General features: G+C 64.5%; 49 protein-coding genes, 2 tRNA genes and 1 riboswitch (1 of these 52 cut by a window edge). Of the genes, 21 read left to right on the top strand and 30 right to left on the bottom strand.

All coding sequences use genetic code 11. The annotated features are described in order from the left end of the window. Window positions 1-412: the 5' portion of a metal ABC transporter solute-binding protein, Zn/Mn family gene (locus BDD21_RS16415; protein ID WP_120798059.1), read on the bottom strand. Its footprint begins 461 nt before the window's first position; 412 of the gene's 873 nt are visible here — the first part of the coding sequence; it begins with the start codon at window positions 410-412; the stop codon falls past the left edge of the window. Between the two features lie 340 nt (window positions 413-752). Here BDD21_RS16415 and BDD21_RS16410 point away from each other — a divergent pair, with 340 nt between their 5' ends. Both BDD21_RS16410 and BDD21_RS16405 read left to right on the top strand, forming a co-directional pair. Continuing rightward, window positions 753-1214 carry a DUF1640 domain-containing protein gene (locus tag BDD21_RS16410; RefSeq protein ID WP_120798058.1) on the top strand — a complete coding sequence of 154 codons (462 nt, stop codon included), beginning with the start codon at window positions 753-755 and terminating at the stop codon, window positions 1212-1214. 13 nt (window positions 1215-1227) lie between these two features. Beyond that, window positions 1228-1911: a hypothetical protein gene (locus tag BDD21_RS16405; protein ID WP_120798057.1), complete on the top strand. Its 684-nt coding sequence runs from the start codon at window positions 1228-1230 to the stop codon at window positions 1909-1911. A 192-nt stretch (window positions 1912-2103) separates the two neighbouring features. Here the strand turns inward: BDD21_RS16405 and BDD21_RS16400 are convergent, their stop codons facing one another. Next, window positions 2104-2700, bottom strand: a complete 597-nt coding sequence (locus BDD21_RS16400) for a TMEM165/GDT1 family protein (protein WP_120798056.1) — start codon at window positions 2698-2700, stop codon at window positions 2104-2106. A 233-nt stretch (window positions 2701-2933) separates the two neighbouring features. Further along, window positions 2934-3040, bottom strand: a riboswitch (yybP-ykoY riboswitch). A gap of 145 nt (window positions 3041-3185) precedes the next feature. Here BDD21_RS16400 and BDD21_RS16395 point away from each other — a divergent pair. The 6 genes from BDD21_RS16395 (at window position 3186) to BDD21_RS16370 (ending at window position 8358) form a co-directional block, all read left to right on the top strand. Continuing rightward, on the top strand, window positions 3186-4235 hold the full coding sequence (locus tag BDD21_RS16395) for a thioredoxin family protein (protein ID WP_120798055.1): 1050 nt from the start codon (window positions 3186-3188) through the stop codon (window positions 4233-4235). A 356-nt stretch (window positions 4236-4591) separates the two neighbouring features. Further along, window positions 4592-4840: a hypothetical protein gene (locus BDD21_RS16390; protein ID WP_120798054.1), complete on the top strand. Its 249-nt coding sequence runs from the start codon at window positions 4592-4594 to the stop codon at window positions 4838-4840. A gap of 21 nt (window positions 4841-4861) precedes the next feature. Next, window positions 4862-5242, top strand: coding sequence for a hypothetical protein (locus tag BDD21_RS16385; protein ID WP_120798053.1), 381 nt, complete (start codon window positions 4862-4864; stop codon window positions 5240-5242). Between the two features lie 73 nt (window positions 5243-5315). After that, window positions 5316-5813, top strand: a complete 498-nt coding sequence (locus tag BDD21_RS16380) for a DUF2919 family protein (RefSeq protein ID WP_120798052.1) — start codon at window positions 5316-5318, stop codon at window positions 5811-5813. After that, a complete protein-coding gene (locus BDD21_RS16375; protein WP_120798051.1) occupies window positions 5810-7021 on the top strand; it encodes a YbfB/YjiJ family MFS transporter in 1212 nt (403 codons plus the stop codon). The genes BDD21_RS16380 and BDD21_RS16375 overlap by 4 nt, the downstream gene beginning before the upstream one ends. Then, the gene (locus BDD21_RS16370) at window positions 7018-8358 is read left to right on the top strand and encodes an MFS transporter (RefSeq protein WP_120798050.1); all 1341 of its coding nucleotides are present in this window, start codon (window positions 7018-7020) and stop codon (window positions 8356-8358) included. The genes BDD21_RS16375 and BDD21_RS16370 overlap by 4 nt, the downstream gene beginning before the upstream one ends. 274 nt (window positions 8359-8632) lie before the next feature. Here the strand turns inward: BDD21_RS16370 and oadA are convergent, their stop codons facing one another. From oadA to BDD21_RS16320, 10 genes are all read right to left on the bottom strand, one after another. Next, the gene (oadA, locus tag BDD21_RS16365) at window positions 8633-10456 is read right to left on the bottom strand and encodes a sodium-extruding oxaloacetate decarboxylase subunit alpha (protein ID WP_120798049.1); all 1824 of its coding nucleotides are present in this window, start codon (window positions 10454-10456) and stop codon (window positions 8633-8635) included. A gap of 53 nt (window positions 10457-10509) precedes the next feature. Further along, window positions 10510-10977 (bottom strand): Uma2 family endonuclease, encoded by a 468-nt coding sequence (locus tag BDD21_RS16360; RefSeq protein ID WP_120798048.1) that lies wholly within the window; start codon window positions 10975-10977, stop codon window positions 10510-10512. A gap of 46 nt (window positions 10978-11023) precedes the next feature. After that, window positions 11024-12442, bottom strand: coding sequence for an acetyl-CoA carboxylase biotin carboxylase subunit (locus BDD21_RS16355; RefSeq protein ID WP_120798047.1), 1419 nt, complete (start codon window positions 12440-12442; stop codon window positions 11024-11026). Window positions 12443-12734: 292 nt separating this feature from the next. Then, window positions 12735-13211, bottom strand: coding sequence for a DUF29 domain-containing protein (locus BDD21_RS16350; RefSeq protein WP_120799971.1), 477 nt, complete (start codon window positions 13209-13211; stop codon window positions 12735-12737). Between the two features lie 159 nt (window positions 13212-13370). Further along, window positions 13371-14714, bottom strand: coding sequence for a four-carbon acid sugar kinase family protein (locus tag BDD21_RS16345; protein WP_120798046.1), 1344 nt, complete (start codon window positions 14712-14714; stop codon window positions 13371-13373). A gap of 157 nt (window positions 14715-14871) precedes the next feature. Continuing rightward, complete coding sequence (locus BDD21_RS16340; RefSeq protein ID WP_120798045.1) at window positions 14872-17103, bottom strand: phosphoketolase family protein; 2232 nt, start codon at window positions 17101-17103, stop codon at window positions 14872-14874. Between the two features lie 404 nt (window positions 17104-17507). After that, window positions 17508-17894, bottom strand: a complete 387-nt coding sequence (locus tag BDD21_RS16335; protein ID WP_211335076.1) for a hypothetical protein — start codon at window positions 17892-17894, stop codon at window positions 17508-17510. Beyond that, the gene (locus BDD21_RS16330; protein WP_120798043.1) at window positions 17866-19566 is read right to left on the bottom strand and encodes a dynamin family protein; all 1701 of its coding nucleotides are present in this window, start codon (window positions 19564-19566) and stop codon (window positions 17866-17868) included. The genes BDD21_RS16335 and BDD21_RS16330 overlap by 29 nt, the downstream gene beginning before the upstream one ends. After that, window positions 19563-21449 (bottom strand): dynamin family protein, encoded by a 1887-nt coding sequence (locus BDD21_RS16325; protein ID WP_170164784.1) that lies wholly within the window; start codon window positions 21447-21449, stop codon window positions 19563-19565. The genes BDD21_RS16330 and BDD21_RS16325 overlap by 4 nt, the downstream gene beginning before the upstream one ends. Then, a complete protein-coding gene (locus tag BDD21_RS16320; protein WP_120798041.1) occupies window positions 21442-23367 on the bottom strand; it encodes a dynamin family protein in 1926 nt (641 codons plus the stop codon). The genes BDD21_RS16325 and BDD21_RS16320 overlap by 8 nt, the downstream gene beginning before the upstream one ends. Before the next feature lie 336 nt (window positions 23368-23703). Between BDD21_RS16320 and BDD21_RS16315 the strand changes: the two genes are divergently transcribed. Further along, window positions 23704-25017 (top strand): nucleoside recognition domain-containing protein, encoded by a 1314-nt coding sequence (locus tag BDD21_RS16315; RefSeq protein ID WP_120798040.1) that lies wholly within the window; start codon window positions 23704-23706, stop codon window positions 25015-25017. 272 nt (window positions 25018-25289) lie between these two features. On the opposite strand, the gene BDD21_RS16305 is transcribed toward BDD21_RS16315, so the two are convergent. Continuing rightward, the gene (locus tag BDD21_RS16305; RefSeq protein ID WP_120798039.1) at window positions 25290-26447 is read right to left on the bottom strand and encodes a hypothetical protein; all 1158 of its coding nucleotides are present in this window, start codon (window positions 26445-26447) and stop codon (window positions 25290-25292) included. Between the two features lie 306 nt (window positions 26448-26753). On the opposite strand from BDD21_RS16305, the gene BDD21_RS16300 reads away from it, so the two are divergent. The 9 genes from BDD21_RS16300 (at window position 26754) to BDD21_RS16260 (ending at window position 37731) form a co-directional block, all read left to right on the top strand. Further along, window positions 26754-28295, top strand: coding sequence for an ATP-binding protein (locus BDD21_RS16300; RefSeq protein WP_120798038.1), 1542 nt, complete (start codon window positions 26754-26756; stop codon window positions 28293-28295). Window positions 28296-28302: 7 nt separating this feature from the next. Next, window positions 28303-29100: an IclR family transcriptional regulator gene (locus tag BDD21_RS16295; protein WP_120798037.1), complete on the top strand. Its 798-nt coding sequence runs from the start codon at window positions 28303-28305 to the stop codon at window positions 29098-29100. A gap of 677 nt (window positions 29101-29777) precedes the next feature. Beyond that, window positions 29778-30734, top strand: a complete 957-nt coding sequence (locus tag BDD21_RS16290) for an AAA family ATPase (protein WP_120798036.1) — start codon at window positions 29778-29780, stop codon at window positions 30732-30734. 16 nt (window positions 30735-30750) lie between these two features. After that, window positions 30751-31668 (top strand): DUF58 domain-containing protein, encoded by a 918-nt coding sequence (locus BDD21_RS16285; RefSeq protein ID WP_120798035.1) that lies wholly within the window; start codon window positions 30751-30753, stop codon window positions 31666-31668. Further along, complete coding sequence (locus BDD21_RS16280; protein WP_120798034.1) at window positions 31668-32294, top strand: DUF4381 domain-containing protein; 627 nt, start codon at window positions 31668-31670, stop codon at window positions 32292-32294. Before BDD21_RS16285 ends, BDD21_RS16280 begins: the two co-directional genes overlap by 1 nt. An 8-nt stretch (window positions 32295-32302) precedes the next feature. Next, on the top strand, window positions 32303-33346 hold the full coding sequence (locus BDD21_RS16275; RefSeq protein ID WP_120798033.1) for a VWA domain-containing protein: 1044 nt from the start codon (window positions 32303-32305) through the stop codon (window positions 33344-33346). Further along, the gene (locus BDD21_RS16270) at window positions 33339-34370 is read left to right on the top strand and encodes a VWA domain-containing protein (protein WP_120798032.1); all 1032 of its coding nucleotides are present in this window, start codon (window positions 33339-33341) and stop codon (window positions 34368-34370) included. Before BDD21_RS16275 ends, BDD21_RS16270 begins: the two co-directional genes overlap by 8 nt. Then, on the top strand, window positions 34367-35944 hold the full coding sequence (locus BDD21_RS16265) for a tetratricopeptide repeat protein (protein WP_120798031.1): 1578 nt from the start codon (window positions 34367-34369) through the stop codon (window positions 35942-35944). Before BDD21_RS16270 ends, BDD21_RS16265 begins: the two co-directional genes overlap by 4 nt. Window positions 35945-36012: 68 nt before the next feature. Continuing rightward, on the top strand, window positions 36013-37731 hold the full coding sequence (locus tag BDD21_RS16260) for a BatD family protein (protein ID WP_170164783.1): 1719 nt from the start codon (window positions 36013-36015) through the stop codon (window positions 37729-37731). A 209-nt stretch (window positions 37732-37940) separates the two neighbouring features. Here BDD21_RS16260 and BDD21_RS16255 read toward each other — a convergent pair whose 3' ends face one another. The 16 genes from BDD21_RS16255 to BDD21_RS16180 all read right to left on the bottom strand — a co-directional run bounded on the left by BDD21_RS16255 (window position 37941) and on the right by BDD21_RS16180 (window position 53563). Beyond that, window positions 37941-38600, bottom strand: a complete 660-nt coding sequence (locus tag BDD21_RS16255; RefSeq protein ID WP_245969931.1) for an ABC transporter ATP-binding protein — start codon at window positions 38598-38600, stop codon at window positions 37941-37943. Between the two features lie 313 nt (window positions 38601-38913). Continuing rightward, the gene (locus BDD21_RS16250) at window positions 38914-39843 is read right to left on the bottom strand and encodes a YihY/virulence factor BrkB family protein (RefSeq protein ID WP_245969647.1); all 930 of its coding nucleotides are present in this window, start codon (window positions 39841-39843) and stop codon (window positions 38914-38916) included. After that, a complete protein-coding gene (locus BDD21_RS16245) occupies window positions 39840-40088 on the bottom strand; it encodes a DUF481 domain-containing protein (protein WP_245969645.1) in 249 nt (82 codons plus the stop codon). Before BDD21_RS16245 ends, BDD21_RS16250 begins: the two co-directional genes overlap by 4 nt. A gap of 189 nt (window positions 40089-40277) precedes the next feature. Next, a complete protein-coding gene (locus tag BDD21_RS16240; RefSeq protein WP_120798027.1) occupies window positions 40278-42131 on the bottom strand; it encodes a V-type ATP synthase subunit A in 1854 nt (617 codons plus the stop codon). A 326-nt stretch (window positions 42132-42457) separates the two neighbouring features. Beyond that, window positions 42458-43171 (bottom strand): DUF2764 family protein, encoded by a 714-nt coding sequence (locus BDD21_RS16235; protein WP_120798026.1) that lies wholly within the window; start codon window positions 43169-43171, stop codon window positions 42458-42460. A 15-nt stretch (window positions 43172-43186) separates the two neighbouring features. Continuing rightward, a complete protein-coding gene (locus BDD21_RS16230; protein WP_120798025.1) occupies window positions 43187-43924 on the bottom strand; it encodes a hypothetical protein in 738 nt (245 codons plus the stop codon). Next, window positions 43921-44367: an ATP synthase subunit C gene (locus BDD21_RS16225; protein WP_120798024.1), complete on the bottom strand. Its 447-nt coding sequence runs from the start codon at window positions 44365-44367 to the stop codon at window positions 43921-43923. Before BDD21_RS16225 ends, BDD21_RS16230 begins: the two co-directional genes overlap by 4 nt. Continuing rightward, window positions 44364-46169, bottom strand: coding sequence for a V-type ATP synthase subunit I (locus BDD21_RS16220; RefSeq protein WP_120798023.1), 1806 nt, complete (start codon window positions 46167-46169; stop codon window positions 44364-44366). Before BDD21_RS16220 ends, BDD21_RS16225 begins: the two co-directional genes overlap by 4 nt. Beyond that, window positions 46166-46771, bottom strand: a complete 606-nt coding sequence (locus BDD21_RS16215; RefSeq protein ID WP_120798022.1) for a V-type ATP synthase subunit D — start codon at window positions 46769-46771, stop codon at window positions 46166-46168. Before BDD21_RS16215 ends, BDD21_RS16220 begins: the two co-directional genes overlap by 4 nt. A gap of 18 nt (window positions 46772-46789) precedes the next feature. Then, entirely contained in the window at window positions 46790-48160 is a 1371-nt protein-coding gene (locus BDD21_RS16210) for a V-type ATP synthase subunit B (RefSeq protein ID WP_120798021.1), read from the bottom strand. A gap of 454 nt (window positions 48161-48614) precedes the next feature. Continuing rightward, window positions 48615-49961 carry an ABC transporter permease gene (locus BDD21_RS16205; RefSeq protein WP_245969644.1) on the bottom strand — a complete coding sequence of 449 codons (1347 nt, stop codon included), beginning with the start codon at window positions 49959-49961 and terminating at the stop codon, window positions 48615-48617. After that, a complete protein-coding gene (locus tag BDD21_RS16200; RefSeq protein ID WP_120798020.1) occupies window positions 49958-51118 on the bottom strand; it encodes an ABC transporter permease in 1161 nt (386 codons plus the stop codon). The genes BDD21_RS16205 and BDD21_RS16200 overlap by 4 nt, the downstream gene beginning before the upstream one ends. A 149-nt stretch (window positions 51119-51267) precedes the next feature. After that, window positions 51268-51981 carry an ABC transporter ATP-binding protein gene (locus tag BDD21_RS16195; protein WP_425470257.1) on the bottom strand — a complete coding sequence of 238 codons (714 nt, stop codon included), beginning with the start codon at window positions 51979-51981 and terminating at the stop codon, window positions 51268-51270. Window positions 51982-52042: 61 nt separating this feature from the next. Then, window positions 52043-53260, bottom strand: a complete 1218-nt coding sequence (locus tag BDD21_RS16190) for an efflux RND transporter periplasmic adaptor subunit (RefSeq protein WP_120798018.1) — start codon at window positions 53258-53260, stop codon at window positions 52043-52045. 21 nt (window positions 53261-53281) lie between these two features. Then, window positions 53282-53366, bottom strand: a tRNA-Leu gene (locus BDD21_RS16185). A gap of 123 nt (window positions 53367-53489) precedes the next feature. Next, window positions 53490-53563, bottom strand: a tRNA-Cys gene (locus BDD21_RS16180). A 184-nt stretch (window positions 53564-53747) separates the two neighbouring features. Between BDD21_RS16180 and rpmB the strand changes: the two genes are divergently transcribed. The 3 genes from rpmB to BDD21_RS16165 all read left to right on the top strand — a co-directional run bounded on the left by rpmB (window position 53748) and on the right by BDD21_RS16165 (window position 55190). Then, the gene (rpmB, locus tag BDD21_RS16175) at window positions 53748-53984 is read left to right on the top strand and encodes a 50S ribosomal protein L28 (RefSeq protein WP_120798017.1); all 237 of its coding nucleotides are present in this window, start codon (window positions 53748-53750) and stop codon (window positions 53982-53984) included. A 14-nt stretch (window positions 53985-53998) separates the two neighbouring features. Continuing rightward, the gene (gene rpmG / locus BDD21_RS16170) at window positions 53999-54166 is read left to right on the top strand and encodes a 50S ribosomal protein L33 (RefSeq protein WP_007193702.1); all 168 of its coding nucleotides are present in this window, start codon (window positions 53999-54001) and stop codon (window positions 54164-54166) included. A 364-nt stretch (window positions 54167-54530) separates the two neighbouring features. Then, on the top strand, window positions 54531-55190 hold the full coding sequence (locus BDD21_RS16165; RefSeq protein WP_120798016.1) for a thiopurine S-methyltransferase: 660 nt from the start codon (window positions 54531-54533) through the stop codon (window positions 55188-55190). A 605-nt stretch (window positions 55191-55795) separates the two neighbouring features. Here the strand turns inward: BDD21_RS16165 and BDD21_RS16160 are convergent. Next, window positions 55796-56146 (bottom strand): hypothetical protein, encoded by a 351-nt coding sequence (locus BDD21_RS16160; RefSeq protein ID WP_120798015.1) that lies wholly within the window; start codon window positions 56144-56146, stop codon window positions 55796-55798. Between the last annotated feature and the right edge of the window lie 1525 nt (window positions 56147-57671).

Raw genomic sequence — 57671 nt, 5'->3', positions numbered from 1 at the left:
GACTCGTCCAGACGTGAGGATCGAAGTCACCGTGATCATGGTCATGATCGTGGCCGTGGTCGCCGTGGTGGTGCCCCTCGTCGTTGCGACGCACCTCGATGCCGTCTTGAGCATCGAGCACACGCATGCGCGGGTTCGCCGCCAGCAGGCGCGGCATCCAGGCATCCTCGAAGCCGACACCGACACGCACATAGAGATCGGCATCGGCCAGGGCGGCAATCTGGCGCGCGGTCGGCTCATAGGCATGCGGGTCTTGGCCGGGCCGCACCAAGGCTTTGACACGCACATGTTCAGCGCCGATGCGCGACACGAAGGTCTCCTGCGGGGCCACCGTGACGAAGACCGTCAGCGGATCCTCCGCGTGCGCGAGGCAGGGGATCACGAGCAAAATCAAGAAGAGGCGACGCAGCATCGGTGGATTGCCCTCGTTGGATCGGCTATGGTCAAACCGTTGGATACAATATAACGTCTCGTCCTGTCTGGCCATACCGAGTGCACCTGGATTTTTCGGACATCAAAGTGCGTTCCGCACACGTCGGGACAAGACGCGCCGAGGAGGCGTAGCGGCCACGACGGCGAGCCGATACGGTGAGAAAGTGCCGACACCGGCCCGGTGTGCTCGGGGCGTGCTCGGGTCGAAGAATCCGCGCGTGCTCGGCATCGAGACTCCGTGCAGTGACACGGCGCCTCCCGCTTCAAGACCAACCTCGGATACACTGTCGGCATGATCGGTCGACGGAAGGAAGCCTGCCATGAGCTCTGTTGTCGAGCTTTACGAAGCACTGGCCAGCGCGCCGGACGAACGGGCGCGTGCGCGAGTGATCGCCGAAGCGTTTGAACGTCTGGAAGAGCGCTATCCGCATCTGCCGGAGTTGGTGACCCAAGGTCACCTGCGCGAGTCCGAGCTGCGACTGACGCGAGAGATCGAGCAGGTGCGTGCGGATCTCACCATCCGGATCGAGCAATTGCGCGGCGAAGTCAAAACCGAGATCGAGCAATTGCGCGGCGAGGTCAAGACCGAGATCGAGCAATTGCGCGGCGGGATCAAGACCGAGATCGAGCAATTGCGCGGCGAGATCAAGACCGAGATCGAACAGTTGCGCGGCGAGGTGATGACGGCAATCGAACGGGGTCGCAACACCCTCCTACTGTGGCTGATCCCGCTGATGTTCGCGCAGGTCGGGGCAATCGCCGCCCTGCTCAAGCTGCTTTGAGCCGCATCGCGCTATGACCATCTCATCGCAATTGTTTTGGGCGGCCGGCCTCAGCCTCTATGTCCTCGCGGTCCTCTTCGTGACCCGGATTCCCTACCGCGCCATGGTCGCACGCGGGATGGAGCCGATCCGCGCGGTCTACTACAACCGCAAGATCGTGCACATGCTGGCCGGCGGCGTCGGATCCTTGATGGTCCCCTTGGTCTTCGACAGCCCCTGGTTTCCGCTGGTCTGCGGTCTCTTGCTGACCCTTCTCACCTATGGCGCCCATGCGACCGGTTTGAGGTTCTACTGGTTCCAGACCGACGAGAACCGCAACGATGTGAAGTTCGCCCTGATGTGGGCCCTGTCGGTCTCGCTCCTCTGGTGGCTGCTCGACAACCCCTGGCTCGCCATCCTCCCGGCGCTCTACATGGCCTTCGGGGATGGGGTGACCGGAATCGCACGCAATTTGATGGTGCGCCGCCGCTCCAAGAGTCCGATCGGCAACGTCTTCATGCTGATTGTCTGCGCGCCCCTGGGCTGGGTCATCGGCGGACTCGCCGAGCCCGCTATCCCGGTTTGGGGCCTGATCTCGGCGATCGTGGCGACCTGGATCGAGCGCTACGAGTTCGGCCCCATCGACGACAACGTTCTCATCACAGTCGCGGCATCTGGAGTATTGCTGCTCGGAACCTCGGTCGGTCCTCTCTTCTAAACCGCGTCCAGAGCGGTATGCGATGTTTTTGGATGGGATCGGCCCCGGAGGATTTGACGACCGCTGGAGACGGCGCGGTTTAAGAGATTAAAAATGATAAAATTTTAAACCGCGTCCCCGCGAAGGGCCGTGGATGCACCAAACGTCGAACCCACTCGTAAGTGAGCAACTCGCTCTGGACGCGGTTTAACATCAAAACACGCGTGTCAACGCGAGCCCGGCGAGAATCAAGAACACCACACCGCTCAGTTGATGGAGCCGATGCAGCGGCATGACCTGCAATAGGCGGCATCCGACCCAAACGCCGAGCGCGGACGTCAGCGCCAACGCCAGGGTTGCCCCGGTCCACACCGCGAGGGGCGGCAAGGTGACGGCCAAGCCGGCAACAGCCAATTGGGTCTTATCGCCCATCTCGGCTAGAAAGATCATCGAGAAGGTCGCCATGACGACTCCGTGATGGCTCCAGTTGTGCTGCGGCGCGTCCTCGTCGGCCTCTTCTGCGCGCAACGCGAGCACCCCGAAGACGGCGAACAGGATAGCGACGACGCCCGCCAGGACGCGCTCCGGAATCCATTGCGCGAGCCCCACGCCGAAAACGACGGCAAGGCTGTTCAAGACGACGAAGGCCGACACCGCCCCGATCAAGACGGGCCATCGACGATGACGGGCCGCCAAGGTCATGCAGACCAACTGGGATTTGTCGCCCAGCTCGGCAAGAAAGATCACGCCGAAGGTGGTCACCGCGGCCCACAGCCACCCGGAGAACTGCGACAGGGCGAGATCGCTCATCGCGGAGCCCTCCGCGCACAGCCGATGTCGCCGAACGTCGTTCGGAGTTGGCCCGAAGGAACGGGCCGAGCGTAGAAGGGAGAACACCGCGAGACGAGACGTCCGGGGCGAAGAAAAAACGCGTGGAGAGAACGCATGGTGTGATATTGCCGGGGGTCGGGCGAGAAAACCGAGGACACGGCATCACCCGCCCGACCCCTCGCCGGACATGACACCGCACCCAAGGTCTCGTCAAGCCGACCGGCCGCGCGTGCCATGGCGTCGCCGCCAAGTGTGTTGACACGAGCCCCTCACGCATGACGGATGTCAAGACGCGAGGGCGACTACTCCCCTCAAGAGGGCGCGAATGTAGCGAGCTGCCGCGATCCTGTCAACGGCACACGCACTCCGTGTGAACCGCCGTCACGCCCTGACCGAGCCTTTCCCGGCAACCGCTCTCCCGGTTAGGATCCACACCCGACGTTACCCTACAGGAGACGCTCTCGATGTTCGGCACGACACCGAAATCCCCGACAAGGCTTCTGCCGCTTTGCGCGTTGCTTGCAACCCTCTACGCAGTTCCCGCCGTCGCGCAGGACCAGCCCCCGACCGGCGAAGTCACGGGCGCCAAGATGCTCAGCCACCCGAGCTGGTTCAAAGAGAGTTTTCTCGACCTCCCCGAGGACGTGAGCGAGGCGGCCGAATCGGGCAAGCATGTCATCCTCGTCATGGAAATGAACGGCTGCCCCTACTGCTATAAGCTGGTCCAGGAGAACTTTGCGACGGCACCTTATCGCGAATTCATCCAGGAGCATTTCGACGTCATCGCCCTGAATACGAAAGGCGATCGCGAGGTCGCCGTGACCGAGGAGATGTCGATGTCCGAAAAGGAGCTCGCGGAGCTCTATCAGGTGCGCTTCACCCCGACGGTCGTCTTTCTGGATGAATCCAACCGTCCGGTCGCGCGCGTCAGCGGCTATCGCAATCGCGATGACTTCAAGATCGTCCTCGACTATGTGCAGGAACGCGCCTACCTGCAGCAGACCCTGAACGACTATGCCGCCGCCAAACGCCCGAGCGAGGTCTACAGCTTCCGAGAACATCCCCAGATCCAGACGATCGAGGATCTCGCCGGCGTCGCCGATCGCCCTCTCGCGATCTTGTTCGAGGACGTCGCCTGCGTAGCCTGCGATGACCTGCACGAGGGCCACTTGGCCGACCCCGAGATCCGCGACATACTGAAGGGTCTGACCCTCGTACGTCTCGACACCCGATCGGAGACACCCATCATCGACCCGATGGGCAACGCGACCACGCCCAAGGCGCTTGCCGAGTCTTTGGGCATCCAATACACCCCGAGCATCGTGCTCTTCGACCGGGGACGCGAGATCACCCGTATCGAGAGCCTGCTCTACCGCTACCACTTCGGCGGCATCTTGGAGTATGTCGCCGGCCGTCACTACGAGCGGTACCCCGACAGCCCGTTCGACTATATCGACGTGAAGACCGCCGAGCTCACGGCAGCGGGCAAGGACGTCTCGATCGCCGACGAGTGAGGCGCACCAAGCACCGCCGGGAGGGACGAGCCGGTTCTCGGGTGCGACGGGCGCCGCTGACCATTCGGGTCACATTGGCACGATGCAGGTCAGCAACTCAGTGGCAGCATACGACAGAGGCAATGCATCGCCTTTAAACTCAAATCGTTAGGCGACGACCTTGATTTGGCTCGCGGAATGCTTGGTCTCGGCCGAAGCCGCCGCTCGCCAGATGGATGCGACCGGGGCGCGCGCAATCGATTCGGGCACCGAATCTCAAATCCGGGTGGATCGGCCGCGGGGCGAACCCCGGGCCTTGGAGCGAGTCCACCGACGACGATCGCCGCGAGCGACGCGTACCATTGAGGAGAACGGCCATGCTCTCGGTTCTGGAGAAGAGTTTTCCACATGTCATCGAACGCCTTCAACTCGCTTGGGGCGACCCGGACGCATTCGACGCGATGTTCTCCGATCTTATCCTCGACAAACGCGGAGACCGCACCGGCTGGCCTCTCGATGCCTGGGCGGAGCTGAATTTTCTTCAGTCCGTGCATCACTTGGCGTACGGTGTCGCGAAATATCGCGCGTTTCAGCCCGATCCGTTCGACTCCAACTGGCTTCGATAAGCGTCAACCCGAGGATCACCAATGGCACAAGCACACAAACGCACGCGCCTGCAGGCCACCTTGGCCGTCACCGGCGTCGTCATGTTGGCGCTATCCGGCTGCGGCGGCGACTTGGTCGCACCGGATAGCCTGATCGAAAAGCCTGGGGTAGAAGGCTTCTACAATCAGATCGCCAATGCCTGCGGACACCATTCGCTCGGCAATCAGCCCCTGAACTATCTCATCAACATCAGCGACGGCGACGGCAACGACTATTTCCTCGACGAGACCAGTAAGCTGTACTACGGTCGTATCGACCGGACGACCTACGCGACCGACATCAACGGCTTCTTTCCGACGGGAACGAACACCCCTGCGTTGAACTGCATCTATGCGCAGCTCGACCAAGCGCCGCCGCCTTGATCCCGTGCGCATCCCTGCCGGTGCGCTCTAGTGTCGCGTCGGGATCCCGATCCTCGTCCGGTGCAGGGACGTGATGAGCGGGACGCATCCCGATCGCCGATCGCGCTATGCAGCGCATCGCTACGACGACGATCTGCTCCTGAAGACCCCGATCCTGCTCTGGCTGACGCTGGTTTTCCTGGTGCGCCATCTGCTGGTTCTGGGGATCACCTTTCTGCCGACAACCGGGGAGGAGATCGAGGTGCTGCGCAATCTCGTGCGGCCTGAGCTTCTCGTCGCCGATCTCCCGGCAGCGCTCGTCCTGGCTGCCGGATTCCGACGACGGCGACCCTGCCCCGGCTGGGTGCGCCGGATATGGCAACGCGCACGGGAGATCCTCACGCTGTCGATCCTCATCTATCTCGGCGTCCTGCTGGCGGTTCTCACGGCATCGAGCCAGCCATTGCGCGATGCGATCGACGAGCTGCTCTTGGCCTCGCTGCTATTGAGTCTCGCGGTGCCCTTCTATCTTTGGCGCTCGCGCCTCGTCGCGGATGTGGTTCGGGACTGTCCGGGGACCCGCGACGCGTGAGGCATCCCGACCATCAACCCAGCCACTGGAGCGTTCTGGCATCCGGGATCTGCGCCCTGATCCTGACCTTGGGCGTGGCACGCTTCGCCTATACGCCCATGATCCCGGTTCTGCAAAGCGAGACCGGCATGGGCGAGGCCCTCGCCGGCTGGCTGGCCGGCTGGAACTATCTCGGATACCTGTCGGGGGTCTTGATCGTCAGCCGACTCAGGGATCTTCGGATCAAGGACCGGCTTTATCGCGCCGGTCTGCTCTTGGCCGTGGTCACGACCCTGATGATGGCGATGGGGGAGTCGCCGATCCTCTGGGGCGTCAGCCGCTATCTGGCGGGACTGAGCAGCGCCGCCGGGCTGATGCTGGGCTCGGGTCTGATCCTCAACTGGCTGATCAGACATGATCATCGCAGCGAGCTCGGGGTGCATTTCAGCGGGATCGGATTGGGGATCGTCGTCGGCGTCCTGGTGGTCGCAGGCGCGGGTCTCGTCTGGTCCTGGCAAGGTCAGTGGATTGCCTTGACGCTGGTCGGCGCCGTGCTCTTGATCCCCGCGTGGCTGGGGTTGCCGACACCCGATCGCGGTCAACCGCTCACGCCTCGCCATCTGGGCGCCTCGCCCGAACCCGGCGCGTCTTGGTTGTGGCTGCTCCAAGGCGCCTATGTCTGTGCCGGATTCGGCTATGTCATCAATGCGACCTTCACGGTGTTGATCACCGAGCAACAGCCGCTCCTGCAGGGCTTGGGCGATTGGATGTGGCTCCTTGTCGGCGTGGCCGCGATCCCGGCACCGATCCTCTGGGACCGCATCGCCCGCCGCTTGGGTTATCTGCGCACGCTCCAAGTCGCCTACGGTCTGCAGATCGTCGGGATCGTCCTGCCTGTTTTGAGCGGATCGCTGCTCGCCGCCATCGTCAGTGCAGCATTGTTCGGATTCACATTCATCGGCATCGTCTCCTTGGTCCTGACGATGGTCGGGGTGCGCTATCCCGCGCATCCGGCGCAGATCATGGCGCGCTTGACCCTCGGTTACGGGATCGCCCAGATCCTCGGACCCGTCCTCGCCGGCGAGGTCGCCGAGATCAGCGGAACCTTCAACGGATCCCTCCTGGTCGTGGCAGGATTGATGGTGCTGGGGCTTGTCTGCCTGCAGATCATGACCCGGCTCGCGCAGCATCCGACCCCGAGAACACCCATACATCAAGGGCCGACATGATGACACGCACCCGCGCATCGAAACGCGAAATCTTCGGTTGGGCGATGTTCGACTTCGCCAACCAGGCCTATACGCTGCTCATCATCACGGTCATCTTCGGCGACCTCTTCACGCGCGTCATTGTCGGCGATGCGCCGGATTATCGTCTCGGCAATCTACTCTGGAGCCTGGCGCTCTCCACCAGCTATCTGTTGGTGGTGGTCTGCTCCCCGGTGGCCGGCGCCATCATGGATTACACGGCGAGCAAGAAACGCTTTCTTTTCGCAAGCTATCTGCTGACCGTCATCGCGACGGCTGCGCTCTATTTCGTCGCACCCGGCTATGCACTGCTCGGGGTACTGCTTCTGATCATCTCGAACTTCGCCTACTCGATCGGCGAGGCCTTCATCGCGAGCTTCCTGCCGGGACTCGGTCCGCCCGAGGACCTGGGCAAGATCTCGGGCTTCGGTTGGGCATTGGGCTATGTCGGCGGGATGGTCTCGGCGGTCTTCGTGCTGCTGGTCTTAGGCGATGTCAGCGCCGAGAACTTCGAGCGTATCCGTTGGGTCGGGCCTTGGGCCGCCGCCTTCTTCCTGATCGCGGCCATCCCGACCTTTCTCTGGGTGCACGAGCGCGGTCGGGCGCGCGCCCTGCCGCCCGGAACCGGCCTCATGCGAATGGGCATCGCAAGGGTCCGCCAGACGCTGACCCATCTGCGCACTCATCGCGATCTGGGCGTGCTGTTCGTATCGGTCTTCTTCTCGATGAGCGGCATCTACATCATCATCGCCTACGCCTTCATCTACGGCGCGCAGGTGATCGGCTGGGATGCCTCCGTGCGCACGCTGATGTTCGTCCTGGTGCAGATCACCGCGGCCGTCGGCGCACTCGGATTAGGATTCATCCAAGACCGGCTCGGGGCACTGCGGACCTATGTGATCACCCTGGTCATGTGGATGCTGGCGATCGCGCTCATCTATCTCACGCCGCTCTTGAGCGAGCTGGCGCACGACGTCCTGGGACGCGATTGGCCGGCACAGTACATCTTTCTGGTGGTCGGTTGTGTGGCGGGTTTAAGCCTCGGCGCCTGTCAGTCCGCCACCCGAACCCTGGTCGGACTCTTCTCGCCGCTGTCGCGCTCGGGAGAGCTCTTCGGCTTCTGGGGTCTATCGATGAAGCTGGCGGGAATGTTCGGACTGCTTGCGATCGGACTCCTGCAGGTCCTGGTGGGCCTGCAGACCGCGATCCTCTTCTGCGTGCTCTTGTTCGCTATCGCTCTGGTTGTCGCCTTACGCGTCGACGAGCGTCGCGGACGCGCGGTTGCCGAGGCGCATGATGCCGGGGAGTTGGTCTGGTAGAAGACCCAAGGTGATCTCCGGAAAAGGATCCATCAGCAAAGCCGGAACCAAGAAAAGTGCTCAAAGGCTCTGCTCGTTGTCGTTGTCGTTGTCGTAATCGTATTCGGATTCCCGACGACAACGACAACGATTTGTTTCGGCCGCGTCGGCATCGTTCGGTCCCGCCGGGACGCATTGTCGCGGAAATCACCTTAAACCGCGTCGACTCCAACCGTTATGGGTGCTGCCAACGCGACCGATCTGTATCGACAGATCATGTCCCGATAGACGCGGTTTAAGCCGCGCTAATTTCGACTAAGACTTCATCCGGGTTCACCGCATCACCCTTGCCGACGAAGATTCCGGTCACGGTCCCGCCGATCGGCGCCTGGATCTCGGTCTCCATCTTCATCGCCTCGGTGACCAGGACCGACTGACCCGCCGTGACCGTCTCACCCTCCTTCACCAGCACATCGACGATGTTGCCCGGCATCGAGGTGGTGACATGCCCGGGCTGGGTCGGCTTCGGCCGTTTACCGGCGATCGCCTTCTTCACCGCACCGTCCGCACCGCCGGTCAGAACGACCTCGTCCAGGGTCTCGACCAGCACCTCTTCGGGGATGCCGTCGATGTCCAGATAGAAGTGGCGCTCGGCAAGGCCCTTATGGCCGGCGCCCGTCACCTTGACGTGGTAGGTCTCGCCATGCACGGCGATATTGAACTCGGTCGGCGCGGCTTGCGCACCGGCGGCACTCGGCGGGGGCTCGAGCGGCTCGGGATGCAGCGTTCCGGCGGCGCGGTGCTCGAGGAAGGCCCGACCGATCTCCGGGAACATGGCATAGGTGAGCGTGTCTTCCTCCGAGGTTGCCACCGTCCCGATCTCCTCGACGAGGCGCTTGAGCTCGGGTTTCAGCAGATCGGCCGGACGACACTCGACCAACTCCTCGCCGCCGATCGCCTGCTGTTGCAGGGTCGGATTCACAGGCGCCGGGGCGTGACCGTAGCGGCCCTGCAGATAGAGCTTCACCTCGTTGGTGATGGTCTGGTAGCGCTTCTCGGTCAGGACGTTGAGCACCGCTTGGGTGCCGACGATCTGGGAGGTCGGGGTGACCAGCGGCGGGTAGCCCAGATCCTCGCGCACGCGCGGGATCTCCTCAAGCACCGCACTCATCCGGTCCAGTGCGTTCTGCTCTTTCAACTGATTGGCCAGGTTGGAGATCATGCCGCCCGGCACCTGATTGACCTGGACCCGGGTATCCACGCCCGTGTAGTCGCTCTCGAATTGGTGGTATTTCTTGCGCACCTGATAGAAGTACATGCCGACCTCCTGGATCGCTTCGAGATCCAGGCCGGTGTCATACGGGGTACCCCGAAGCGCCGCGACCATGCTCTCGGTGGGCGGATGGGAGGTGCCGCCGGCCATGGAGGAGATGGCGGTATCGATGGTGTCGCAGCCGTTCTCGATCGCCTTGAGATGGCACATGTCGGCCAGGCCAGAGGTGGCGTGCGAATGCAGGTGCAGGGGCAGATCGACGCTGTCCTTGAGGGCCTTGACCAGGTCGGCGGCGACAAAGGGCGTGAGCAACCCGGCCATGTCCTTGACGGCGATGGAGTCGCACCCCATCGCGGCCAGCTCCTTGCCCATCCGCACGAAACCGGGCACGTCGTGGACCGGACTGACCGTATAGCAGATGGTGCCCTGCGCGTGCTTGCCGGCGGCTTTGGTCGCTTCGATCGCGGTCTTGAGATTGCGCAGGTCGTTCAGGGCGTCGAAGATGCGAAAGACGTCCATGCCGTTCTCGGCCGAGCGCTTGACGAAGGCGCGCACCACGTCGTCCGAGTAGTGCCGGTAGCCGAGCAGGTTCTGGCCCCGCAGCAGCATCTGCAGCCGGGTATTCGGCAGCGCCTCGCGGAGCTTGCGCAGACGCTCCCAGGGATCTTCTTTGAGGAACCGCACGCAGGCGTCGAAGGTCGCGCCGCCCCAGCATTCCAGGGACCAGTAACCGATCGCATCCAGCTTCGGACAGATCGGCAGCATGTCCTCTGTGCGCATACGCGTGGCGATCAGAGATTGATGGGCGTCGCGCAGAATAACGTCTGTGATGTTGATCTTGGGCATGGTCTAGGTCTCGTCAATCGAGGCAATCGGTCAGAGTGGGCAATGCAGATCCGTCAGGCCAACCGTCGCGGAAAATCCGGCGCCAGTACGGAATGCGGTTGCTCGCCCTCCGGTGTATGGAAGCGCAGCGCGCCTGTGTCGTCGCACAGCCAGACCTCCAGGGCGCCTGCCTCGAAGTACAGCGCGCGCTTGGTTGCCAGCTCCCCATCGGTATTGCTGCCCGAGAGCACCTCGACACAGATCTCCGGCGCCAGGCGTTGATCCGCCAGCAAGTCCGCTTCCCGGTCCTTCGAATACCAGACGACGTCCGGTGTCTTGGTCCCCAGCCGGGTGTCGATTGCGAACTCCGGCGCGGCGCGCCCGCTCGGGAGACACTGGCGCAATCGCCATTCGATCTCGCCCTGCCAGATGGCATGGATGCGTTTGTGCGGCGACATGACGATCTGCCCGTATTCGTTCGTCTCGATCTTGTAAGGCAAATCCTTGAGCGCGGGATCGGCGACAATCTCTGACCATTGCATGATGTCGGAGCTCTCGGGTTTGGATGATGTCGGGGTTGGGCCCGGACTAGAGACCCGCATGCGCCGCGACGGCGGCGGCGAGGGCCGCGGCGATGTCTTCGCGGCGGCGCTTGGTCGAGTAGTTCAGAAGCTCCGGATGCGCCTCGAGGAATCCGGTATTGAAGTGTCCGGAGCGAAAATCCGGATGGCGCAGGATCTCTTGATAGAAGGGGATCGTCGTCTTCACGCCGTAGAGCCCCATGTCCCGCAAGGCGCGGTGACCCCGGTTGACCACGTCGTCCCAGTTGAGTGCCCAGACGATGACCTTGGCCAGCATCGAGTCGTAGTGCGGCGGAACGGTATAGCCGGTGTAGATGGCACCGTCGGTGCGCACGCCCGGGCCGCCGGGGGCGTAGTAGCGCGAGATGCGCCCGAAGCTGGGCAGGAAGTTGTTTTTCGGGTCTTCGGCGTTGACGCGAAACTGAATGGCGTACCCGCGCCGCCCGATCTCATGCTGCTTGAAGCGCAGCGGCAAACCCGCCGCGATACGAATCTGCTCCTCGACGAGATCCACGCCCGTGATGGTCTCGGTGATGGTGTGCTCGACCTGGATGCGGGTGTTCATCTCCATGAAATAGAAACGCCCGTCGTCGTCCAGTAAGAACTCGACGGTGCCCGCATTGGTGTAGCCGACGGCCCGCGCCGCAAGCACCGCCAGCCCGTTGACGTACTGGCGCTGCGCCTCGTCGAGCTGCGGCGACGGTGCGATCTCGATCAGCTTCTGGTTGCGCCGCTGGATGGAGCAGTCGCGCTCGAAGAGATGCACGCAGTTGCCGTGATGATCCCCGAGGATCTGCACCTCGATGTGCCTCGGATTGACCACGCAGCGCTCCAGGAAGACCTCGGCCCGTCCGAACGCCTTGGTGGCCTCCGAGATGACGCGCTCGAAGTTGTTGCGCAGCGCTTGGGGATCGTCGCAACGCCGGATCCCGCGCCCGCCGCCGCCCGAGGTCGCCTTGAGCATCACCGGATAGCCGATCTCCTCGGCACAGCGCAGCGCGGCGTCCAGGTTTTCGAGATTGCCGGGGCTGCCGGGCGTCACCGGAACACCGGCCTTCTGCATCGCCAGCCGCGCCTCGGTCTTGTCGCCCATGCGGGCGATCACCTCCGCGGTCGGACCGATGAAGGTCAGGCCACGCCGAACACAGGCGCGGGCCAGCTCGGGATTCTCGGACAAAAAGCCGTAACCGGGATGAACCGCGTCGCAGCCGGTAGCGACGGCGAGATTCACGATGTTGTGGACGTTGAGATAGCCGGCCAACGGATCGCTGCCGAGGCTGTAGGCCTCGTCGGCCTTCTTGACGTGGAGTGAATGCCGGTCGGCGTCCGAGTAGATGGCCGCCGAGCGGATGCCCATCTCGGCACAGGCGCGAATCACACGCACCGCGATCTCGCCACGATTGGCGATTAGGATCTTTCGAAGCATCGGTTTGCCTCTGGAGCGGCCGGCAACGCGGCCAAGGAAACGGGGCGAGATCGGCTCGCGTCTATGCTGCTGCGCAGCAATATAACGAATACGGGGGATTCTGCAAGGGATTCGATAACGGGATCAAATCTGCTTGGGCCGCTGCTGAGCACCGATCCGTTTCCGGGATCTCTCACGGAGACACGGAGGCACGAAGGAAAGATCTCGGATTCTCCGTGCCCTCAGTGTCTCCGTGAGAGTTCGGAATCCGATTACGACAACGACAACGACGCATTTCACTCTGGACGTGGGTTTACGAACTCGGCCAGTAGCTATCGTCGAGCAGTTGGTCGATGGCGTAGGGACAATCCTGCGGAAACGTCGCCTCGGGAAGCCCTGTCTCGGCAAGTGCGTTGCGACGGGCAAGCGGGTAAGCCTTATCGATGAGAGCCGGCAGGGCCGGGCGAAGGCTCGGACTGTCTTCGAGGATCTCGGCCGCCGCAGCGCGCGCATTATTGACGGAGAGTCGCCAACTCGGGCCACGCAGCCCGGGCTGAAACTGCCATTTCAGAAGGTGCAGCGTCAGGTTGCACAGATGGCTCGTCAGGGACCGACGCTCGCTTTTTCCCAAGTCCTCCAACTCCTCGGCAAGGTGCAGGGCGTCCACCTGCGAGAGACGACCTGCTCTCAACAAAGCGGCATTCGCCGCGGCCCACCCGACCAGGTCGTCATCGTAGGCGGGATAGGGCGCGCGAGCGTCATCCCGGGCAGTGGGTTGCGGTCTCGGCATCGCTTGGCCCCGGATCATCGTGGTGACGCCCATGAGTATGGCCCGCCCCCATCCAGACCGTCAAACCACCACGAAATGAGACAAATCATTCTCTAAACCGCGCCGACTGAGAGCTGTCTAAATCGCTGCGAGGTTGCATCCCTGCGAAAACCGCGCGCATCACACGGGGCGCGGTTTAGAGCCGGCGAGGATCCGATAAGCCTCCGCCAGCGCCTCGTCCCCGCCCACATTGCCCGGAAAGATCACAACCGGCAGATTCGGATAACGTGGGTGATCCTCCGGACAGCGCACCACCGAGCAGCCGGCGCGGATCTGTCCGAGGACACGCGCGGTCCGCAGTGCCAGGCCCCGGCTCAGGGTATCGTTGGAGGTGATGCCGCCCTTGCTGATCAAGAAGCCGATCTCCTGGGGGAGATTCCGCACGATCTTGACCAGAAAACCGGAGACCCGCTCGCCGAAGGCGAGCCGTTCCGCCGTGCTCGGGAACTGTCGCTCGCCTCGACTGGTAAAGAGCACGACACCCCGACCCTCCTGTTGGGCGGTCTCGAGCCGGCCGAGCAGGTCCTTCAGCAGGGCGTCCTCCTCGGTGATCAGACGGTCCAGGTCGATCTCGACCGGGACAACGTCCGTGTGATCGATGAGATGGCGAAGCTGTCGGGTCGACGTCTCGACATGCGATCCCATCACGACCACGCCGGGCCGCCCGTCTCGGACATACGTCGACATGGCCGCCGGGGCGACCGGCTGGGGCGGCAGTGCGGCCAGCGCGGTGAGCAGGCTCGCGGCGCTGCGAAACAGGAAGCGCTTGCCCTCGCCCGTCGCCGCCAAGACCTGGCGGGCAAAGCCGTCGAGATCCGACTGGCGCTCGGCGTCCACCACGCCACAGACGTTCCCGGTCAGGGCGCGCAGCCGCGGACCCAAGTCGCCGCGGACATCCTCCAGGCCGAAGCGCTCGACCGCCTGCGCCTCGATGCGCCCGTCGGTCTTCTCCTCCACGTAATCGGGCAGAAAGGCGTGACTGAATCCGAACACGGAGTCACGCGCAAACTCGGTCTCGTTAACCCGCACGGGCACCCCGTCGACCATCAAATAGTGGACGCCGTCGCGCGTGATCCGTCCGCCCTCGAAGAAGGCGGGCACCAGGAAATGCGCATCGAAGGGGCCGAGTTCCTCGGCGACGACGTCGGTCTCGACCGGATAATGGCCGCGCAGCGTGGAGTCCGAGCGGCTGACGATCAGCGGCTGGATCGCCCGCCCGTCCGCCGCGAGCCGATCCATCGCCGTGCGCAGGTTCACGCCGATCTCGCGCGTCACCCGCGCCGCCTCCGCGGCGTCCATGCCGCGGGTGTTGCTCAGGACGAAGAAGAGCGGCGAGGCGTCGTCGAACGCCTCGATCAGGGTCTGCGGATCCCAGCGCGTCAGCAGCAAACAGCCGTGGACGGTTTGGGAACCGGTCGGGTCGTCGTCGATGACGATGATCTTGGTGTTTGGGTGGCTGGTCATGGGAGTCATCTCCGCCCGTCGCATGTTGGGATTTTAGCCACGGAAGGACACGGACGAGGAGAGTCGTCTTTCTATTCCGTGTCTTCCGTGTGCTTCCGTGGCAACTGGATCTTTCGGCGCACGCGCGTGGCGTGCGCCGATCACTGACCCTCTCCCGTCAGGCGGCGCTGTCGAGTGCCGGGCGACCCGCGGCGATCAGGTCGCGAGCGCGCCTGTCGAGCGAGTCGGCGGTGATGCCGTTGAAGGCCATGATCTCGGTCGGGCTCGCCGTCGTCTCCCCACGCTGCCACCCGAACAGATCACGCGCGGCCGCACGACTGCGCAGAAGCACCGGCTCCAGGGCGACCGTCCCGCCGCCGCTCACGCCGATCAGTGCATCGCCGTCGAAGAGTGCCTGGAAGTCGGCGTCGGACATGAAACGATCATCCGGCTCGGCCGAGTGGCTCCAGGCCACGTCACTCGGACGATAGAGCCGACGTGGGTTGACCACGGCGACGATGCGCACCCGATAGCCGGCGGCCTCCAGCGTCTCCTTGGCCGCAAAGACCGGCAGCGCGACCATGTCCCCGGTCACCGCGAAAACCACCGTGCCGGCCGGACCATGCCCCGTATCGGCGAGACAAACGGCACCCTGCTCGATCGCCTCGCGCGCCTGCTCCGGGGTCGAATAGACCGGCAGCGCCGACTTGGAGGCGATGATGCTGATGCACTTGTTGAACTGCTCGGTCGCCCAGCCATAGGCGGCCTGCATTTGATTGGCGTCGGCTGGGTAGAGCAGATAGACGTTGCCGTTGCGCATCTGACCGCCGATGTAGTTCTCGATTTCGGGGCGTTGATGGGTCCAGCCGTTGCGGCCCTGCTCCAGCGCGCCGGCGGTGAACATGGTTACCAGGGCCGGGGTCTTACGTCGCAGCTCCGCCATCGCCTGGCCGACCGTCTGCACGATCGGCCAGCCGTTGATGGCGAAACTCTCGTAGGACAGCCAAAGCGAGCGACCGCCGAAGAGCGCCAGACCGGCGGCGAATCCGGCGCAGGCGTCCTCGCTTAGGGGCTCGTAGACCTGACCGGTCGGGGACTGGTTGTAGAGCCCGTCCTCGGTCGGATGGCGGATCTTCAGCGCCTCGTTGATCGCCTTCATGTTCGACGCCTCGTTGCCGTCGGCGTTGGTCACCACGAACAGCGGATCGCGCCGGCCCAGCTCGGCCACCATCTCGGCCATGGCGCTCGCCGGCACCGCCTTCTCGCCCACCGCAAAGGCGCGGGTCGGCAAGGTCCCGATATCGCCCGGCAACCTTTCGGACTCGGTCACCGCGGTCTCGCCGGCCGGTCCGCCGCCGGCGCGTTGCATGTTGGTCCGCACCAAGGCCCAGGCCTCCGGGGCCAGCGCGCCGCGCTCCAGTGCGGCGGCGATGTTCGGCTTGGTCGCGTTGTCGCCCGGATAGAGATTGTGCGACTTCGCACCCGTGGCATGGACACCCGCGCCCTTGAGTTGCTTGACGATGAAACAGGTCATGGTGCCCCCGAGCGCGGAGGTTTCCGCCTCCTGCATGCCTTCGAGCACCGCGCGGGTGAAGGCCGACCGGGCGGCGTCGCCGAAGCGCGTGCTGTCGACATACTCGCCCTCCTGCCCGGCATCGTCGTAATCCTTCGCATCGATCAGGATCACCCGCCCGAAGTCGTGCGCATGCCAGTAGGCCAGCATCCGCGCGTTGTCCATCAGCGAGACCATCGAGTGATGCTCCTGACTGAAGCCGTTCCAGATCAGCACCGGCAGGAAGTTGGTCACCTCCGGGTAAGCGGTATGGAAGTGCTTGAAGGCCGAAAGGATATAGGGCTCGCCCAACCCGCCGTCGCCGATCGTCACGGGGAAAAGCGCCTGGCGATGCAGATAGGCCGCGGCCATCGCGAAGTGCTGGCCCTGGCCGAGCGGACCGGCCGGGGCGAGCAGACCCGGGATGGCCCCCGAGAGGTGACCGAGCAGCCCGTCGCGCTCGCGGAACCGCGTCTGGAGCTGATGCATGTCGTTGATGCCCATCGCCTCCAGAGAGCCGTCCAGGAACATGGCACTGTAGAAGCCCGGCGCGTGGTGACCGACCTCGGTCAGGATGTTGGTGTGCCCGAGCATCACCAGCGCCGCATAGGCATCGGCCGAGCTGGCGAAGCCGCCCGGATGACCGGACTCCTTCGAGGCGCAGAGCTGCAGGGTCGTGTAGCGCAGGGCATCCGCCATCAGCCGGGTCTGATAGACCGCCGCGGCGTCGATCTCCTCGATCCGATGGGCGCCCTCCGGGATTGCCGGGCGTGCGCCGAGGCGGTCGAAGTCTGGCGGCAGGTTGGCGAAGTGCAGCACGCCGTTGCAGAAATCGGGCGTCGTCGCGGATGCGGTCATGGTGTCTCTCCTCGTTTCTAGTCGTTTCTGGTCGGTTGTCGCGTCGGGGCGGGAACGCATGCGCCGCGGCGTTGGGAGCAAACTAGAAACGCAGAGGAAATTCCGCAATAGGTAATCTATTTCACAATACGGAATATTTCTCGCGAGCGAGAAATATGATAATACAATTAATATCTTAAAATATTCTCGCTCGAAGAAGGCACGCTAATATTTGATTTCACAATGTAAAATATTGTGATTGTGACGAATCTACGCTTCATCGGGATGCTTGGACAAGCGCGCCTGCCGGGAGAGTCTCTTGTTTGCGAACACAAATAGACTGAATCAGCGTGCCACGCCTGCTGGAAGGCCGCTCGTTTTCCGTGTCCAAGGTTTGCCGAAGCGGAACTTTCGCGGCGCTGACATCAGGCATTGGCCGGTATGGCGGCGGTAAGCGGGTTGTAGACGTTCTGGAACCGGATGTGGCAGGTGTTGTGTTGGTCGGAAAAAAAAGCGATGTCCATAAGGCCCATCCATTCCCTGCGATGGACATCGTGAATGATGCGGAGGAAATACAGCCTTAACCGAGTGTTGCCTATCTGATTGAACTTCTCGGTAATGCCGGTGGGACCGGCGCGGAACTCCCAGTCTGCCGCGGGAACCGCGAGCAGGTTACCGAGTCGGCGCAGCAATTCCAGCCAGCGTTCGCCGGGTTGGTCCTTATGCCAGGCCACTGCCCAGGCCACCGCGTGGAGCGCCTGCATGAAGCACAGGCGCTCCTGCTCAGTCAGCGTCAGTGCCGGTTGCATCATGGTTACTCCAAATCTGTTGGGCCTTGGTCAGGCGTTCGCCCGTCCCTCGGTGCAGGTCAGCCAATTGCGCGAGCAGACCAACGCAGCAAGGTTCGCGGGCGATGCGTTCGAGGTCCAGCCGGAAATCCCGTTCCAGAGCCTCCCGCAGTTGTTGTTGGCGGTATTTGGGTAGGGTTCCTACGGTGCCGGAGTCCCCGACCGACAACACCTTATCTTCGTCGATACTCAGCGAAAATCTCCAGTCGACAGCCTCGAATTGGACACCCAGGTGATCGAGCAGCTCCACCGTGCGTTCCAGCCCCGACAGGCTGTGGTCGCTGATGCGGTTGCTGGCGTCGATCAGTCGCCGCAGCAGCAATCGGTCATAATCGCGCAGAGCCAGCACATCGGCGCGCAGGGCTGCCTGCTCAGCGGGCAGCGTGCCCTGCACCACGTCGAGCAAGCGGATGGACTCGGTCAGGTGCTGGATCCGCCACTTGGCGAGACACTCCTCATAGAAGCAGGCCAGTGCATGAAACGCCGCTACCAGCGGTGCGCGGGTGTATTCCATGAAAAAGGAGTTCACCGATGCGATTCCCATCGGCAAGGCTTGACGCCCATCAGCGCCGTGTTGACGCAGGGCGTCGTCCAGCGCCCTAATCTGCGGTGCAAGCGCCGTGTGCAGGTCGCCGAGACGTCGCACCGCGAGGGCTTCGACATCGGTGAGGGCCTGCAGAGCGTCACAGCGTCGCTCCAGTTCCTGATACCGCGCTGCCTCGTCGGTCAGCGCCGTGCCGAGGCGCTGCCACTCGTCTCCGACCAGGTTGCTGGACCACAGGGTATCCAGATTGAAGATGTCCGCACCCAGACGGGACTTGGTCTGCTCGAACCTGCCTGCCCAGAAGTCATCGGTCTGCCGGCAGGAGATCAGCTCCACGGACCGGGACTCGAAGAAGTCCAGAAAGCCGATGTCGCCGAAGTAGTTCTCGAGGCTGCGACGGGATTCCTCCCAGGCAGCGGCATCGGCCACGTTCACGTCTGCCTTATTGACGATCAGCCAGATGCGCTTGGCCCGCTCCTTGAGCAGCCGCAGCTTCTCGAACTCGGTCTGCTTGGCCGGCTGCAGCGCATCGGTGATCCAGAGCACGAGATCGGTGCTGTCGAGAATGCCGAGCGTGCGGTTGTCCATTGCCAGATCGTGATTGAATCCGGGGGTATCGACCAGTTGCAGCCGGGTCAGCAGCGGCTCGTCCAAGAAGACCCGAACCTCGCGAATGCGCGCAAGGTCCTGGGCCACGGCGATGTCGTGGAGCTTGGCGGCCCGTTGCAGCTCGGCAAAGTCCTGATGGCTGATCGTCGTCGTCTCGATGCCATCGGCGACCTCCCGGTCGATCTCGACCGGCCCCGCGGCGCCCGCTGCCCCGTAGACGAGCCGGGTAATGGTGGCGGTCTTTGGCAGGATCGCGACCGGCAGTGCGTCGGTGCCGAGCAGGCGGTTCAGAAAGCTGGACTTTCCGGCGCTGAATTCGCCCATCACGACCACGGTCAGCGGTTCCCGCGCCAGGTGTTGAATGCGGCGAGTGATCTCGCCGATGGACGGGTGATGCCCGGCGAGGACCTTGTCGATCCTGCCTGCCAGAATGACGCGCTGGTCATTGCGGAGCACTCCGCCCTTCATGGATTGGCTCATCATGGATTCACCCGCAAGGTCAGCCGCTGGAGGGCATCGCGCAGCGCACGGAGTGCGGCGCCCTGGTCCTCGATGTGCTGGATGGCGTCCAGTTCCGCAATCGTCTCCCGCCAGGTGCGGCTGATGTCATCATCCACGTCCGCGCAGATCTGCGCGATGCGCTGGGCCTGATTGGTCTTAAGCTGGTCGAGGGTCTTCCATTTCTCATCCTCGACGCGCTCGGCCAGTTGGGCACAGGCAGCGCGTACCTGCTCCGCGAGTTTGGTCTGGTCGTTCTGCCGCAGAAAGAAGGCCGCCGCGATCAGCAGGCCGCCGATCGCTATCGCCGGCACCCCGAGGAGCATGAAACTGGAGGCGGTCGCGGCGGGGGCACCGGTGATGAAGGTGCCGACAGAGGCCAGGATGCCAGGGGTCGCCGTGGTCAGGGTCGCGGTCTGCCAGAATGTGCCCGCACCCAGCAGGAGTCCGGCAAGACCGACCCCGCCGGCGAGTGGAGCCGCCTGCGCGAGGGGGTTGCCGTCCAGACCCTGCCAGCGCAGCACATATTCCTCGATCGTGACGGCGGTGCTCGGCAGGGCGCGAATGTCGGCCTTCTTCTGTTCGATCGTGGCCTTGAGACGCGTGAGAAAGGCGGCGTCCAGATCGCTCATCTGTCGGGCCGCCTGCTTCTGTAGCCGGCTGATGCGTCGGGCGAGAAGGTCGTTGACGTCCTTGGTCGAGCGCATGGCGAGTGCCTCCTGTTGCAGGGCTGCGACATCGGCCTCCAGCCCTTCGAAGAGCCGCTGGAAATCGACCCGGTAGGACTGAAACTCGACTGCGAGCAACCGACTGAGACCCGCGAGGAAGACCTCGCGCTGCTGCTCGTAGTCCTTGACCTCCTGCTGCAACTGCGCGCGCCGGCGCGATTGGCCCTGGGCGTCTAGCCCGAGCAGCGCGAGGCGGTCGTCGAGTAGTCCGAGATATTTCGCCACCTCTTGGTTGAAGCGAGCAACCCGCAACGCCAGCACATCCGTCGACTTGCGAGCGCCAAGGACATCCCAGACCTCTTGCTGAATTAATGCGGCGTTCTCGCCGGTCTTGGCCGAGACCGGCAGGATCGGGATGGGCTGGCCGGTCAAGGCCGTCCCTCTCCTGGCCAGCGACGCCTGGACCTGCTGGCGGATATAGTCCAGAACCTCCTCGCGCTCCGATGCTGGGACGCAATCCCAGTAATTGACGATGATGAAGAGTCGACCGAGCAGGTCCCGGATCAGTAGCTCGCCGTCGAAGAAGTCCTTCTGATACTTGGTCCAGGGTTTGTCTGCGTTGATGAAGAAGAGCACCCCATCGGCCTGATGCAGATAGTCCAGCGTCAATTTCATGCGCTCGGGGTTCGGGTCATTGAGTCCCGGGGCATCAACGATCTCGACCCCGGCGGCGAGCCGGGGCGCGGGGGCCTCGACGATGACCGGGAAAGCGCGATCAGTCACCTTGTCCTTTGCCGCGGTGGAGACCCAGTTTTTCAGGGTCTCCGCGATGTTCTCCGTCACCTCCTCGGCCTCCAGGTCCGCACCCTCCTGCACGGAGGGCCGAAAGCGGATGGCCCGCGTCTGCGCGCCGAAGCGGATCCGGGTCGGCAGTGTCGTGGTAGGCCAGGCCCAGGCCGGCAACAGGTCCTGCTCCAGCAGGAAGCGGTTGATGAAGCTGCTCTTGCCCGTGCTGAAGTCGCCGACACAGAGCACCCGGAACAGCAGGTCTCCGGTCAGCGCGTCCCGAGCGCCGCGCAGCAGGGCCAGGTCCGCTTCGGGTTCAGGCACCACCCCGCGCTCCGCGATCAGCGCGATCAGCCGCTCGTAATGATCTTGAAGCTGTTGTTTGCGGTGCGCAAAGGTCTCGAAGTCAGGCATGAGGGGAGTCCTCCGGGGCGTCCAACCCAGGGCGTCTTTGCGGGAGCGGGATGGCAGCGATGAACCGGCCGCGTAGATCCGCAAGCCCTTGCCGGGCATCGCGCAGCCGGTCGCGATCCAGCCGCGCGACCTGCAGTCGGCGCTCCTCCAGCAGCAGGGCCTCGGGGAAGCGCGCCGTGAGCGCGCCCTCGATCAGCCGTGCCGGGTCGACGGCCTGGTCGAGTCGGGTCGTGATCTGCCGACGCAGGTCCTCGACCAGCGCCCTGAGTTGTGCCTCGTAGTCCGCCCGCGTGCGTTGCTCCTGCCAGTTGCGGGTGAGGTCGCGGAGCCAGCGGTAGCCGCCCATGGTGCCGCTCGCGATGCCCGTGAGCAGCCGCGGCAGGCCGGTGGCCGCCGCGCCGAGCCCGGCGCCGACGAGTGCGCCGACGGCACCGCCGATGACTGGGATCATGCTGGCCAGCCCGGCGGTGACGGCCAGCGCACCGGTCGCCCCGAGCACCCAGGGCAACGCAGCGCTGACCACCAGGTAACCGGCCGTGGCCAGGCTGGTGCCGGCGAGCAGTGGTCCGACGTCAAGTCCATGCCGAATCCCCTGCAGCCGGTCGCTGGTGCGCGCCACCACCGGCGCGATACGCTGATCGAGGTCCGCGAAGGACTGCCCCAGATCATCGCGAAAGACACAGAGCAGGGGCGCCAGGCGCTCCTCCACGGCCACCCGCAGACGCTTGGCCGGTCCGTCTCCGGCGAGATCATCCAGGCTTGCGGTGCCGACCCAGGTCAGAAGCGCCGTCTCGATGCCCGCGAAGGCGTCGGCCACATCGGCCAGCAGCGTCGCCTTCCGCTCGCTGACACGCTGTTGCAGGACGAGTTCGTCCTCGCGAATGGCGACCCGGAACTCAGTTACGGCAGCGGTGATGGCGATGATTGCCCGCCCCTGCTGCGCGTCCTCATCGCTTGCGGCGTCCAGGGCAGCAGTGAGCTTGCCAGCCGCCGACTCCGCCACCGTGCGCAGCAGACCGTCCGCGCCCTCGTCCAGCAGCGCCTGCCGACGCGTCGTGGCCCAGACATGAACCGCGGTGAGTAGCGCCGCGTGCTCGTTGGAGGGTGCGCTCCCGCTCCCATCACTCGCGTCGAGGACCGGGTCCAGGCTCTGCCGGGCGCTGCAGGTGAACACCCGCTCGCGGAGGGATCTGATCGGCCAGTTGCGCAGCTCCCCGAGGGTGCGGGTCACATACGCCCGCAGCGCAGCGACCTGCTCCGGGGGCTGGCTGTCGCAGAAATTAATGTTGAAGAAGAACTTGTCGAGATCCTTGCGGCGCACCAGATGGCCGAGAAAGTCGCTCTCGGAGGCGGTCAGCGCCTGCTGGGCGCGCAGCATCATGACCACCACGTCCACCTCATCCATCAGGTCGAAGATCACCGTCTCGCTCATCGTGGCGGCGTCGTTCACGCCGGGCGTGTCGTAGATGACGAAATCCGACCAAGGCGCCGGGATCGGCAGCGCGAGATCAAGCGGCTGACCCGTCTCGGCAAGTTCGCGCACCGCATCTCGGGTCAGTGGACGTGATGCCGGGGATTCAGCGCCCGTGTCCACGGCATCTGCCCAATCATCGTCGGCAACGGCGACTTTCGGCGGATCATCGCTGTGGCGAAGGCGCATCACCTGCCGGGTGGTCGGCAGGAACCGAGCCGGCAGCAGATCTTGGCCCAGGATGGCGTTGATGAACGTAGACTTTCCGGTGCTGAACTCGCCGATCACGGCCACCCTCAGCGGGCGATCCTGCTCCGCACGCAACTGGTCGAGCAGGGTGCGTTCGGCGGCCAGATCCAGCGGTGCGAGGCCCTCGATACCGCCGGCCTCGTCGAGTAGGGTGTAGAGCGTTTGGAGGCGGTCAGCGATGGGGTCGGCGGGTTCCATGGGTAGCGAGGCCCTTGATTGTGCTGGGCAGCGCGCCGGATGTAGCGGCCGGGGCAGCAACCGGCGCAGTATAACGCCGCGGGATTCAGGTCGCAGGTTCGGTCATACTTGCGAGCCCGAACGTGACCAAGCCCTTTCGACTTGAGTTGGCCGGTGAGCTGAATCCACTTATAGCGCTTGGCAAAGAACGTCTCCCCATCGTTCTCGAAAACGTCGATGACGACCGGGCGGCAAAGAGAATTCAAAACCTAAACCGCGTCACCGACCGAGGTCGCAGGATGCGGCGACATCAATCCCAGCCCCAAACCAACACATGGCGCACGTGACGCGGTTTACATGAACGGGATCTTCTTCGGCATCGTTCTGATCGGCTTTCTCACCACCGCCTGGCGGGAGCTGACCCTACCCGTGGTCGAGGGCACACAGACGCCCATGGCCGTGCTGTCGAGCGAGATGCTGGGGGCCGCGAGCGGTGCGGTGGAGTTGGCCATCGGCTTGGTCGGGGTGATGACGCTGTTTCTCGGACTGATGAAGGTCGCGGAGGCCGGCGGGATGCTTGTCGTCATCGCACGCCTGATCCGCCCGCTGATGACACGCCTCTTTCCGGAGGTGCCTCCCGATCATCCGGCGATGGGGGCCATGATCCTGAACATGTCGGCCAACGCGCTCGGGCTGGGCAACGCAGCGACCCCCTTCGGCATCCGCGCGATGCAGGAGCTCGATAAGCTCAATACGCGGCCCGGCACGGCGACCAACTCGATGGCGCTCTTTCTCGCCATCAACACCTCGAGCGTGACCCTGCTGCCGACCGGCGTGATCGCATTGCGCGCCGCGGCGGGATCGAGCGATCCGGCCGGGATCCTGCCGACGACCCTCTTCGCGACCTTGTGCGCTACCATCGCTGCTGTTGTCGCAGCACGTGTCTATCAGCGCTTCGCACCACTCGGACCGCTCGAGCCAAGCGCACCGAACACGGCGACGGCTCCGATCGAGAACACAACGGCCGGCAACGATCAGCCCGCCGATCTACCCGCCGACTCCGGCACCTACCCGGTGTGGATCTCGATCCTGGCCCTGGGTGGCGTGGTCGCGCTCATCCCGGCAGCGATCCTCTGGGGCGACCGCGTCTCGCCCTGGATCGTGCCCTCGCTGATGCTGGGATTTCTGCTGTTCGGGGTGATGCGCGGTGTGCGCGTCTACGAGGTGTTCGTGGAGGGCGCCCAAGAGGGCTTTCAGGTCGCGCTGCGGATCATTCCCTATCTGGTCGCCATCCTGGTCGCGGTCGCCATGTTCCGCGCTAGCGGTGCAATGGACGTGCTGATCAACCTGCTCGGCGGTTTCACCTCGCGGGTCGGCCTGCCCGCCGAGGCCCTGCCGATGGCATTGCTCCGCCCGCTGTCGGGCTCCGGCGCCTATGGCATCATGGCCTCCATCATCAACGACCCCGCCATCGGCCCGGACAGCTACGTCGGCTATCTGGTCTCGACCCTACAGGGATCGACCGAAACCACCTTCTACGTGCTCGCGGTCTATTTCGGCGCCGTGCGGATCCGGCGGATTCGCCATACGCTGGCCGCGGCACTGACCGCCGATCTGGTTGCTGTGATTGCGGCTGTGGCCGCGTGTTGGTTTCTTTTCGCTGGCATTTGACGCGAGGTCGAGTTTGCCTTGCGGCTCATCGAGCACGGCTGTGTTGCCGACCGTACGAAGGTAATCGGTCGAATCTCGTGCCTTCACGCGGCGGGTCTGTTCCCTAAGACAAGAGTAGGCGTTGCGGAACACATGACGAAAGCCGCGAAAATCCTGCAAGAGCCGGTACAGCTCGTCATCGATTTCGATGTCGGCGCGCAGCAGTGCGACATGCGCTCCGGCGCAAGCGGAACAGATCTGAGCCGGCCTCACGTCGCCCTTACAATCTCAGTTCATCTCGTGATCACCGGACGGACCGAGCGATCGAAACCCGGTTTTGCCTGGCCGTTCTTGCGGAGTCGACCCAGCCACCGCCACGGCACCCAAACGAAGGCCCCGAGTGCGACCAGGAAATACAACACCCAATCGGGCACATTGACGAACAGACGCGCAAGCAAGTGAATGACGTCGCCTTTGTAGACCATCTTGCTGCCGCGGGCGGTGAACTTCGCAAACCTCAGTGCACCGACCTTATCGAGGACATGCAAACCGCCTTTGCCGTAGGTCGCCGCCAACTTGATGCTGTCGACACCCAGATCCCCGGCGCGCTCGGCAGCACGGACGAAACTGTTGCCGCCGATGCGATAGAGGGTCGCACTTTGATCGCCGAAGGTGTCGGCAAGCTTGGCCATACGGCGCAACGACGCGGCGTCCGTGGTCTTGCTCAACAGGTTCAAGCCGCCGCGGGTCTTGGCGAGGCGATAGACGTCGCTGAAGAGGTCGGTGACCGCGTCGAGCTTCTTGGTCTGCTTGACCGTCTTGGCACCTTGGATGATGGCTTTGCCGAGCCAAGGCGGGAGCTTGCCGAGCTTTCGCGCGGTCTTGAGGATGATGATGCCGCCTTTCGCGGTGGTGCTTGCCGCAACGCTCGGCGCGGCGGCCCCGGCGGTGGCGGCGGTCGCCGCGCCGCTCGCGAGCTGTGCGGCGGTGGCGACCAGACCGATGGTCGCAAGCGCGGTGATGACCTCGTCGACATCTTCGCCTTGAGCGAGGTTGGTCGCTTGTTTCGCGAGATCGCGGATGTCGCCGATGACGAAGAGGTCGGTGATGACACTCGCGGCTTGGCCGACGGTTTCGTCGCTGGTGCCGTTGAGCAGCCCTTCGGACAACTTGCCGGCCTGATAGCTCACGCTGCTGCGTACGGCCTCGATCTCGGCGTGCAGCGCTTGGGCGGCCGGATCCTGATTGACATAGTCGTACGCCATAAAGAAGTCGAGATAGTCGGCCGCATCGGCATAGCGCTCTTCGGCCACCATCGCCCGCGTCTCGGGGACGGGATCGATACGGCTCAAGGCCAGGACGCTCAATTGCGCCTGTTGCCAGAGCACACCTGCCGCGATAGCAGCCAGGACCAGGAGGGTTAGCTTGACGGGGAGCTTGAAGATCAACATGGGTATCGTCCTTGGATGATCGAAAGGGTCCGCGTGCAGTCGGCGGTCCGCGTCGAAATATGGTTCATTCGATCGATGATGACTGTGCACCGGTGCTCATGTCGTGACCTCCCGAGAAACGGCAAGGCTAGGGCGTTCGGCCAGGGGGTCGTGCCCATAAACCCGGCCCGCTCCCTGGTCAGAGCGGTCGGCCTGTCTTTCGAGCAAAGCCGGCCGAGGCCGCCGGTGTTTCCGTGCCTCGGGTTCGTCGCATGCTCGCCAGGGTCTACAATCCCGGGATGTCCCCACGCCGTTCAGACCCATGCCATGACCCGGAAGATCCTGCCCATCGGCATCCAGACCTTTCGCGAGATCCGCGACGGTGACCACTATTATGTCGACAAGACCGATTTTGCTCGGCGTCTGATCGGCGAGGGCAAATATTACTTCCTCTCGCGCCCGCGACGCTTCGGCAAATCGCTCTTTCTCGACACGCTGGGCGAGCTGTTCGCGGGCAACGAGCCCTTGTTTCGCGGCCTTCACATCCATGACCACTGGGATTGGACGACGCGCTATCCGGTTATCCGATTGAGCTTCGGCGGCGGGGTGATCCGGTCACCCGATGAACTCGAGGGCAAGATCCAAGATCTGCTCGACGAGAACGCTCGGAGGCTCGGCATCAATGCGGACGGGCGGACCTTGTCCGGGCGTTTCGCCCGTCTGATCCGCGAGGCCGGGCAGGAGCGGCGCGTGGTGGTCCTCGTCGACGAATACGACAAGCCGATCCTCGACAATCTCGCTCACCCGGAGCTCGCCCGTCAGCTGCGCGACGAGCTGCGTAACCTCTACTCGGTGATCAAGGATTCCGACGCCCATATTCGCTTCGCCTTTCTGACCGGGGTCAGCAAATTCAGCAAGGTCAGCCTCTTCTCGGGGCTCAACAATCTGCGCGATATCACCCTGTCACGCGAGTATTCGGCCATCTGCGGCTATACGGAGGCGGACCTGGACTGTATCTTCGCCCCGGAGCTTGAGGGGTTGAACCGCGAGCGGATCCGACTCTGGTACAACGGCTACAACTGGACCGGCGAGGCCGTCTACAACCCCTTCGATGTGCTGTTGCTGTTTAAGGAGCGCCAGTTCCGCCCTTGGTGGTTCGAGACCGGCACCCCGACCTTTCTCGTGGACCTGCTCACCGAACGCGAGACCTGGCTCCCCCGGCTCGGCCACATGGAGACCGACGCCACACTGCTCTCCGCCTTCGAGGTCGACCGCATCGCGACCGAGGCGCTGCTCTTCCAGAGCGGCTATCTCACCATCGAGCGCGAGGAGGAGATCAGCGGCACCTATTTCTATCAACTGCGCTATCCCAATCGCGAGGTCTACCAGAGCCTCAACGGCGCCTTGCTCAGCGCATGGACGCCGCCCGACCAGACCGAGGTCCAACATCGCAAATCGCTTCATCGCCTGCTGCTGGCCAATGACTTTGCCGGACTGGAGCGGCTCTTCACCGCCTTCTTCGCGAGCATCCCCAACGATTGGTATCGCAACAACCCGATCGCCCGCTACGAGGGCTATTACGCGAGCGTTTTCTATGCCTATTTCGCCGCACTCGGATTGGATCTGACCCCTGAGGAAAGCAGCCACGCCGGCCGGCTGGATCTGGCCCTGCGCTTCAACGGGCAGGTCTATCTGTTCGAGTTCAAGGTGGTCGAATTGGAGCCGGAGGGCCGGGCTTTGCAACAGATCAAGGAGCGCGGCTACGCGGACAAATACCGCGCGGACGGCCAGCCCATCCACCTGATCGGCGTGGAATTCAGCCGCGAGCGCCGACAGGTGGTCGGCTTCGCTGTCGAGACCTTGGATTGAGCCGACCATGATCGATCAATCCAAACCCGATCACATCCAAGCCCACATCCAGGTCATCGACCGCGCCGCCGCCCTCCTGGACGCCATCGCCCGTTATTCCGAGCCGGTGAGTCTCAAGATTCTGGCTGCCGAGACGGGGCTTCATGCCTCGACCGCGCATCGCATCCTGGCATCGCTGATCCAGAACCGGTTCGTCGAGAAAGACGCGGTCGGGCGTTACCGTCTCGGGCTGCGGTTGCTGCAATTGGGTGTGAGACTGCACGCCAACGTCGATGTCCGCGCCATCGCCCGACCCGTGATGGAGTCGCTGCGGGATCGCCTGGGCGAGACGGTGAACCTGACCATCCGCGAGGGCGACGCCGTGGTCTACATCGAGAAGGCGACGCCGAACCGGATGATCCACGTGCAGCAACTGGTTGGCTCGCGTGCCCCGCTGCACGTCACTGCAGTCGGCAAGCTGATGCTGGGTGCCGCCGGCGAGGAGGCGATCCGGGCCTATGCCGCACGCACCAATCTGCCCGCCTACACCCGCAACAGCGTGAGCACCCTCCCCCGCCTACTCGCCGAATGCCGCGAGTCGCTGGAACAAGGATACGCCTTGGACAACGAGGAGGCCGAGCTCGATGTCGGCTGCATCGGCGTTCTGCTCTACGACAGCACGGGCAACGTGAGCGCAGGGCTGTCGGTCTCCGCACCGATCGAGCGCCGCCGTCTCGAGTGGACCGCGGATCTCATCGAGGCCGCCGAGCGTCTCTCCGCGCAGCTCGGTCATCAGCCGCCGCGACCGCAAACCCAACCGGCCTGATCGGTCCGCCGCTTCGGCTGCGACGGGGACGCTTGCGGGATCGCACCGGTCCGCCACCCGACACGTCGGCCGGTCGAGCCGCGGCGACGCGACCCGGGGCCCCTCACTTTTCGCAACTTAGCCGCAACACCTCCGCCCCGCACTCGCAACTGCGCGGCAACACATCCGCATCAGTAGGCATTTCGGAGATGCCAACAGAACCTGTGGATAAGTCTGTGTAGAATCTCTGATCAAGGCGCCCGAAGGCGTGCGGTTGCTCAGGCGAAAACAGATCGGTCAGATCTTGATCGCCTCAAATATGCGATTTTAAAACAATGGATTGACGTTTCGTGAACGATCTGCACCCAAAGACCTCGGAGATCATTGACTCGGTGAGAAGGCGCTCCGAACCCATGTGTACAACCGGTTTGTCAAGGCTTGCACGACGTCCCGGCGCCGTGGAGTCGACGGACGGACATCGCCACCGCAAGCGCATGATCCGACGTGAGTCGAGGCGGCACGCGATCGGATGAAAACATCTGAATATACTGATAAATCGAGCAAGCCCGCTGGTCCGGACGAGGCTTGCACTTGCCCCGGAAAAGGCACAGCATAAGCGGCCGGACGCGACCGATCGGAAGAATCGGCGACGGCCCCCTTCTCAAGCAGTCAGCCACCCGGACACGACGTAAAAGAGCATGACGCCAAGCGATCTCAAGCCCGTTCGCGACCACATCGCCTCCCGCATCATCGGACAAGCATCCTTCATCGACAGCATGCTGATCTGCCTGCTGAGCGACGGGCATCTCTTGGTCGAGGGCATGCCGGGTCTGGCCAAAACCACCGCGGTGAAGGCCCTGGCCGATGCGCTGCAGGGCGACTTTCACCGCATCCAGTTCACCCCGGATCTCTTGCCCTCGGACCTCATCGGCACCGATATCTATCGGCACGAAAAGGGCGAGTTCGAGTTCCGACCCGGCCCGCTCTTCCACAACATCCTGCTCGCCGACGAGGTCAACCGCGCACCGGCCAAGGTCCAATCGGCCTTGCTGGAGTCGATGGCCGAGCACCAGATCACGGTCGGTCTCAAGACCTATCCGCTGCCCAAGCTCTTCATGGTGCTGGCGACCCAAAACCCGGTGGAGCAGGAAGGCACCTATCATCTGCCCGAGGCGCAGCTCGACCGCTTCCTGATGCAGGCCGTCGTGACCTACCCCAGCCGCGACGAAGAGCTGATGATCCTCGAACTCGACGCCCGACAACAGAAGGAGCCGGAGACCGCCCCGGTCGAGCGTCTGAGTCAAGCCGATCTCTTCGCCATGCGCCGCGACGTCGCAACCCTCTACCTGGATCCGAAGCTGCACAGCTATATCGTCGACCTGGTGCAGGCGACCCGCCAGCCTAAGCTCTACGACTCCGATTTGGGGCGCTGGTGCCGGTTCGGTGCCTCGCCGCGCGCCAGTATCGCGGTCGCCCGCTGCTCCCGCGCGCGGGCTTGGCTCGACGGCGACGACTTCGTCGCACCGCACCATATCCAGGCCGTCGTCCCCGAGATCCTGCGCCATCGTCTGCTGCTGACCTTCGAGGCCGAGGCCGAGGGGGTGACTACGGACGTCTTCGTGAACCGACTCCTGACCCTGGTGGCCATCCCCTGACATCGGCCGCCGTACGATGAGTCTCTATCCCCGACTCGACGACCTGCTGGAGCTGCGCCACCAGGCCCATACGCTCGGGCTGCCCTCCCACCATCTCGTCAACTCGACCTTCGCCGGGCTCTATGCGTCGGTCTTCCGCGGGGCCGGCGTCAACTTCGAGGAGGTGCGCGAGTACCGCGAGGGCGACGACATTCGGTATATGGATTGGAAGGTGACGGCCCGCACCAACGAGCCGCACATGAAGATCTTCCGCGAGGAGCGCGAACGCTCGGTCGTGCTCTGTGTCGACAAGGGTCCGCACATGGCCTTCGGCACGCGCGGGACCTTCAAGTCCGTGCAGGCGGCCCGCGCAGCGGCTCTCATCGGCTGGGCAGCGAGTCGGCTCAACGACCGGGTCGGCGGACTGGTCTTCGGCGATCCATCCACCGGACTTCAGCACTTTCGCCCCTCGCGCGGTCGCCGCGCGCTCTGGCAACTGCTGCGCGCCCTGACCGTGCCCGGCGCCGAGCTGGATCCATCGATCGACTGTCTCGGCGGTGCGCTTCGGCGGGCGACCTCGGGGCTACCCACCGGCTCCCTGGTCTTCGTCATTGCCGATCTCAACCGCGATGCCATGGGGTTGGAGGCGATCCTCGGTGATCTGGGGCAACGCAACTCGGTCGCACTGATCCCGGTCGACGACCCGGCGGATTGGGAGATCCCGACGATGGGCATCACCACCTTCACCGGCACCGACGGCACCCTGATCGAGGTCGACACCGACGACCCGCAGGCCAGGCGCAGCTATCGCGAGGCATGGGAGGAGCGACGCGCCCTGCTCCAGGCGGTTGTCCATCGCCTGGGGATCATCCTGCTCCCGGTGCGGACCGACGCCGAGATCCATCTCAGCCTGATCCGCGCCTTGGAGCAGCGGGCGCGCTCGCGGGCGGTGTGATGGACCCGATCCTCGCCCCCTCCCCGCCCATCGCGATGCTGCGTGATATCCACGGCATCCCGCCCATCCCCTGGTGGCCGCCGGCCCCCGGCTGGTGGTTGTTGGCGATCGCCCTAACGCTGTTTGCCCTCTTGGTGTGGCGCGCGCGTGCCCGGATCAGTCTGCGCATCCCCATCCCGGGCATCACGCTGGGCAGTTGGCGTTGGGAGGCCGCAGCCGCGCTCCGCGATCTCAGACGCCGCGCCGGCAAGGGGCAGGACCCCAAACAGACACTCGGAGAGCTCTCCGAGCTGCTGCGCCGCATCGCCATGGCGCGACTCGGGCGCCCGGCCTGCGCGGGTCTCGTCGGGACCGCCTGGCTCGATTGGCTCGCCGCGCACGACCCGAACGGCTTCCACTGGCACGAGCGCGGTCGCATCCTGATCGACGCGCCCTATGCACCGGCCGGCGCACTGCGCAGCCGCGTCGGCATGAAGGATCTCCTGGCCCTGATCGACGCGGCGCTCGCCTGGGTCGAGGTCCGGGATGCGCCGCAGGGTCGGCGCCACGGCCTGAGGCAACGCGCGATCCAGAGCCTGACCCGGCGCGTGCCGTGGCTCGGAGCGCGGGGGAACGCCCGTGGGTGAGATCCGCCATGTTTGAGTTTCATTGGCCCTGGGCCGCACTCCTCTTTCCGTTGCCGCTCCTCCTGCCTTGGCTTTGGCCCGAGCGCGGACAGGATCCAAACGCGGCGACGCTCGAAGGTCAGCGTGTCACCTTGCTGCACCCGCAGATCGCCGCACTCCAAGCCGCCTTTACGGCGCGACGCCCCGGTCTGCAGCTCACCGGCTGGCTCTATCGGGCCTTGCTCTATCTGCTCTGGATTGCGCTGGTCTTTGCGCTGATGCGCCCTCAGTGGCTGACGCCCTACACCGAGATCAGCACGCCGGGTTACGACGTCATGATCACGGTCGATGCCTCGCACTCGATGGAGGCGCTGGATTTCACGGTCGAGGGCCGTCCGGTCAACCGCATGAGTGTGGTGCGCGGGGTCATGGGCCGCTTTATCGAGGGTCGCAGCGGCGATCGCGTCGGTTTGGTGGTCTTCGGCAGCCAGGCGTTCGTGCTCTCGCCCCTAAGCCTGGACCGACTGGCCGTGCGTCAGCTCCTCGACGGGATCGTCCCGAGCATTGCCGGCCCGGCGACCGCGCTGGGCGACGCCATCGCGCTCGGTGTGGTCAAGCTGCGCGAGCGTCCCGAGGGGTCGCGGGTCATGATCGTGATCGCCGACGGGGACAACAATGCCGGACGTTTCGCACCGAGCGAGGCGGCAATGGTGGCCCGACAGAACGGCGTGCGCGTCTACGTGATCGGCGTCGGCAGCAAGCAGGCGAGCATCCCGATCCTCGAAGAGGGCGTGGTGCGGTATCGCGACGATCTGACGATGGACGAAGGCGCCCTCGAGGAGATCGCGGAGCTGACCGGCGGGGCCTATTTCCGCGCGACCGACACCCGCGCGCTCGAGGAGATCTCGGCGCGCATCGACCAGCTCGAGAAGACCGAAGCGGAGACCCGCACCGCCTACCTGCCTCAGCCGCTCTACCGCTGGCCGCTCGGACTCGCCCTGCTCGCGCTGCTCGGCCTCGGTCTCTTCCCCGAAGGTCGCAAGCGCTTCGTCGGGAGGACCGCAGGTGTTTGACGGCGGCTTTCACTTCGAGCAACCACTCTGGTTTCTCGGCCTCTTGGCCGTGCTCCCGGTCGCCTACTGGCTCAAGCGCAGCGCCGCGCGCGCGGCCGAAGGCCCGCTGCACCGCTATGCCGATCCGCATCTGCTGCCGCACCTGACCGGGACGCGCGATCTGCGCACCACCGAGCGCTGGGGCCGCTATTTGAGCTGGGCGCTCTTGTGGGCGCTCGTCCTCACAGCGATGGCCGGCCCGCGCTGGGACGCTACCGACGTCCGGCTCTTCCATCCAGGAAACAACCTGTTGATCCTGCTCGACATCTCGCGTTCCATGCAGGTTACCGACGTCACTCCGAACCGCCTCGGACGCGCCCGCCACGAGATCAGCGATCTGATTCGCAAGAACCGCGAGGCGCGTCTTGGCCTGATCGTCTTCGCCACCGTGCCGCACGTCATCTCGCCGATCACCGAAGACACCCAGACGATCCTGAACGCCCTGCCCGCTCTCTCGAGCGACCTTGCCGACCCGAGCCTGCAGGGCAGCCGTGTGGGCGCGGCGCTCATGCGCGCCGAGCTGCTCCTGGCGGGTCTCCCCGAGGACAGCGCACGCTCGATCCTCTTGATCTCGGACGGCGACTTCGAGGAGCCCGACCTCCCCGAGCAGTTCGCGGTGCTGGCATCTCGAGGGATTCGCATCCACACGCTGGGCATCGGAACGGCCGAGGGTGGTTTGGTGCCGGGACCGGCCGGCGGATTCATCCGAGACCTCAGCGGCGAGCCGATCCGCTCCTCGCTCGATTCAGCACTCTTGGCACGTCTGGCGGACGCCGGGGCCGGCATCCATCGGATTGCCGACTATCGTGATGCCGACTCGGACGCCATCCTGCGTGCCGTCTCGGTCTCGCGCCTGCCGCCGCAATCGAGCGACGAGCGCACCCGGGTGTGGAACGAGCGCTATTGGATCCCGGTCGTTCTCGTCATGTTGCTTCTGCTGAGCCGGTTCCGCGCGCCGATTCGGCGGCGGAGGACGTCCTCATGAGCACCACGCCGATCCTGCGCCACGGTGTTTTTTCGCGCTCCGCCGCAGTCCTCCTCATGCTCGCCTTCTGCCTGCCGTATCCAGCGTTCGCCGGATGGTTCAAGACCTCCGAGCAGGAGGCATTGGAAACCTATCAGGCCGGCGATTTCGACGCCGCCGCCAAGTCATTCTCCGATCCCTATCGGCAAGGCGTCGCGCTCTACCGAGCGGGGCGGCTCGACGAGGCCGAACACGCCTTCGGCGAGGCCGAGCACGGCAAGGAAAGCCAATCGGCCCGCTACAACCTCGGCAACACCCGCTTCAAGCGCGGCGACTATGCGGGCGCCGCGACGGCTTACGAATCGGTCCTGCGCGAGGATCCGAGCCACACGGATGCGGCCCATAATCTTGCCGTCACCCGAGCCGCTTTGGCGAGGCTCGAGCAGGAGCAGTTTCGGGACGCCTCGGAGCAAGAGGATGGTGAGGATCCGACACAGAGCACCGAAGAACGGGATCAGGCATCACAAGAAGAGCAACAGGAGCAGCAAACGTCGCAGCAGCAGTCCGAGGATGAGCAGACATCAGAAGACGACCAGCAGCAGGGGGAGCAGCAACAGCAAGCCGAACAACAAGAAGGCTCGGAGCAGCAACAAGAATCCGAAGGCGAGGACTCCGGCGACGAGCAAGGCGAGGACAGCGGCTCTCAGGATCAATCCTCCGACGGCTCGGGCCAGCAAAGCGCGTCGCAAACCGAGGGTGAAGGCGACGAGGCCGGTCAAGGGCAAGGCAGCGACACATCCGAACCCAACGATGGCGAGGCGCAGGGTGACTCCAGCGACGCACGCGGCGCGGATGAATCGGATCGGACCGGCACGGCAGCGGACAGCGTAACCGACTCGGATACCGGCGAGTCCGATCAAACCGAGAGCGACAGCGATCGAGGCGACGCCGGAGACCGGACTACGCCCAAGGGCACCTCCGGCGAGGACAACTCCGAGTCCAAGCCATCGACTGCCCCCTCCGCGACACTGCAAGAGGACGAGTCCGCCGACGGCGAGGAGGCTCCGACGCAAGCACCGCGGGACAAATCACCCCGAGATGAAACATCCGGAGACGAAGCGAAGGACGGGCGTGACCCGAGTCGCGGCGAGCCCGAATCACCCGACGACAACGGCAAGGAGCCGGATTCAGCAGAGCCGGATAGCGCAGACGCCCCGGGCTCGGACCCGAGCCAGCCCGACCGCGAAGACGGTGGCACCGACGACGCCACCGGCCGGACACCCCGTCCGGGGCCGCCCGCTCCGGCAGAGGTGAAACCACCCGAGACGCTCGGCACCGAGGCCCAACCCGAGGCTGCAGAGCGTTTCGATCAACTCGGCGACCGGCCCGGCGATCAATTAGGCGAAGATGCGACGGAGGAACGCGGCGCAATCGACGGCTCACCCGCCCTGGGTGCAGGCATGGCCGTGATGGAGCAGCGGCTCAAGCAGGTGGAGGGCGACCCGTCACTCTTGATCCGCAATCAGTATCGCCTCGAGGAGCTGCGTTGGATGCAGACGACGGGTGCGCCCATCCTGGAGAATCGGCCGTGGTGATACGCACCGATCGCCCGCGGTGTCCGACCAGGCTATCCGGTCTGATGATTCCGGGGCCGGGTCCGTCAATGGTCCTGATCCTGGGGTTCATGCTGGGGTTGTTCGGACAAGCGGCGAGCGCCTGGCCCTACGGTCATCCGGGACAACAGTCCTTCCAGCCGCAGGGACCCTACGGCCAACCCCCGCCGCAGGCCGGAGCCTGGCAGTTCCGCCCCCAGCCCCCGACCCATGCGCAAGGCACCCCGCCGGCCTATCCGCAGGCTGCTCCACCGGCCTATCCTCCGGGCCAGATGCCGGCACCCGGTTATGGTCAGTTCCCGGGCCAAATGCCAGGGCAGATGCCGGGGCAATATCCGGGGCACTATCCGGGGCACTATGGGGCCCAACCGCAAGCATCGCCGCCTCGGCTCGAAGCGACGCTCGGCGAGCCGGAGCCCTATGTGCAGCAACCCCTGCTGCTGCGTCTTCGGCTGATCACCTCGGAGAACCCCGGCGAAGCGACACTCGCTCTTCCGGCGACCGGTGACGCACTCATCCAGCGTCTGGACGGACCGACGCCGGAATCCCGCGCTGCCGAGGGAGGCCGACGCGAGATCGTCAACACCTTCATCTTGACCCTGATCCCTTTGCGGCCGGGCGCTATCGAGATTCCACCCATCAAGGTGACGGGAACCGTTCGACGCCCCGGCGGCGGCATGCAGCGCTTCGAGTCGGTGACCGACCGCCCGATTCGCCTTCAGGTTCGACCGGCCATGAGCGCGGTGACGCCCTGGTTGCCCTTGAGATCATTAAGTCTCAAGGCCGACATCGATCGCGAAACCACTTTGGTCCCCGGGCAGCCCGTCACGCTGGCGTTGGAGCTTGTCGCCACGGGAGGCACGGCGGCTCAGTTGCCGAGCCTGGAAGACCAGCTCGCCGGACCGGATCACCGCGTCTATCGCGAGCAAGTGCTCACGGAAAGCGGTCTCTCGGCGGACCGCCGTGATTTGGTCGCACGCCGGACCGAGTACTACACCCTGGTCCCTCAATCCGCCGGTCGACTGACCCTTCCCGAGATCGGTGTCGCCTGGTGGAACACCGACTCGGGCACCCGAAAGGTCACGAGTCTGCCGATGCGCACCTTGAGCATCGGCGGAGAGAGCGGCCCCTTCGGCATGCCCTCCTCCGTCATGACCGCGGAGGACTGGGGCCTCGTCTGGCTCCCGCTGACGGGGCTTCTGCTGCTGATCGCGGGGTATTGGGGCGGCGTCTTCTATGCCACCAAACCGCAGTCGACAGATCGAGCGCGAGTCCGGCCCGCGGCAGGGCTGATCGTCGGACTCCGAGGATTCGGTTCCATGATCGTCAACCGCTGGAGTCGCCTCACCCGTCGCCTGCGACCCGAACCGCTGGTCGCGCGCATGCACGCCGCCGTGGCCGCAGCACTCCCGCCGAGCAGCCGATTCCTGATGTGCGTGCGCCACGCCAATCGCGCATCGGACCCCGTCGACTGGTGCGACCGCTTCGAAGCGGATGCCCGCAGCCGGCTGCGCTTCCAAGGCGAGGCGACTCAGCCCAACCTCACCCGACTCATCCTGAGCTTACGTCCGCACGCGGACCCGGCAACCTTGACCCGGCTGATGCAGGAGCTGGACGCCGCGCTCTACGGCCGACAGGATCTCGACTTCTCGCGATGGAAGCGCGACTTCATACGGCAGGTCGGCCGCGGCGCGGGGCTTCGCCCGCGCAAGAGTCGCGTATCGCGAATCAAACGCGCTGCATTACCGGCCCTCAACCCCGGTCGTTGAGCCGCCGCGGCGGCGATAGCCAATCGCTGCACTGGCGGTGCAAATGCGGGTATCTACGCAGGGTGCAAGGCGCAGAATCAGCGAAAATCACACCCCAAAAAAAGAACATCTAAAACGCATCGAAGCCGACAATCGTTGATCGGCACGGGCCCGAGATCGGCTCCAGCCCCGCATACACGAGGGGATGCGTTTTAGATCAGCGGTTTAGATCACCAATCCAACTCGACGGGATCCCTGCGACTCGCGTTGACCTGAACCTCCTGCACGCGTCCATCGGCCAAGCGAATCACGCGGTCGGCCATGTCGGCGATCACTGCGTTGTGTGTGATGACGGCCGTGGTCGTGCCGAGATCCCGGTTGATCTGCTGGATGACCTGCAAGACGCGGATACCTGTCTTGGAGTCCAAGGCGCCGGTGGGCTCGTCGCAGAGCAGCACGGTCGGCCGCTTGGCGACAGCGCGGGCGATGGCCACGCGCTGTTGCTCGCCGCCGGAGAGTTGGGAGGGGAAGTGGTCCAGACGGTCTTCGAGCCCGACCAGGGCAAGGGCGTCTTCCGGGGTCATGGGATCGGGGCTGATCTCGGTGACGATGGCGACGTTCTCGCGGGCGGTTAGGCTGGAGATGAGGTTGTAGAACTGGAAGACGAAGCCGACGTGCTGCCGGCGGAAGGCGGTCAAGGCTTTGTCGTCGGCCCGTGTCAGGTCTTGGTCGAGATAGCGGACCTGGCCGCCGGACGCGCGGTCGAGTCCGCCGAGGATATTCAGCAAGGTGGATTTGCCCGAACCCGATGCCCCGAGCATGACCACCAGCTCGCCGGCATAAAGCGCGATGTCGACGCCGCGCAGGGCTTGGATCTCGACCTCGCCCATGACGTAGGTTTTGACCAGGCTCTCGACCGCAAAGACGATCCGCTCGGGCGCGCGCGGGTCGGAGGTTCGAGTCGCATCACCGGACGCGGATTGGGTCTGTGCCATATCGACTCGCGGTTGCGCTTAAACCGCGCCCGGTGCGGTATGTGTCATTTGCAGGAATGGCTTCGCCGTGCCAGCTCCGACGACCGTCGGCGCTGGCGCGGTTTAAGATATTAAAAAATATATCATTTTGAACCGCGTCGGCTTAGGGTTGTGGATGCACCAAACGTCGAACTCACTCGAAAATGACGCATATCGCTCTGCACGCGGTTCAAGGCGATTGCCGAACGAATTCCTGCGTAACCCTGACCGCCGATTTACGGGGGACGACGGGCTTGCCGCGCGCATGGAGATGGATGCGCGTGAAGGCCGCGCCAAGCAAGAAAATCAGCGCCGAGAAATAGACCCAGAACAGGACGACCACCAGTGAGGCCGCCGCACCGAAGGTTGTCACCTTCGCGGTGTGTGCGAGAAACAGGGTCATGCCGTAGCGCCCGATTGCGAACATCAGCGCGGTGACGATAGCGCCGATCATCACGTCCCGCCAGGAGAGGATCACGTCCGGCAGCACCTTGAACAGGGTTGCGATGAAGGCCGTCGCGATCAGCAGCGCGATCGCCGATTGACCGCCGATCCACAACAGCTCCAGGCCCGGCAACGACAGGTCCAGGTACGGCGCGATCGCGCTCAGCGCTGTGCTGATCACGCTGTAGAGCAACAACGCCAGGCCGATCAAAAGCACCACGAACAAGGCCAGGATTCGCGTCATGGCCATGCGCAACAAACCGCTGCTTTCGGGGTTGGGTCTGACACCCCAGATGGTGTTGAGCGAGAAGCGCAACTGGGTGAAGACCGTGGTTGCACCGACCACGACAGCACCGATCCCGAGTAAGGTCGGCATCAAGCCCGTCGTCTCCACCCGCGACATCAAGACCGCGTGCTCGATCGCTTGAGCCGCGCCGACCCCGATGGCGTCCTGCAGCCGGGCGGCAATCTCGCCTTGGGCCGCACTCTCCCCCAGCACCAGGCCCAAGACCGCGGCGACGATGACGACGGTGGGTGCGAGGGAGAACAGCGTAAAGAAGGCCAAGGCGCCGGCATGGCTAAAGGCGTTGTGCTCGAGCCAAAGCTTGCCGGCATCCAGGGCGAGCTGGAATCCCTCGATCGATCTCGGTGCGACAGGCTTCGGGTCTTGCGTCATTGCCATTGATATCCGAGTTTGAGGAGCAGCGTGGTATCGGTGGTGAGAGCCTGATCGGACGGCCTGCTGTCGTATACGATCTGATATTCCATGGCGCCGACGAACCCTCCGTCCAAGGTTACGCTCACCCCGGTCCAGGTGAACAAGAGATCTTGGCCGGTACCGTTGACGGCGGTGAAACTCAGTTGACGATGGTAGAGCGCGATGCGGTTGTTCCAGAGGCGCTGTTCGTAACCGAGGCTCAACCCCGGCCCCCAATGCTTCTCCAGATCACCGTCGCGATTGAAGAAGGACGAGGGATAATCGCTGCGCTGATAGCAGGCACGCAGAACCCCGGTCTCCTTTTAATACCTTAAACCGCGTCGCCGCTAAGGGCCGTGGATGCACCGAGCGTCGAACTCACGCGAAAGTGAGCATCTCGCTCTGGACGCGGTTTAGGTCGTCATTGCGTCGATCTCGGCGAGCAGACGCGCGTAGTCCGGCGACTCGGGCGCGGCGTAGTGGAAGTTCTTGAAGAGCCCGGTCAGCTTGTTGAAGTGGTGTCGCACCGCGGTCTTGTCCTCGAAGCTGCGCTCTTGCTCGACGATGCCCCAGACGCGATCGAAGGTAAGCTTTTGGCGATCCATGGGGACCGAGCCGTCGACATCGTCGAAGGCGTCCTGCTGAAGGAAGACCATGTCGAGGAAGAGCGCCTTTTGATAGACGACATAGTCGTCGGTCGTGATGCCTTCTTCGCCCGTCACCTGCATCATCTGCTGAACACTGTCGCCGCGTACCAGCAGATCCTTCAGGGCCTTGACACGCTCGGTCCAGGTCGGGTCCAGGTTGCGGGCGTACCAATCGGACAACTGCTCGAGGTAGCGCGACCAGGAGATCAACGGATCGATCGCCGGGTAAAAGCGGCGGTACGCACGGTCGTAGGAGAGCCCGAGGAAGCTCTTGACCGTGCTGAGTGTCCCCTGCGTGACGGGTTCCTCGAAGTTGCCGCCGGCCGGGGAGACGGTGCCGATCATGGTCAGGCTGCCCAGGCCGCCGTCGGCGCTGCGGATCAGGCCGGCGCGCTCGTAGACGCTGCGGATCGCCGATTCCAGATAGGCCGGAAAGGCCTCCTCGCCCGGGATCTCTTCCAGACGCCCCGAGGTCTCGCGCATCGCCTGCGCCCAGCGCGAGGTCGAGTCCGCCAGGAGCAGGACGTGATAGCCCATTTGGCGGTAATACTCGCCGATGGTGATGCCGGTGTAGATCGACGCCTCGCGCGCCGCCACCGGCATGGACGAGGTGTTGCAGATGATGATGGTGCGGTCCATCAGCGAGCCGCCGGTCGCCGGGTCCTTGATACGCGGGAATTCCTGGATGGTCTCCACGACCTCGCCCGCGCGCTCGCCGCAGGCGACCACCAGAACGATATCCACCGCCGCATGCTTGGCCAGCGAATGCTGCAGGACGGTCTTGCCGGCACCGAAGGGGCCGGGGATACAGGCGGTCCCGCCGCGCGCGACCGGGAAGAAGGTGTCGATGGTGCGCATCGTCGTGATCATCGGCTCGTTCGGGTAAAGCCTCTCGGTCGTGCGGGCGCGGAGCATGTGCTCGGTCAGCGGGCGGCGGACCGGCCAGCGCTGGGTCAGGTCGACCGAGTGCTCCTCGCCCCCGGTATCGCGGATGCGCGCGACCGGGGTGTCGAGCGTCACGCTCCCTTCCTGGATCCAGGTGACCTCGACCTCGCCCTCCTGATCGAACGGCACCATGATCTTGTGCGTGAAGCGGCCCTCGGCAACCGTACCGAGCAGACCGCCGGACCCCAGGCGCGCGCCTTGCGACACGGCGGGGACAAAGGACCATTTCCGCTCTCGGTCCAGCGGATCGAGATCCACCCCGCGCGGCAAAAAGATGCCGTGCTCGATGGCGATCTTGTCGAGCGGACTTTGCAGACCGTCGTAGACCTGGCCGAGCAAGCCCGGGCCGAGAACGACCGACAACATCTCGCCGGTCTGCTCCACCGGGTCGCCGATGGTGATGCCGCGCGTGTCTTCGAACACCTGGACGTCTGCGGTATAGCCACGCACCCTCAGGACCTCGGCCTTGAGCCGTTCCTGGCGTCCATCGGGGGGTACCCGGCCCGGCAGGATGAGGACCACCTCGTTCTTCATCAGGGAGCGACGGGTCCCGTTTTCCCACCCGGCCTCGATGGTCACCAGGCTCTCCTGAACCGCCACGACGCGAGCGAGTGCATCGGCCTGCGCGGGAGGCGCGGGTGGAGCCGGCGGTGCGGGCGAGTCGTCGTCGCGCATCTTGGCGAGGTCCTGTGTCGGGGAGGCGCCTTCGGAGGCACGCGGCCGTTCCTCGTGCCTGGGCTTGCCTCGGGTCGTGTGTCTTGCCATGAATAGATCCAGTAGGGCGCCGACGTCGGGCCAGCGGTCGACAGGTTTAAACCGCGTCTAGAGTGACATGCGTCATTCTCATTTTGCGTTCGGCTTTGGAGATGTCCTCGACCTCGGTGGGACGCGGTTTAAAATGATTTATTTTTTAACCTCTTAAACCGCGCCAGCTCCAGCGGTCGTCACGTCTGCCGCGGCCGATCCCATCCAAAAACATCGCATACCGCACCGGGCGCGGTTTAAGTGCGTTCCGGTCGGGGAGCGGCGGCGGACGGCCGCAAGCTCTTCTCGACCCCCGCCATCGCCTGCTCGACCAGCTCGTCGAAGCGTCGCGCTGCCTCCGCGCCGTCGTACGTCGTCCAGCGCGCGATCATGTCCCAGCGCAGGACGTAGATGACGACGGCCTCGAAATCGAGATAGTGCCCGTCGCTGCAGCTCTCCAAGTGGTTCCAGACCGCACCGAGCAGCAGACGCTCGAGATCGACGGTGGCGCCGCGACGCAGCAGACGCTCGGCCTCGGGCAACCAGGGAATGGCGCGCTCGAGACCGAAGGCGGGCTCGTTCCAGTGCTGCATGATCCGGCCCACCCAGCGGCCGAAGCCCCAGCGGCGGTCGCGCGGCGCGGACTCGCCGCGGTGCCGCCGCCGCAGGGCGGCGACCAGGGTGCGCATCTCGAGACGCCAGGTCACCAGATCCCGGATAAAGGGATTCGTGATCCCGTCGATGACCTGTTTGGCGCGGACCACGGCTTGGGCGTCGGTCCGGTCGGGTTCTTGTTGAGCCCATTCGAGCAGCCGCCTGGCGTGACGCAGACAGTCCGCCTCGACCGGATCCAGCAAGGCCAGACGCTGGTTCAGTCGGATGCGCGACAAGGGGGTCTGCTTGGCACCGAAGAGCGGGCCGTGATAAGGCAGCGAGCTTAAGAGCATCGCGTAACGGTCGGAGTGCGCCACGGTCGCCTCGGCCCTTTACTTCACCATGCCTTCGAGGATCGCCCGAAAGCGCGGCTGAAGATGCGCGAGCAGGGTGGCGGCGACCGTCTCGTCGGTCAGGTCGATGTGCACGTCCTTGCCCTTGAGTGCGAGCCGGATGCCCTTGCCTTCGGTGCCGGCGGCGACCCCGAAGGTCACGCCCTCGGCCAGGATGTTTCCCGCCAAGGAGAGCACGAAGTGCGACAAGGATCCTTCGCGCAGCTCCAGCGGGTTGCGGCGAAGCTCGTCCGGACTCACCAGCGCCTTGGGCAACTGGATCTCGACGTCCTGTCCGGCGTCGACCCCGGCCTCCGCGCGCGCCTTGGCGGCCACTTCCAGGATCAAGCGCTCGAGGAATGCCTCCTGCTCGATCTTGGCGGCAATCAGCCGTTTGACCTCGTCGCTGAAACGATCGGCAAGGTCGGCCTTGAGCCGCAGCACGGTGTCGCGCATGGCGATCCGCAGCGCCTCTTCGCCGCCCTTGCGCAGCGCATCGACTTCCTGTTGGGCCGCCTCGCGGACGGCCTTGGCCCGATTCTCGGCATCGCGAACGATGCGGGCGGCCTCGCGCCGTGCCTCCGCCTCGATCCGCTGCGCCTCGGCGTGACCGACCTGCACACCCTCGTCGCGCAGTCGCTCGATCAGCGCCTCGACCCCGGACGATGCCAGGTTCTTGAGTGCGCCCTTGTCTTCTGTGGTCATGGTGTCGCGCCCCTCGCTGCTCGTGCGGCTCATCCGGGGATCCCGCCGGCCAACACCAGCGCGAACACGAAGGCGAACACCGCAAAGCCCTCGACGATGGCGGCCGGAGCCAACGACAGACCGAAGATCTCGGGCTTGGTCTTGCTGGCATGGATCGCCGAGGCGCACGCCTGACCCTGACGCATCGCCGAGAAGAGCAGCGCGAGACCCGAGAGCAGACCGATGCCGAAGAGCGCCGGTGCGGTCACGGGCGTGACGTCGCGCTGCAGGCTGAACATGATGACGATGCCGTAGATGACCTGCGAGGAGGGCATCACCGAGACGCCGATGTAACGTCCGTAGCCGGAATCCGTGTCCACCATCGCCCCGATCGCCGCCTGCCCGGCCACGGAGCAGCCGATGACGCTGCCGATCGCACCCAGGGCCATGGGGGAGAAGAGCCCGGCCCAGCCCAGCGCAACCACAAGTTCATTCATTCGCGCAACTCCGTTCGTTTAAAGGGTTTGAAGGGGTAGCCTTCGCCGGCCAGCGCCCAGTTGTAGAATTCGATGAAGTTCAGGCGCAGCCCGTGGACCACGCCGCTCATGAGCGCGAGCAGCAGATTGAGCGTGTGACCGGCCAAGAGGATGAGGATGGCGAGCAGCAGCCCCAGACCGGGTAGCTCGGTCGCGACATCGCGGGCCAAGCCGTTGAAGGTCATCGCCATCGAGGCGGAAGCCAGGCCGAGCGCGAAGAGCCGCAGATAAGACAGCACGTCCCCGAACACCTGCGTCACCCGCACCAGGTTGCTCAAGCCATCGAAGCCGCGCAGGGCGAGCGCCTTGACACCGTCCACGCGGCGATCGCTGCCCAGGAGCAGGACGACGCCGAGCCCGATGCCCATCAGGATCTGCGCCGAGAGGATCATCCAGTCGGGCGCGCCGGCATCCCCCGCGATCCAGAGCGTAAAGCCGCCGAGCATCACCGCGATCCAGCCGATCGCCACACGCCCCGCGGCGCGGCCGCGTTGGGCGCCCGCCATCTCGAGATTGGCGAGGATCAGGTGGACCACGCCGATTCCGACTGACAGCCGCATCATGACCTCGAAATCGTTGATATCCAGCAGATGCAGCTGTCCCGGGAGACTGTCCGGCCGGGGCGCGAAACCGAAATAGCTGCCGACCAGGACACCCCAAACTAAGGATGTCCCGACCAGCGCCGTAGCCAGGATGCGCAGGCGCCCGCCGAGCGCGCTGGTGCCGATCTTGCGCCAATAGGCCAGCAGCAGGACGCCCAGGAGGGCGGCATAACCGGCATCGGAAAGGATCATCGCGAAGAAGGCCGCGAAGGAGAAAAACAGCACGCGCGAGGGATCCCAGGCGTCGTAGGCCGGCATCTGGTAGAAGGCCACCAGGTCCTGGCCGGCGGCGATGGGGCCGGGATTGTCGAGCAGGGTCGGCGGTGCGTCGTGCGGTAAGGGCTCTTCCATCAGGAGCGCCAGGCCCTGTTGCTCGGCGAACGCCTGGACCGGCGCGACCGCGTCCTCGGGCGCCCAGCCCTGCACCAGAAAGAGCGACTCCTCGTCGCGCGTCTGTGCCTGTGCGTGACGAAGTTGGGCCTCGTCCTCGGCTTGGGCGAGATGTGTCGAGAGGAGATAGATCCAGCGCGTCAGGGCAACGTGCTCGGCCTGGATCTCTTCGAGCTCCAGCTCGGCGGTTTCGAGACGGCGGCGGACCTCGGTCAGACTCAGGGCCCCGGCCAGGGTGCGCGGCACCGGCAGGGCGTCGCGGGGCGGCTCGTCCGGGTGGATCACCACGACCCAGGATTGACGGTTGTCGCGATGCACCACCTGCCAAGGCAGCTCGAGCGTTGCGAGCTGCGCCATCTGGCGCTGCGGCACGATGTAGAACCAAAACTTGCGACCGGCCAGATCCTGCCTGGGCGGCAGGGCGAAATCGCCCCAGGGCTCGAGCTCCGCAATGCGCTCGACCAGGGCGTCGCGGCGGTCGCTCGTGTCGCGCAGGCGTTGCTGATTCTCCAGCACGGCGGCGATGGTGCCGGGCAGATCGAAGCCCGCCGGATCGCGCACCTGACGACGCTTCTCGCGCATATCCTGCAGATACCGCAGCGCCTGCAGCGCCTCGACCGCGTGGCTGGCCGGCTCCTTCTCGGGCTCCCTCGGTGCGGGTCGCAACGGGATCAGATGCAGACAGCCAAGCGTCTGGAGCCGCTCGAGCACGCGGTCCTTGTCCGTTGCAAGACCGGCCAGGGTCAGGCGCGTCAGGCGTTGGATGCTCATGCCGAGGCCTCTCTGAGTCGTTTGCCCTTCGCGATCTTCGAGCGCACGATCGCCGCGCGCTCGCTGTCCGAGAGGTGGACGCGAATCCGCTTGATGTTCTCGCGTGTGCGCGGGATCAACACCTTGTCGAACAGATTCACCCGCTGCGTCACCTTGCGCACCGCTTCATCGAGCAAGACGAGACGCCGATCGTGCAGCGCGAGTTGCGCTTGGAGCGTCAGCATCTCGGAGAGTGCGTCGACCAAGATGTCCACCCAGTGGGGTTTGCTCAAGAGGCCGTAGTCGCGCTTGACGAGGTCGAGCCCTTCGAGCACGGGCAGTCGCGTGCCGAGGAGATTTTCCTCGCCGAGGCGGGCGCCGCGCACCTGCACCAGGCCGGACAGGTCGATCTCGCGATTGGCGAGCATGGGTAGATTCTCCGTCACCTGCTGGCGCAGCGCCGCGATCTTGCGACGGGTCTCCCCCTGCGCCAGGACCTCTTTGGCGCGCTCGGTCATGATCTGTTTGCGCTTCAGATCGAGCGAGGGCAGATAGCGCTCGTAGGTCTGCAGCGCGCGGTTCTGCTTGGCCAACGAGGACTTGCTGAGACTGACGCGTGACATGCGAATGGCTGCTCCGCGTCAAGCCGCCGCTAGAACCGGCGCGTCCTCATCGAGCGTCGGGAGGTACTTGTCGATCAGATTCTCTTTCATCAGCAGCTCGTCGCGATTGAAACACTCGGCGAGGGTTTGCCAGCAGAGGTCCAAACCCTTCTCCAACGGGATGCTGACATCGATGTCCATGAAGCGCTCCCGGAAAAGGTTCCCGAACCTAATCAAGCGGATGTCGAATTCGGACAGATCGAAGGCCATTGCCTGCTTTTGCTCGGCATCGCGGGCGCCCGAGTAGAAGCGGATCATGGTGTTCATGATCTGGCTGTGGTCCTCGCGGGTGACCTTGCCGACCACATGCTGCTTCAGGCGCGAGAGCGAGCCGAAGGGGTCGAGCATGCCGTCGTGGAGATAGAACTGGCCTTCGGTGATGTAGCCGGTGTTGTCCGGCACCGGGTGCGTGACGTCGCCTCCCGGCATCGTGGTCACGGTGAGGATGGTGAGCGAGCCGCCAACCTTGAAGTCGGCGGCCTTCTCGTAACGTCGTGCAAGTTGCGAGTAAAGATCGCCCATGTAGCCGCGATTCGACGGCACGGCCTCCATGGCGATACCCACCTCCTTCATGGCGTCGGCATAGGCGGTCATGTCGCTCATCAGGACGAGGACCCGCTTGCCTTCCTCGACCGCGAACCGCTCCGCGACCGCAAGGGCCATATCGGGAACCAAGAGGCGCTCGACCACCGGGTCGGAGGCGAGGTTGACGAACATGACGGTCCGGGCGAACACGCCCGCATCCTCGAAGCGACGCAGAAAGAAGTGATAGTCGTCGAAGATGAGACCAAGCCCGCCGAAGACGACGATGTCCGCATCCGCCTGGATCCCGATGCGCGCCAACAGCGCGTTGTAGGGCTCGCCGGCGACCGAGAAGATCGGGATCTTCTGACTCTCCACCAGAGAGTTGAAGATGTCGATCATGGGGACGTCGGTGCGCACCATCTTGGAGGCGAGCGAGCGTCGCGCCGGGTTTGCCGAGGGGCCGTCGATCTCGATCTTGGGGTCTTGAGCGAGGCCCGGCCCGTTATCGAACGGGGTGCCGTCGCCGCGAAAAACGCGACCCAGGACGTTGGGCGAGTAGGTCACCCGCATCGGATGGCCGAGGAAGCGGACCGACGCCTGGGTGGAAAGCCCCTTGGTCCCGGAGAAGACCTGCAGCGACACCAGCTCGCCTTCGAGCCTGATGACGCGCGCCATCGATTTGAAACCGCTCGGGTCCTCGACCATCCCCAGGTCGCCGAACGCGACCCGTTGGCCCTGCTCGGACACCGGGGGCGGAACCAGGACCTTGAGGAGGTCGCCGACGATCTCGACGACCTTCGAGTAGCGCACGAGCGTATGGGACATCGGACGTCTTTCCCCGCGTGTTTAAACCGCGACCAGCGCAGTATGTGACGTTATTGGAGGGGATCGGCCTCGACAGACTCGACGATTGCCGGAGCCGGCGCGGTTTAAAACTTTGAAAACTAAAATGTAAACCGCGTCTGCACGAGGGTCGGAAAAATCACTAAGCCCGACACAACATGAAAATGACGCATGTCGCTCCGGACGCGGTTTAGGTGCCTATTTCAGGTCATGGAAGTTGCGCGACTGTGAATCCTCTGATCCGGAGTCTATGCGGCGCTCATGCAAGGATCAAATTAAACTCGATATGCGCATCGTGACTTCGGCCTGGTCTTCGTGTGGTGTCCGGGGTCGTGCAAGGGGCCGCGTCGTGGATGCCGAGGCGTCTCGCCGCAGCGTGCCGTCCGATCGCGAGTGCCCCGAAGGAAGGCCTCGAGCGGCTAGGCGCAGCAGCCCGTCAAGACTCCCGCAACGCCGTCGTCACCGGAAGGCTTGCTGCGCGGAGCGCCGGGAAGATGCCTCCGATGAAGCCGATCCCGAGCGCCCACTGCAACCCGCGGATCAGAAGCTCCGGAGTGACCTGGAACTGGAAGACGACCTGACTGAAGTTGGATCCCAAGGTCGAGACCGTGAAGCCGTGAAACAAGGCCCAGGCGATGCCGGCCCCGAGGATCCCGCCCGCACAGGCCAAGGCCATGGTCTCGAGCATGACTGCGACGACGACCGGCAGTCCGGTGAATCCCAGCGCGCGCAAGGTGGCGATCTCGCGCGCGCGACTCGCCACGGCCGCATACATGGTGTTGAGCGCACCGAAGACCGCCCCGAGCGCCATCATGACGGCGACCCCGATACCGACCGCCCGAATCACCCGCGTAAGCCGCTCCGACTGCTTGCCGTAGTAGGCGCGCGTGGTCTCCACATCGACCCTCAAGCGCGGGTCGGCGCTCAGGGCCGCGCGCAGGCGCTCGATCGCCGCCGCCTCGGTCAAGCGCACGGCGACGGACTGAAAGCCGTTGCGGCGATAGGCCGCCGCAATGGATTCGGCGTCGCCCCAGACCTCGGACTCATGCGTATCGCCAGAGGCGAAGACACCGACGATGCGCCAGTCCTGGTTGTTGAGGACGATGCTGTCGCCGATCTCGACCCCGCTGAACTGCTGCAGCGCGCCCTGACCGACGATCAGCTCGCGCAGTCCGGGCCGGAAGCGTCGGCCCTCGACGATCCGAACCTGCGGGCGTACCGCCCAGGCTGCCGGCCCGACGCCGCGGACCTCGAGATTCGCGTCCGTTCCCGTGGTTCGCTTCGGGACGCTGGCCACGACCACCACCTCGGCCGATGCGACGGGGCGATCGTTCGCGTCGCGCTTGATGCCCGGGGCCTGGATGATCAGCGTCGTGGAGGGACGATCCAGCGCCGAAGAGAGCTCGGCATTGGCCGCGGCGCGCAGCACCAGGGCGGTGTCGTCGCTGCCCGCACCCGTGAGCGTCGCCTCGAAACCCGCCGCCATCGCCTGCAGGGCGACCAGAACCCCGACCACCCCGGCGATCCCGACCACCACGACCGAGGTCGCCCCGAGGCGCTCGGGTACCGTGCTCAAGCCGACCCGGGCGACGGCGAGCGCCTGCCGCCCGGTTCGCGTCAGCACCAGCCAGCCGATGAAAACCAGCGCGAGCGCGATCACAAGCGTCGGTGCCAGGATCCAGATCCCGAAAAAGGCTGCAACGGCGAGCCCGGCGGCGAGCGTCGGCAGCGTCGAGCGCATGCGAGTCAGGGCGATGCTCCACGCGGTCGGTCGCTCGCTCATCGTCCCGCCAACGCATCGACGATCCCCAGGCGCATCGCCTTGAGCGCCGGCGGCAGTCCGACCAGGATACCGATGGCCGCCATCAGGCCGACCCCCAGCAACCAGCTCTCCGGACGCATCGCAACATCGAGCTGTCCGGAGCTGGCCTCGCCGATCACCGGAAGGGCCAGAGCGGCGAGCACGAGCCCGATCAGCCCCCCGAGCAGAAGCAGCACGAGCGCCTCGGCCATGACGAGTAGAAGAACCGCACGGTTGGTGAAGCCGAGCGTCTTGAGCACCGCCAGCTCGGGAATCCGCTCGCGGATGGATTGCGCCATGGTGTTGCCGGTGAGCAGCACCAGGGTGAAGAAGACCGCTGCCATGATCGCCGTGACGATCAGCCCGATGTCGCCGATTTGTTTTGCGAAGGAGAGCTGGAACTCGCGCTCGCTCTGGGTACGGGTTTCGAAGGCGGAATTGGCGAACTGACGGTCGATCGCCTGCGCGATCTGATCGGCCTGCGACGCGTCCTCGACCCGCACGATGTACCAACCGACCGTACCTTGCCCGATCTCGCGCCCTTCATCGAAGTAGGTGTGGTGAAACAGCATCTGCTTCTCTGAGCCGCGAAGCTCCGGCTGGGCGGCTTCGAAGATGCCGACGAGGTCGAAGGTCCAGACCTCCCCGCCGTCGCGATGGGGGTAGATGGTCGGGCGCAAAGGGATCTTGTCGCCGACCTTCCAGTCGTGCAGATCCGCGAGCGCCTGTCCGGCGATCGCCCCGGTACGCATCTTGATGAAGGCTTGGCGCTGCGCTTGAGGCAGGACCAGCTCCGGATACATGTCGAGATAGGTCTCGGGTTCGACCGGGAAGTTCGGAAAGAAATTCTTCGGGTCCTGATAGATCCCCCCGAACCAGCTCGCGTAGGTCACCGCCTTCACGCCGGGCGTCGACTCGATCCGGGCGAGGTCCGCATAGGGCAACGGCTGGATCAGCGAGAGGCGCGAGGAGGTAATGAGCCGATCGATCCCGATCACGCTCTGAGGCGCATTGAACGCCACCCGCACGGCATCCAGCATCCCGAAGAGCGCAAAGGCCGCCGCCACCGAAAGCAGTGTGAGCAGCGTGCGCGTCTTCTTGCGCATGAGTGCGGCGAAGAGAAGAGGGAGATATTTCATCGCGAGGAGACCCTCCGGCCACCAGCCATCAGCGACCTACCAACATAAGTCGGGAGCAACCCGTAGGATGGGTAGAGCGCAGCGAAACCCATCCTTCACGCTCCGATGCCCCATTTCCCGCTCCGCTAGAGCGCAGCGAAACCCATCCTTCACGCTCCGATTTCAGCTTGCTCGACCAAGATCCCCTTATCCAAATGCAGGACCCGCTGCGCAAACTCGGCCGCCTTCGGGTCGTGGGTCACCATGATCATCGTCTTGCCGTACTCGCGGTTAAGCCGTTGCAGGAGGCTCAGCACCTCCTCGGCGGAGTGGCGGTCGAGATCGCCTGTGGGCTCGTCGCAGACCAAAAGCGTCGGATCCGAGACGATCGCCCTGGCGATGGCGACGCGCTGCTGTTGGCCCCCGGAGAGCTCGTTGGGCTTGTGCGAGGCCCGGTCGGCGAGTCCGACCAGATCGAGCGCGATCGCCGCGTTGCGTCTGCGCCGTGCCGTGGACAGCCGGGTCAGCAGGAGCGGCAGCTCGACGTTCTTTTGCGCCGAGAGCGCCGGCAAGAGATTGTAGAACTGGAAAACAAAGCCGACATGTGCCGCCCGCCAGCGCGCCAGCTCGGTGGAGGACATGCGGTCGATCCGATGTCCGGCGACACTCAAGGACCCTTCGCTCGGCAGATCCAGCCCGGCGATCATGTTGAGCAGCGTGCTCTTGCCGGATCCCGAAGGCCCCATCAAGGCGAGAAAATCCCCTTCCGGGATATCCAGGTCGACATGATGCAGGACCTCGATGCGCTGCCGACCGCGCTCGTAGACCTTGCTCACGCCGCGGATCGCGACCAGGGGTTCGGGGCTGCGGGATGCGAGGGGCAAGGTCATTTCGGACATGGGTTCGGGCCGAGGACGCAAGCGGATCTGTCCGACATCACGGTGTTCAGCTCCCGCCTTTCGCAGAGATCCGCATGCCGTCGGCCAACTCGAGCGGAGGATCACGCACCACCTGCTCGCCCGCGATCAGACCCTGCTCGATCAGGCGTCGATCACCGACCTCGCTGCCCGGGGTCACCGGTCGCTCGCGGACGTGATCGCCGTCCAATACGAAGACGATGCTGTCCTCGTCGTGGCCCCGGATCGCGCTTGCGGGGATCAGCACCCCATCGGTCGTGGCGTCAAGAGCCTCGGCGTGATCCTGAAGAAAGGACACCCGCACCCCCATCTCCGGGATCAAGCGCGGGTCCTTCGCGACGATCCGGATCCGCACCCGGACCGTCGCCTTGCTGCGGTCCGCCGTGGGGATAATTGCGATGACCGATGCGGGGATCGTCCAATCCGGATAGGCGTCGAGGACCGCCTGAACGGGTTGATCGGGTCTGACGCGATTGATGAATGCCTCGTTGACGTCGACCTCGATCTCGAGCGAGTCCATATCCACGATGGTCCCGATGCCGGTGCGGGTGAAGCCGCCGCCGGCCGACATCGGCGAGACGATCTCGCCGGGCTGGGCGGCCTTCGCGACAATCACGCCGGCGAAGGGTGCGCGCACAACCGTGTTGTCGTAGGCGACCTGCGCGACCCCGACCTCGGCCTCGGAAACCCGGACCTGACTGCGCTGCGCCTCGAGCTGGGCCGAGAGGGTCTCGACCTGCGTCGCGGCGGTTTCGAGCGCCTCCTCCGAGGCCAACTGACGCGAGCGCAGCTCGGTCTGTCGCTGGAGCCCTCGACGGGCTTGCTCGAGTTGGACCTGGATCTCGCCGAGCCGGGCCTGCGCGGCAGCCAGACGCGCCCGGGCGAGATCGAGCTGTGCCTTTGCGTCCGTGTCGTCGAGGCGCGCAAGCAGTTGATCGGCTTCGACCTCGACGCCTTCCTCGATCAACACCTCGGCGAGCTTTCCCGAGATCTTGCTCGACACCGTCGCTTGGCGGCGGGCGATGACATAACCGGTCGCATCCAGGACGGCCGTCGGCCCCGCGTTCGGTGCCTGCGCGATCGCGATATCCACCGGGATCGGACTCTCCGAGACCGCATAATAGACGCCGCCGCCGAGCGCACCGGCCACGAGGATGGCAAGAAGGAGCCAAAGCCCACGGTTGCCGCCGCCGTCGCGGTCGGCGCGATCGATGTGAAGCTCTTCGAGAGGATCTTGCTCCGACATGAGTCCGTCCGAAAGGGGGGGTGGTGCCCGGGGCGGGACTCGAACCCGCATGACCGAAGTCGAGGGATTTTAAGTCCCTTGCGTCTACCAATTTCGCCACCCGGGCGCGGCGTGAGGGTTTCGGATGTCGGATGAGTCCGTCTACCGGTGTGTCGTTCGATCCTTGTTGCAACAAGGGGCGACATCATCCGAGTCGACGATCGACGAAGAGTTCCTGCGGGGGTAAAGATGGAGGCTGAGCCCGGAATCGAACCGGGGTGCACGGCTTTGCAGGCCGCTGCATGACCACTCTGCCACTCAGCCCGAGCCGGGAAGTATAGTCGGGCCGCACGTGGTTGTCACGGTCTTGCGGCGGTCGAGAAAATGCGTCCGCAGTCGGGCGATGACGACGACAAGGAATTTTGCGTTGCGTCGAATCGCGAAAACATGTTAGCTTTCCGCTTCTTTCTACCCCGAAGCACGACCTCCGAATTCTAGGGATTCCGCCATGTCCAAGGTATGCCAGGTCACCGGTAAGCGCCCGATTACCGGCAATAACGTCTCTCACGCGAACAACAAGACGAAACGCCGTTTTCTGCCGAATCTCCACGACCATCGGTTTTGGGTCGAGAGCGAGAAGCGCTGGGTCAAGCTGCGGGTCTCCACGAAGGGCATGCGCATCATCGACAAGCGCGGGATCGATACCGTGCTCGGCGAGATCCGCGCACGCGGTGACAAGGTCTAACCGGAGGGCACACCATGGCCAAGGCAGCACGCGATAAAATCCGGCTCAATTCCAGTGCCGGTACCGGTCACTTTTATACGACCACCAAGAACAAGCGCAATCAGCCCGGTAAGATGGAGATCAAGAAGTTTGATCCCGTCATCCGGCAGCACGTGATGTATAAGGAAGGCAAGATCAAGTAGCGCCTTCCATCGCCGCGGAGCCTCCGACTCTTGCCGAGTCGCAGCGCTCGTGTCGGCACTTGAGAACAAGCCCGCGCAAGCGGGTTTTTTTTGGCGCCGGTTTCCGCGCGGAATGCGCGACGTCGCGTGATGACAAGCCGATGTTGCCTCGCTGATCGATCACGGATGGATCTCGGAGCCGCCCCTGGACCTGCATTGTCGTACAATCACCGACCCACAGGCTTGCGGGATAAGCCCTCGGCGAGGGCAGTATCCGTCTCGCGTATCCTGGCCTCGGCAGACGACACGACACCCGCTGATCCTGATCCCTGCATACTCACCACTCACTACTCACTACTCACTACTCACCACTCACCACTCCCCCATGACCCCTGAATTCTGGCTCGACCGTTGGCAGCATGGCGACATCGGGTGGCATCTGCCTGAGATCAACGTGCATCTGCAGGAGTTCTGGCCCGGCCTCGGCCTTACGCCCGAGACCCTGGTCTTTGTCCCGCTCTGCGGCAAGACACTCGACCTCCTCTGGCTCGCCAGCCGAGGCCACGGTGTCGTCGGCGTGGAGATCAGCGAGCTGGGGGTTACGGAGTTTTTCGCCGAGAACGGCCTGGAACCGCGTGTGACGGAGACACCGCCGTTTCGCACCTATGCGGTCGACGAGCTGCGGGTCCTCGTCGGCGACTACTTCGACCTTACGCCCGCACATCTGGAGGGCGTCGGCGCCGTCTTCGACCGCGCCTCGCTGATCGCCCTCCCCCCGCAGATGCGCCCGGCCTACGCCGAGCACTTCAAAACCATCGTGCCCGCGACCGCAAAGAGCCTCCTGATCACGCTCGACTATGATCAGGCCGAGATGTCAGGCCCGCCCTTCTCGGTCGGCCGCGACGAGGTCCAAACGCGTTTCGGGGGCCGTTACGGCATCGAGCCGCTGGCGAGTTTCGACGTGATCGATGAATCACCGGGCTTTCGCCGACGCGGCCTCACCGCGCTCGCCGAGCGCGTGTGGAAGCTGGAGCCACATCCTTGAAATGCCGGAAAACGACGCACATCGCACCGGGCGCGGTTTAAGGTGATTTCCGGGAAAGGATCTACCGACAGAGCCGCAACCAAGTTAAGTCGTCGAAGGGTCAACTCGATGTCGTTGTCGTTGTCGTTGTCGTTGTCGTTGTCGTTGTCGTAATTGTCATCGGATTCCGGACGAACCGATCCTTCCTTGCACATCCGATCAGTCGGAAGCAGCGTGCCCGGGATAGACGACGTGCAGTCGTCCTCTTCCCCGCGCCTCGCTCGCACGACCGCCGCGTCAGGCAACACCTGAAAGGAGAGGAAGGTTGCAAACGGCTGAGAAAAACGGACACCGGTGCCGAAGCGCGTTCAGCGCGGTTCTCGAGCGCGTCGCGTTGACCGCGACCCCGCAGGCCGTCGGGCCGGCTGAAGAGGACGACTGCACGTCGTCTATCCCGGGGGGGTGTCGCCGCTTCGCGACGACCGTCGGCGTCACTGCCGGCCGATCCTCTGCGCAGTCGGGATGTTGATTCCCGGAGATCGCCTAAAACCTCATCTCCAGCGTGACCGCGCGCGAGAACGTCGCCATTGCCCGCGCCGTCGCCAAGCGACCGGCCGTGCTGCTCTCTATCCCTCGCCGACGTTGCGCACGTGGCCCTTTCTGCTGACGGTGTACTTGCGGCCGATGCGGCGATCGATCTGCGTCAGCATCTTGCGCGTGGCGCGGGTCACGGCTTGCTCCACGCTGCGGTCGGCATGATGTACCTTGAGCGGGCGCTTGCCGGCGAAACGCGCCTCCAGCCCGCATTCGATCTCGCGGCCGGTGCCGCCACTCGGGTCGCACGGATGCAGGTGCACCTCGATGCGACGCACCAAGTCGTCGAATCGGCCCAGGTGGTCGTTGAGCACAGCGACCACCGCGGCTCGATCTTCGGTCGACGTTCTCAGGCCGCCACTGCTGTTGATCTGCACTTTCATGGATATCGTCTCCTGGACCCGGCCCCGACCCGCGGCATGCGGGGCGTCGGCAGCTGATCGTCAAGCGTGGCGTAAAGCGCGCCGCCTCGCAAGCCACCAAGAACGAGTGGTTGGCGGCGCGCTCACACTGGAGCGTATCAACTAAACCGCGCCCGGTGCGGTATGCGATGTTTTTGGATGGGATCGGCCCCGGCAGATTTGACGATCGCTGGAGCTGGCGCGGTTTAAGGGATTAAAAACATATGCTTTCAAACCGCGTCCCCGCTAAGGGCGGTGGATGCGCCAAGCGCCGAACCCAGGTGAAAGCGAGCATCTCGCTCTGGACGCGGTTTAGGTGATTTGCGGGAACTGTCGTCGCGAAGCGGCGACACGCCCCGGGATAGACGACTTGCAGTCGTCCTCTTCAGCCGGCCCGACGGCCCGCGAGGTCAAGGTCAACGCGACGCACGCGAGAACCGCGCTGAACGCGCTTTGGCACCGGTTTCCGTTTTGCTCATCCGTTCGCGATCGTCATCTCCTTTCAGGCGTTGCCTGACGCGAACCGGGTGGCCGCGGGTGGTTACCCACCCGCGGCTCCCACAGATCCGGACGTGCGGGACTACCGCATCCGGCTCCTCGGTTGAGCGCTCGCTGCACGACAACTGTCGCACACCCGATGGACCATTCAGCCCATGTCGCGATCTCCTGTCGTTCTGTTCAGATGGTCAGGTGACTCGATGTTCACGCCATCGTCCCTTCAGAAGGTGTCTCAACCGATCGGCCGCTTCCCTCCCATGGGTCCGCTCGGGTGCGTTCCCCACGCTCAACGGTACTATCAGCCGACTCTGACTGCTCAGTCGCCATCGCGCCGCACTTCGTTGCCTTCGCTTGGCGCTACCTTGCCGTCGGTCCTGTTCGCTCCCGTCGGCCGGACCAGCGCCGTCGGGCCGGGGCGGCTTCTTACGCGGTGCCCGCGCCGCGTCTCGGGCAAGGAGCAACTGAGCGCTCCCAGGTTCCTGGACGACCCGTGCGTACATGCCCTGCTCTTAGACCCCGGCGGAGTCTCGACATCAGGCCGTTACGATGCCGAAACTGTTGCCTTCCGGTGTTCCGAATACGTCGGCTCCGCTGAACTCAGTAACGGGGCTCCATCACACGGCCTGCACGCCCCCTGTGTACGCTTCGCAGGCGGGATCGCTCCCGCACCACACAACACTCGGTTCCGGTGGATGGCCACTCCTTACCGGCTCGGGACTTGCACCCGGTGGGTCGCAAAAAGGAGTTTCCGATTGGCTTATCCGTTCGCTATCTTCCTCTCCTTCCAGGCTTTGCCTGGCGCAACGGTCGTGCGAGCAAGGCCCGTGGAAGAGGACGACTGCAAGTCGTCTATCCTGGGGACACGCCGTTTCGCGACGGTGCTTCCGGTCGATCGGATGTGCAAGGAAGGAAGGAAGGAAGGAAGGATCGATTCAAGGAAGGATCGGTTCGCCCGGAATCCGATGACGACAACGACATCCTCTTGGCCGTCGCGCCGTTCGGCACACCG

Origin of the sequence: Thiocapsa rosea (assembly GCF_003634315.1) — a bacterium.
Classification (GTDB): Bacteria; Pseudomonadota; Gammaproteobacteria; order Chromatiales; family Chromatiaceae; genus Thiocapsa; species Thiocapsa rosea.
This window is presented reverse-complemented; position numbering and strand designations above follow the sequence as displayed.

What these genes read in the sequence shown, in the direction of transcription:
- BDD21_RS16380 (WP_120798052.1), top strand. Translation starts at nt 5,316, where the DNA reads ATGAGCGGGACGCATCCCGATCGCCGATCGCGCTATGCAGCGCATCGC.
- BDD21_RS16240 (WP_120798027.1), bottom strand. Translation starts at nt 42,131, where the DNA reads ATGCGCGACGACGACTCGCCCGCACCGCCGGCTCCACCCGCGCCTCCC.
- BDD21_RS16395 (WP_120798055.1), top strand. Translation starts at nt 3,186, where the DNA reads ATGTTCGGCACGACACCGAAATCCCCGACAAGGCTTCTGCCGCTTTGC.
- BDD21_RS16350 (WP_120799971.1), bottom strand. Translation starts at nt 13,211, where the DNA reads ATGCCGAGACCGCAACCCACTGCCCGGGATGACGCTCGCGCGCCCTAT.
- BDD21_RS16340 (WP_120798045.1), bottom strand. Translation starts at nt 17,103, where the DNA reads ATGACCGCATCCGCGACGACGCCCGATTTCTGCAACGGCGTGCTGCAC.
- BDD21_RS16405 (WP_120798057.1), top strand. Translation starts at nt 1,228, where the DNA reads ATGACCATCTCATCGCAATTGTTTTGGGCGGCCGGCCTCAGCCTCTAT.
- BDD21_RS16330 (WP_120798043.1), bottom strand. Translation starts at nt 19,566, where the DNA reads ATGATGAGCCAATCCATGAAGGGCGGAGTGCTCCGCAATGACCAGCGC.
- BDD21_RS16400 (WP_120798056.1), bottom strand. Translation starts at nt 2,700, where the DNA reads ATGAGCGATCTCGCCCTGTCGCAGTTCTCCGGGTGGCTGTGGGCCGCG.
- BDD21_RS16265 (WP_120798031.1), top strand. Translation starts at nt 34,367, where the DNA reads ATGAGCACCACGCCGATCCTGCGCCACGGTGTTTTTTCGCGCTCCGCC.
- BDD21_RS16335 (WP_211335076.1), bottom strand. Translation starts at nt 17,894, where the DNA reads ATGATGCAACCGGCACTGACGCTGACTGAGCAGGAGCGCCTGTGCTTC.
- oadA (WP_120798049.1), bottom strand. Translation starts at nt 10,456, where the DNA reads ATGCCCAAGATCAACATCACAGACGTTATTCTGCGCGACGCCCATCAA.
- BDD21_RS16295 (WP_120798037.1), top strand. Translation starts at nt 28,303, where the DNA reads ATGATCGATCAATCCAAACCCGATCACATCCAAGCCCACATCCAGGTC.
- BDD21_RS16290 (WP_120798036.1), top strand. Translation starts at nt 29,778, where the DNA reads ATGACGCCAAGCGATCTCAAGCCCGTTCGCGACCACATCGCCTCCCGC.
- BDD21_RS16225 (WP_120798024.1), bottom strand. Translation starts at nt 44,367, where the DNA reads ATGAATGAACTTGTGGTTGCGCTGGGCTGGGCCGGGCTCTTCTCCCCC.
- BDD21_RS16355 (WP_120798047.1), bottom strand. Translation starts at nt 12,442, where the DNA reads ATGCTTCGAAAGATCCTAATCGCCAATCGTGGCGAGATCGCGGTGCGT.
- BDD21_RS16325 (WP_170164784.1), bottom strand. Translation starts at nt 21,449, where the DNA reads ATGCCTGACTTCGAGACCTTTGCGCACCGCAAACAACAGCTTCAAGAT.
- BDD21_RS16250 (WP_245969647.1), bottom strand. Translation starts at nt 39,843, where the DNA reads ATGACGCAAGACCCGAAGCCTGTCGCACCGAGATCGATCGAGGGATTC.
- BDD21_RS16275 (WP_120798033.1), top strand. Translation starts at nt 32,303, where the DNA reads ATGTTTGAGTTTCATTGGCCCTGGGCCGCACTCCTCTTTCCGTTGCCG.
- rpmB (WP_120798017.1), top strand. Translation starts at nt 53,748, where the DNA reads ATGTCCAAGGTATGCCAGGTCACCGGTAAGCGCCCGATTACCGGCAAT.
- BDD21_RS16210 (WP_120798021.1), bottom strand. Translation starts at nt 48,160, where the DNA reads ATGTCCCATACGCTCGTGCGCTACTCGAAGGTCGTCGAGATCGTCGGC.
- BDD21_RS16160 (WP_120798015.1), bottom strand. Translation starts at nt 56,146, where the DNA reads ATGAAAGTGCAGATCAACAGCAGTGGCGGCCTGAGAACGTCGACCGAA.
- BDD21_RS16410 (WP_120798058.1), top strand. Translation starts at nt 753, where the DNA reads ATGAGCTCTGTTGTCGAGCTTTACGAAGCACTGGCCAGCGCGCCGGAC.
- BDD21_RS16165 (WP_120798016.1), top strand. Translation starts at nt 54,531, where the DNA reads ATGACCCCTGAATTCTGGCTCGACCGTTGGCAGCATGGCGACATCGGG.
- BDD21_RS16230 (WP_120798025.1), bottom strand. Translation starts at nt 43,924, where the DNA reads ATGAGCCGCACGAGCAGCGAGGGGCGCGACACCATGACCACAGAAGAC.
- BDD21_RS16255 (WP_245969931.1), bottom strand. Translation starts at nt 38,600, where the DNA reads ATGGGCGAGGTCGAGATCCAAGCCCTGCGCGGCGTCGACATCGCGCTT.
- rpmG (WP_007193702.1), top strand. Translation starts at nt 53,999, where the DNA reads ATGGCCAAGGCAGCACGCGATAAAATCCGGCTCAATTCCAGTGCCGGT.
- BDD21_RS16285 (WP_120798035.1), top strand. Translation starts at nt 30,751, where the DNA reads ATGAGTCTCTATCCCCGACTCGACGACCTGCTGGAGCTGCGCCACCAG.
- BDD21_RS16315 (WP_120798040.1), top strand. Translation starts at nt 23,704, where the DNA reads ATGAACGGGATCTTCTTCGGCATCGTTCTGATCGGCTTTCTCACCACC.
- BDD21_RS16370 (WP_120798050.1), top strand. Translation starts at nt 7,018, where the DNA reads ATGATGACACGCACCCGCGCATCGAAACGCGAAATCTTCGGTTGGGCG.
- BDD21_RS16320 (WP_120798041.1), bottom strand. Translation starts at nt 23,367, where the DNA reads ATGGAACCCGCCGACCCCATCGCTGACCGCCTCCAAACGCTCTACACC.
- BDD21_RS16390 (WP_120798054.1), top strand. Translation starts at nt 4,592, where the DNA reads ATGCTCTCGGTTCTGGAGAAGAGTTTTCCACATGTCATCGAACGCCTT.
- BDD21_RS16280 (WP_120798034.1), top strand. Translation starts at nt 31,668, where the DNA reads ATGGACCCGATCCTCGCCCCCTCCCCGCCCATCGCGATGCTGCGTGAT.
- BDD21_RS16215 (WP_120798022.1), bottom strand. Translation starts at nt 46,771, where the DNA reads ATGTCACGCGTCAGTCTCAGCAAGTCCTCGTTGGCCAAGCAGAACCGC.
- BDD21_RS16300 (WP_120798038.1), top strand. Translation starts at nt 26,754, where the DNA reads ATGACCCGGAAGATCCTGCCCATCGGCATCCAGACCTTTCGCGAGATC.
- BDD21_RS16220 (WP_120798023.1), bottom strand. Translation starts at nt 46,169, where the DNA reads ATGAGCATCCAACGCCTGACGCGCCTGACCCTGGCCGGTCTTGCAACG.
- BDD21_RS16385 (WP_120798053.1), top strand. Translation starts at nt 4,862, where the DNA reads ATGGCACAAGCACACAAACGCACGCGCCTGCAGGCCACCTTGGCCGTC.
- BDD21_RS16345 (WP_120798046.1), bottom strand. Translation starts at nt 14,714, where the DNA reads ATGACCAGCCACCCAAACACCAAGATCATCGTCATCGACGACGACCCG.
- BDD21_RS16200 (WP_120798020.1), bottom strand. Translation starts at nt 51,118, where the DNA reads ATGAAATATCTCCCTCTTCTCTTCGCCGCACTCATGCGCAAGAAGACG.
- BDD21_RS16305 (WP_120798039.1), bottom strand. Translation starts at nt 26,447, where the DNA reads ATGTTGATCTTCAAGCTCCCCGTCAAGCTAACCCTCCTGGTCCTGGCT.
- BDD21_RS16205 (WP_245969644.1), bottom strand. Translation starts at nt 49,961, where the DNA reads ATGAGCGAGCGACCGACCGCGTGGAGCATCGCCCTGACTCGCATGCGC.
- BDD21_RS16360 (WP_120798048.1), bottom strand. Translation starts at nt 10,977, where the DNA reads ATGCAATGGTCAGAGATTGTCGCCGATCCCGCGCTCAAGGATTTGCCT.
- BDD21_RS16260 (WP_170164783.1), top strand. Translation starts at nt 36,013, where the DNA reads ATGGTCCTGATCCTGGGGTTCATGCTGGGGTTGTTCGGACAAGCGGCG.
- BDD21_RS16190 (WP_120798018.1), bottom strand. Translation starts at nt 53,260, where the DNA reads ATGTCGGAGCAAGATCCTCTCGAAGAGCTTCACATCGATCGCGCCGAC.